The organism is Candidatus Methylobacter oryzae (assembly GCF_003994235.2).
Taxonomy (GTDB): domain Bacteria; phylum Pseudomonadota; class Gammaproteobacteria; order Methylococcales; family Methylomonadaceae; genus Methylobacter_A; species Methylobacter_A oryzae.
In genome coordinates this window covers 1-57,671 of the sequence record NZ_RYFG02000100.1, presented here as the reverse complement: position 1 = coordinate 57,671, position 57,671 = coordinate 1, and the positions used below count along the sequence as shown (strand labels likewise).

General features: G+C 49.9%; 51 protein-coding genes and 1 tRNA gene (1 of these 52 running past the window's edge). 27 read left to right on the top strand and 25 right to left on the bottom strand.

The window, feature by feature from the left end:
* The 5 genes from thrS to EKO24_RS12460 form a co-directional block, all read right to left on the bottom strand.
* Positions 1-767, bottom strand: the start of a protein-coding gene (gene thrS / locus EKO24_RS12480) for a threonine--tRNA ligase (protein ID WP_127029045.1). The gene continues 1,141 nt to the left of window position 1, outside the view; 767 of the gene's 1,908 nt are visible here — the first part of the coding sequence; the start codon lies at positions 765-767; its stop codon lies beyond the left edge, outside the window.
* Positions 768-830: 63 nt separating this feature from the next.
* A tRNA-Val gene (locus EKO24_RS12475) sits at positions 831-907 on the bottom strand.
* A 56-nt stretch (positions 908-963) separates the two neighbouring features.
* Positions 964-4,671 carry a pyridine nucleotide-disulfide oxidoreductase gene (locus EKO24_RS12470; RefSeq protein WP_127029046.1) on the bottom strand — a complete coding sequence of 1,236 codons (3,708 nt, stop codon included), beginning with the start codon at positions 4,669-4,671 and terminating at the stop codon, positions 964-966.
* 208 nt (positions 4,672-4,879) lie between these two features.
* A complete protein-coding gene (gene rsgA, locus EKO24_RS12465) occupies positions 4,880-5,761 on the bottom strand; it encodes a ribosome small subunit-dependent GTPase A (protein WP_127029047.1) in 882 nt (293 codons plus the stop codon).
* On the bottom strand, positions 5,761-7,011 hold the full coding sequence (locus EKO24_RS12460) for a M48 family metallopeptidase (protein ID WP_127029048.1): 1,251 nt from the start codon (positions 7,009-7,011) through the stop codon (positions 5,761-5,763). Before EKO24_RS12460 ends, rsgA begins: the two co-directional genes overlap by 1 nt.
* Positions 7,012-7,100: 89 nt before the next feature.
* Here EKO24_RS12460 and orn point away from each other — a divergent pair, with 89 nt between their 5' ends.
* The 4 genes from orn to serS all read left to right on the top strand — a co-directional run bounded on the left by orn (position 7,101) and on the right by serS (position 9,693).
* A complete protein-coding gene (orn, locus tag EKO24_RS12455) occupies positions 7,101-7,646 on the top strand; it encodes an oligoribonuclease (protein WP_127029049.1) in 546 nt (181 codons plus the stop codon).
* A 3-nt stretch (positions 7,647-7,649) separates the two neighbouring features.
* Entirely contained in the window at positions 7,650-7,787 is a 138-nt protein-coding gene (locus EKO24_RS23220) for a fluoride efflux transporter FluC (protein WP_241674501.1), read from the top strand.
* A 21-nt stretch (positions 7,788-7,808) separates the two neighbouring features.
* A complete protein-coding gene (locus EKO24_RS12450; protein ID WP_338324009.1) occupies positions 7,809-8,339 on the top strand; it encodes a fluoride efflux transporter FluC in 531 nt (176 codons plus the stop codon).
* An 82-nt stretch (positions 8,340-8,421) separates the two neighbouring features.
* Complete coding sequence (gene serS, locus EKO24_RS12445) at positions 8,422-9,693, top strand: serine--tRNA ligase (protein WP_127029050.1); 1,272 nt, start codon at positions 8,422-8,424, stop codon at positions 9,691-9,693.
* 128 nt (positions 9,694-9,821) lie between these two features.
* Here serS and EKO24_RS12440 read toward each other — a convergent pair whose 3' ends face one another.
* The 8 genes from EKO24_RS12440 to EKO24_RS22645 all read right to left on the bottom strand — a co-directional run bounded on the left by EKO24_RS12440 (position 9,822) and on the right by EKO24_RS22645 (position 17,131).
* Entirely contained in the window at positions 9,822-10,127 is a 306-nt protein-coding gene (locus tag EKO24_RS12440; RefSeq protein ID WP_127029051.1) for a hypothetical protein, read from the bottom strand.
* A gap of 118 nt (positions 10,128-10,245) precedes the next feature.
* Positions 10,246-10,803, bottom strand: a complete 558-nt coding sequence (tsaC, locus tag EKO24_RS12435) for an L-threonylcarbamoyladenylate synthase type 1 TsaC (protein ID WP_127029052.1) — start codon at positions 10,801-10,803, stop codon at positions 10,246-10,248.
* 73 nt (positions 10,804-10,876) lie between these two features.
* The gene (topA, locus tag EKO24_RS12430; protein ID WP_127029053.1) at positions 10,877-13,189 is read right to left on the bottom strand and encodes a type I DNA topoisomerase; all 2,313 of its coding nucleotides are present in this window, start codon (positions 13,187-13,189) and stop codon (positions 10,877-10,879) included.
* Positions 13,190-13,288: 99 nt separating this feature from the next.
* Positions 13,289-13,756 carry a Smg family protein gene (locus EKO24_RS12425; protein ID WP_127029054.1) on the bottom strand — a complete coding sequence of 156 codons (468 nt, stop codon included), beginning with the start codon at positions 13,754-13,756 and terminating at the stop codon, positions 13,289-13,291.
* 13 nt (positions 13,757-13,769) lie between these two features.
* On the bottom strand, positions 13,770-14,855 hold the full coding sequence (gene dprA / locus EKO24_RS12420; protein ID WP_127029055.1) for a DNA-processing protein DprA: 1,086 nt from the start codon (positions 14,853-14,855) through the stop codon (positions 13,770-13,772).
* Positions 14,856-14,872: 17 nt separating this feature from the next.
* Entirely contained in the window at positions 14,873-15,991 is a 1,119-nt protein-coding gene (locus EKO24_RS12415; protein WP_127029056.1) for a LysM peptidoglycan-binding domain-containing protein, read from the bottom strand.
* A 658-nt stretch (positions 15,992-16,649) separates the two neighbouring features.
* Positions 16,650-16,844 carry a hypothetical protein gene (locus EKO24_RS12410; protein ID WP_127029057.1) on the bottom strand — a complete coding sequence of 65 codons (195 nt, stop codon included), beginning with the start codon at positions 16,842-16,844 and terminating at the stop codon, positions 16,650-16,652.
* Positions 16,845-16,954: 110 nt separating this feature from the next.
* Entirely contained in the window at positions 16,955-17,131 is a 177-nt protein-coding gene (locus EKO24_RS22645) for a hypothetical protein (protein WP_162853359.1), read from the bottom strand.
* Between the two features lie 467 nt (positions 17,132-17,598).
* On the opposite strand from EKO24_RS22645, the gene def reads away from it, so the two are divergent.
* From def to EKO24_RS12355, 11 genes are all read left to right on the top strand, one after another.
* Complete coding sequence (def, locus tag EKO24_RS12405; RefSeq protein WP_127029058.1) at positions 17,599-18,105, top strand: peptide deformylase; 507 nt, start codon at positions 17,599-17,601, stop codon at positions 18,103-18,105.
* Between the two features lie 2 nt (positions 18,106-18,107).
* Positions 18,108-19,037 (top strand): methionyl-tRNA formyltransferase, encoded by a 930-nt coding sequence (gene fmt, locus EKO24_RS12400; RefSeq protein ID WP_127029059.1) that lies wholly within the window; start codon positions 18,108-18,110, stop codon positions 19,035-19,037.
* Between the two features lie 7 nt (positions 19,038-19,044).
* Entirely contained in the window at positions 19,045-20,331 is a 1,287-nt protein-coding gene (gene rsmB / locus EKO24_RS12395) for a 16S rRNA (cytosine(967)-C(5))-methyltransferase RsmB (protein ID WP_127029060.1), read from the top strand.
* Positions 20,309-20,893: a DUF4390 domain-containing protein gene (locus EKO24_RS12390; protein ID WP_127029061.1), complete on the top strand. Its 585-nt coding sequence runs from the start codon at positions 20,309-20,311 to the stop codon at positions 20,891-20,893. Before rsmB ends, EKO24_RS12390 begins: the two co-directional genes overlap by 23 nt.
* Complete coding sequence (locus tag EKO24_RS12385) at positions 20,875-23,073, top strand: sensor histidine kinase (RefSeq protein WP_127029062.1); 2,199 nt, start codon at positions 20,875-20,877, stop codon at positions 23,071-23,073. The genes EKO24_RS12390 and EKO24_RS12385 overlap by 19 nt, the downstream gene beginning before the upstream one ends.
* 16 nt (positions 23,074-23,089) lie before the next feature.
* Entirely contained in the window at positions 23,090-24,451 is a 1,362-nt protein-coding gene (locus EKO24_RS12380) for a sigma-54-dependent transcriptional regulator (RefSeq protein WP_127029063.1), read from the top strand.
* Positions 24,452-24,568: 117 nt separating this feature from the next.
* Positions 24,569-24,997 carry a 50S ribosomal protein L13 gene (gene rplM / locus EKO24_RS12375; protein WP_127029064.1) on the top strand — a complete coding sequence of 143 codons (429 nt, stop codon included), beginning with the start codon at positions 24,569-24,571 and terminating at the stop codon, positions 24,995-24,997.
* 11 nt (positions 24,998-25,008) lie between these two features.
* The gene (gene rpsI / locus EKO24_RS12370; RefSeq protein WP_127029065.1) at positions 25,009-25,401 is read left to right on the top strand and encodes a 30S ribosomal protein S9; all 393 of its coding nucleotides are present in this window, start codon (positions 25,009-25,011) and stop codon (positions 25,399-25,401) included.
* A 107-nt stretch (positions 25,402-25,508) separates the two neighbouring features.
* Positions 25,509-26,240: a glycosyltransferase family 2 protein gene (locus tag EKO24_RS12365; RefSeq protein WP_127029066.1), complete on the top strand. Its 732-nt coding sequence runs from the start codon at positions 25,509-25,511 to the stop codon at positions 26,238-26,240.
* Positions 26,233-26,511 carry a lipid-A-disaccharide synthase N-terminal domain-containing protein gene (locus tag EKO24_RS12360; protein WP_127029067.1) on the top strand — a complete coding sequence of 93 codons (279 nt, stop codon included), beginning with the start codon at positions 26,233-26,235 and terminating at the stop codon, positions 26,509-26,511. Before EKO24_RS12365 ends, EKO24_RS12360 begins: the two co-directional genes overlap by 8 nt.
* Before the next feature lie 5 nt (positions 26,512-26,516).
* Positions 26,517-28,139 (top strand): ArnT family glycosyltransferase, encoded by a 1,623-nt coding sequence (locus tag EKO24_RS12355; RefSeq protein WP_127029068.1) that lies wholly within the window; start codon positions 26,517-26,519, stop codon positions 28,137-28,139.
* 6 nt (positions 28,140-28,145) lie between these two features.
* Here the strand turns inward: EKO24_RS12355 and EKO24_RS12350 are convergent, their stop codons facing one another.
* From EKO24_RS12350 to EKO24_RS12320, 7 genes are all read right to left on the bottom strand, one after another.
* The gene (locus EKO24_RS12350; protein ID WP_127029069.1) at positions 28,146-28,331 is read right to left on the bottom strand and encodes a DUF6726 family protein; all 186 of its coding nucleotides are present in this window, start codon (positions 28,329-28,331) and stop codon (positions 28,146-28,148) included.
* Between the two features lie 61 nt (positions 28,332-28,392).
* Positions 28,393-29,406 carry a Gfo/Idh/MocA family protein gene (locus tag EKO24_RS12345; RefSeq protein WP_127029070.1) on the bottom strand — a complete coding sequence of 338 codons (1,014 nt, stop codon included), beginning with the start codon at positions 29,404-29,406 and terminating at the stop codon, positions 28,393-28,395.
* 27 nt (positions 29,407-29,433) lie between these two features.
* Positions 29,434-29,694 (bottom strand): DUF5062 family protein, encoded by a 261-nt coding sequence (locus EKO24_RS12340; RefSeq protein ID WP_127029071.1) that lies wholly within the window; start codon positions 29,692-29,694, stop codon positions 29,434-29,436.
* Positions 29,675-30,415, bottom strand: coding sequence for an arginyltransferase (locus EKO24_RS12335; RefSeq protein ID WP_127029072.1), 741 nt, complete (start codon positions 30,413-30,415; stop codon positions 29,675-29,677). The genes EKO24_RS12340 and EKO24_RS12335 overlap by 20 nt, the downstream gene beginning before the upstream one ends.
* A 133-nt stretch (positions 30,416-30,548) precedes the next feature.
* Positions 30,549-32,528 carry a transglutaminase-like domain-containing protein gene (locus EKO24_RS12330; protein WP_127029073.1) on the bottom strand — a complete coding sequence of 660 codons (1,980 nt, stop codon included), beginning with the start codon at positions 32,526-32,528 and terminating at the stop codon, positions 30,549-30,551.
* Between the two features lie 202 nt (positions 32,529-32,730).
* Positions 32,731-34,062, bottom strand: a complete 1,332-nt coding sequence (locus EKO24_RS12325; RefSeq protein WP_127029074.1) for a DUF58 domain-containing protein — start codon at positions 34,060-34,062, stop codon at positions 32,731-32,733.
* A 3-nt stretch (positions 34,063-34,065) separates the two neighbouring features.
* Positions 34,066-35,022, bottom strand: coding sequence for an AAA family ATPase (locus EKO24_RS12320; protein WP_127029075.1), 957 nt, complete (start codon positions 35,020-35,022; stop codon positions 34,066-34,068).
* A gap of 319 nt (positions 35,023-35,341) precedes the next feature.
* Between EKO24_RS12320 and EKO24_RS12315 the strand changes: the two genes are divergently transcribed.
* Entirely contained in the window at positions 35,342-36,688 is a 1,347-nt protein-coding gene (locus tag EKO24_RS12315; protein WP_127029076.1) for a sigma-70 family RNA polymerase sigma factor, read from the top strand.
* Positions 36,689-36,773: 85 nt separating this feature from the next.
* Entirely contained in the window at positions 36,774-38,711 is a 1,938-nt protein-coding gene (gene ftsH / locus EKO24_RS12310; RefSeq protein ID WP_127029077.1) for an ATP-dependent zinc metalloprotease FtsH, read from the top strand.
* A gap of 19 nt (positions 38,712-38,730) precedes the next feature.
* Here ftsH and EKO24_RS12305 read toward each other — a convergent pair whose 3' ends face one another.
* The 3 genes from EKO24_RS12305 to EKO24_RS12295 all read right to left on the bottom strand — a co-directional run bounded on the left by EKO24_RS12305 (position 38,731) and on the right by EKO24_RS12295 (position 40,024).
* Entirely contained in the window at positions 38,731-38,988 is a 258-nt protein-coding gene (locus EKO24_RS12305) for a hypothetical protein (RefSeq protein ID WP_127029078.1), read from the bottom strand.
* A gap of 174 nt (positions 38,989-39,162) precedes the next feature.
* Positions 39,163-39,681 (bottom strand): YMGG-like glycine zipper-containing protein, encoded by a 519-nt coding sequence (locus EKO24_RS12300; RefSeq protein WP_127029079.1) that lies wholly within the window; start codon positions 39,679-39,681, stop codon positions 39,163-39,165.
* Between the two features lie 10 nt (positions 39,682-39,691).
* Positions 39,692-40,024, bottom strand: a complete 333-nt coding sequence (locus EKO24_RS12295; protein WP_127029080.1) for a hypothetical protein — start codon at positions 40,022-40,024, stop codon at positions 39,692-39,694.
* Between the two features lie 468 nt (positions 40,025-40,492).
* On the opposite strand from EKO24_RS12295, the gene EKO24_RS12290 reads away from it, so the two are divergent.
* Positions 40,493-40,987 (top strand): Crp/Fnr family transcriptional regulator, encoded by a 495-nt coding sequence (locus EKO24_RS12290; RefSeq protein WP_161990599.1) that lies wholly within the window; start codon positions 40,493-40,495, stop codon positions 40,985-40,987.
* Positions 40,988-41,237: 250 nt separating this feature from the next.
* Here EKO24_RS12290 and EKO24_RS12285 read toward each other — a convergent pair whose 3' ends face one another.
* Together EKO24_RS12285 and EKO24_RS22710 are read right to left on the bottom strand one after the other, a co-directional pair.
* The gene (locus EKO24_RS12285; RefSeq protein ID WP_127029082.1) at positions 41,238-42,548 is read right to left on the bottom strand and encodes a DUF3422 family protein; all 1,311 of its coding nucleotides are present in this window, start codon (positions 42,546-42,548) and stop codon (positions 41,238-41,240) included.
* 62 nt (positions 42,549-42,610) lie between these two features.
* Positions 42,611-43,252, bottom strand: coding sequence for a J domain-containing protein (locus EKO24_RS22710; RefSeq protein ID WP_127029083.1), 642 nt, complete (start codon positions 43,250-43,252; stop codon positions 42,611-42,613).
* A 415-nt stretch (positions 43,253-43,667) separates the two neighbouring features.
* On the opposite strand from EKO24_RS22710, the gene EKO24_RS12275 reads away from it, so the two are divergent.
* The 9 genes from EKO24_RS12275 (at position 43,668) to EKO24_RS12235 (ending at position 57,521) form a co-directional block, all read left to right on the top strand.
* Entirely contained in the window at positions 43,668-44,981 is a 1,314-nt protein-coding gene (locus EKO24_RS12275; protein WP_127029084.1) for an alpha/beta hydrolase, read from the top strand.
* A 21-nt stretch (positions 44,982-45,002) separates the two neighbouring features.
* Entirely contained in the window at positions 45,003-45,245 is a 243-nt protein-coding gene (locus tag EKO24_RS22705; protein WP_196240020.1) for a hypothetical protein, read from the top strand.
* A gap of 31 nt (positions 45,246-45,276) precedes the next feature.
* Positions 45,277-46,629, top strand: a complete 1,353-nt coding sequence (locus EKO24_RS12265; RefSeq protein WP_127029085.1) for a virulence factor family protein — start codon at positions 45,277-45,279, stop codon at positions 46,627-46,629.
* A 27-nt stretch (positions 46,630-46,656) separates the two neighbouring features.
* The gene (gene mprF / locus EKO24_RS12260; RefSeq protein WP_127029086.1) at positions 46,657-49,233 is read left to right on the top strand and encodes a bifunctional lysylphosphatidylglycerol flippase/synthetase MprF; all 2,577 of its coding nucleotides are present in this window, start codon (positions 46,657-46,659) and stop codon (positions 49,231-49,233) included.
* Between the two features lie 362 nt (positions 49,234-49,595).
* The gene (locus EKO24_RS12255) at positions 49,596-51,119 is read left to right on the top strand and encodes a S8 family serine peptidase (protein WP_127029087.1); all 1,524 of its coding nucleotides are present in this window, start codon (positions 49,596-49,598) and stop codon (positions 51,117-51,119) included.
* A 303-nt stretch (positions 51,120-51,422) separates the two neighbouring features.
* Positions 51,423-51,614, top strand: coding sequence for a hypothetical protein (locus EKO24_RS12250; RefSeq protein WP_127029088.1), 192 nt, complete (start codon positions 51,423-51,425; stop codon positions 51,612-51,614).
* Entirely contained in the window at positions 51,611-53,377 is a 1,767-nt protein-coding gene (locus EKO24_RS12245; protein WP_127029089.1) for a thiamine pyrophosphate-requiring protein, read from the top strand. The genes EKO24_RS12250 and EKO24_RS12245 overlap by 4 nt, the downstream gene beginning before the upstream one ends.
* A gap of 12 nt (positions 53,378-53,389) precedes the next feature.
* The gene (locus EKO24_RS12240; protein WP_127029090.1) at positions 53,390-54,505 is read left to right on the top strand and encodes an enolase C-terminal domain-like protein; all 1,116 of its coding nucleotides are present in this window, start codon (positions 53,390-53,392) and stop codon (positions 54,503-54,505) included.
* A 130-nt stretch (positions 54,506-54,635) separates the two neighbouring features.
* Positions 54,636-57,521 carry an FAD-binding and (Fe-S)-binding domain-containing protein gene (locus tag EKO24_RS12235; protein ID WP_127029091.1) on the top strand — a complete coding sequence of 962 codons (2,886 nt, stop codon included), beginning with the start codon at positions 54,636-54,638 and terminating at the stop codon, positions 57,519-57,521.
* Positions 57,522-57,671 lie beyond the last annotated feature (150 nt).

Below are 57,671 nucleotides of genomic sequence, written 5' to 3'. Positions count from 1 at the left end.
TGAGAATGAAACAAATCCAGGATTTTCGCTAGTTTGCGGTGATCGCGCTTTTCCGCCTCTTCCAAGCGATGGAGATAAGCTTGTAGATCCTTTTTATCGCCCCATGCCGTACCGTAAATGCGTTGCAGCATTTCGTTTTCGGAATTCCCGCGCCAATAGGCTCCGGCAATCTTCATTAGTTTGAAAACTTTTAATTTGCCGGTGCTGGGTACATGAGGGCCGCGGCACAGGTCGGTAAATCCGCCTTGCTCGTATAGGGATAAATCTTCGTTGGCAGGGATGGATTCGATAATCTCCGCTTTATAGGCTTCGCCTAGGTCCCGGAAAAACTTAACCGCTTCATCTCGCGATAATACGGAGCGGCGAACGGGATAATCTTCGGCTGCCAGTTGTTCCATCTTTTTTTCGATGGCGTTCAGGTCTTCCGGTGTGAAAGGTCTTTCATACGAGAAGTCGTAATAGAAGCCGTTTTCGATAACCGGGCCGATAGTGACTTGTGCTGAGGGGAATAACTGCTTGACGGCCTGGGCCAATAGATGTGCTGTTGAGTGGCGGATAACGCTGATACCGTCTTCATCTTTTGCGGTAATCAGTTGCAGGTTTGCATTCTGATCGATCAGTGTGCTGGCGTCAACCAGATTGCCGTTAACCTTGCCTGCCAAAGTCGCTTTAGCTAAGCCTGAGCCGATGGATGATGCAACGTCCATTACCGTTACGGCTTGATCATACTCGCGCTTTGAACCATCAGGAAGGGTAATTACAGGCATTTTTTTTATCTATAGTCTAGTGTCTACAATAAAAAAAGCACTGCGTAGCAGTGCTTTTGAATTTGGTAGGCACGAGTGGACTCGAACCACCGACCCCCACCATGTCAAGGTGGTGCTCTAACCAACTGAGCTACGCGCCTGAAGTTGTCTAACTTCGAGCCCGCTATTATACCTACTGATTTTTATTGCGCAACTATTAAATTGCTGTTTGCTGCTGTTTCTCCAGCAAATAATCCAACCAAAGGTTAGACAGCTTTTCCTGCACGGTATTTTGCCGCAATCTGGCGTTCAAATGCGGAAAGTCGACTTTGTCCAAATCCTGGTCTTGGTTGTAGCAGGAGTATACGAAGCATTCCTTGCCGGTTTCCGGATCGACATGCTTGCACAAGCATTGCGCGCAAATGCCTTTCATCATGCACTGCATCGGCGAGTTGATCGAGCCGATTGCATGGTGCGCCTTGTTTAAATAAGGCTTCAATACATCGAAGCGGGCGCTTTTTACTGCAGCCATCATCCGATCCGAACCGATCACGATCAGGTGGTCGACATCGGCCAGTGAAATAGGTTGTTCGCCTAGATCGCCTTGCGCATAAGCCAACATGCACTCCAAGATATTGCCGACAAACGTTTTATCCTGCGGACGAGTTGGGGTAATAGCAGTGACGCCTTCGCCTTTATCGACCGACCATACGATAATATCCGCAGCAGCTTCAACATCCTCGACTTTGAAGCGGTCTTGCGCGTATTTGTATCCGGCAAAATAAATAACGCGGTTGCCGGCAGCTCTTAACGCCTTGCCGATCGAGAACAATACTGCATTACCCAAGCCGCCGCCGAGCAACAATACGGTTTCTCCGGTTGGTATTTCGGTCGGGGTGCCGGTGACGCCCATAATTACAAGAGGATCGCCGACTTTCCAGGTGGCGCACAACCTTGTTGAGGACCCCATTTCCAATGCGATCAGCGAAATCGTGCCGTTTTCCTTGTCAACTTCCGCACCGGTCAGCGCGATGCCTTCGGCAGCCAGTACGGTGCCTTCGACGACTGGAGCGAACGCTTCGTAGTTTTGCACGCGATAGAATTGTCCCGGGTGGAATTTTTCCGCTGCCATCGGCGCTTTTACGACGACTTCGATAATTGTCGGTGTCAATCGGTTGATTGCAACAATAGTGGCTTTAAATGCGCTGTCTAACTGTGCGAACAAGGCTTTTAATGCGGCATCCCGGTCCGGCTGCTCCGCAGGATTCAAGGCCGCCAATTCTTTCTCGAACAGTTTGACGATATAGGGATAGCCGTTTTTCGCGCTGGCCATCGCCTTGACCACGTTGCCGGCGTAAACCGGATGATTGTCGCCGTAAAAGCTGATGAATTTGCCGTCTTTTTGATATGACGTCAGTGGTGCAGGTTTGCCCAGTTTTGGGAGGGCTTCATCGCTCATTGGTACTAAATCGACTGAATCATTGTTCCACTCAGGTTGATAACGCTGGAAGAACCATTTATCCATCACAAATGTGTCTGGGTATTCGCTTTGATAAATCGTGTTCGGCGATGTGCCTGCGGCAACGTATAAGCTGCGCAACGGAACGGTAATGTTTCGGCCTGAACTGTTCCAGCGGCCGTCTTCTAGCGTCAGTTTTTCAAACTCCACTGCATTTAAATGGCCGTATCCGTCGGCTTGCGCGGCGAGCGGACTCATGCCCTCGGCCAAAGCGATGCCTTCTTCCAGGGCTTTGACGATTTCTTCGTGGTTTTGACGATAGGCCGGGGCATCGAAGATGCCTTTGCGGTAGAACAGCGTTACGCCGCCCCATGCTTCTACCAATGGTTGGAAATCCGGCAGCTCGCCTTCCGCTTCCGCGCGTTGGCGTTCGGCAACAATCGCTTTGCCGTGCTCCAGGAACTCGTCAAGAATGGTAATTTCCTCCTGGTCGTAACGGCTGCGCACGGCCTGTTCTCCGTACGTGTTAACCAGTGTTTCGTAGCGGTGCAGGACTTTTTCGACCTGAATCGGATAATACGCCAGCAATTCGGTGGCGGTATCCATAGCGGTCAAGCCGCCGCCGATAACGCCGGCCGGCAGGCGCACTTGCAGGTTCGCCAGCGAAGACAGTTTGGCTGCGCCGGTTAATTGCAACGCCATCAAAAAGTCGGAAGCTTTGCGGATGCCGCGCATCAAGTTGTTTTTCAAACCGATAATGGTCGGCTGTCCGGCGCCGGACGCGATACAGATATGGTCGAAGCCCATGCTCCAGGCGTCTTCTATCGTAATAGTGCCGCCAAAACGCACGCCGCCGTAAGAGCGGAACGCTTGACGCCGTTGCAGGGTCAGGTAGATGACTTTCAGGAAGTTCTTGTCCCAGCGTACGGTAATGCCGTATTCGGCCACGCCGCCAAAACCGGCCAGGATGCGTTTATCCAGGTCTTCATAAAGATCTTGGAAATTGACGATAGGGGCGGGCAGATTTTCGCTGTCGCCGGTCAACTCGACTGGCAGTGGTTCCAGTTTTAAGCCGTCGATGCCGGCAACGCCGAAGCCTTCATTTAACAGGTAATGGCTCATCGTATAACCGGCGGGACCTAGACCGACCACCAACGCGTTTTTGCCGTTGTAAGGCAGCATATACGGGCGTTTGACGTTCAGCGGGTTCCAACGCGTCAACAGGCTGTATATTTCAAAGCCGTAGGGCATGAATAATACGTCGGTCAGTACGCTGGTTTCAATTTGCGGAATATCGACCGGATCGGTTTTTTGGTAAATACAGCCTTTCATGCACTCGTTGCAAATACGGTGGCCGGTGCCGGGGCACATCGGATTGTCGATAATCACAATCGCCAGCGCACCAATATTGTCGCCGCCGCGTTTAAGCAGATTCATTTCCGAGATTTTTTCATCCAGCGGACAGCCGATAGTGGTGACGCCCAGCGGATCGATTTTGAAAGTGTTGTTTTTCTTGTTGCGCATGCCTTTGGAGCAGGAATCGGTGTCGCGCTCGTGGCAGTAAATGCAATGGTTGACTTCGGACAATGCCTGGCGTTGATTAAAACGCGGGTCGGTTAATTTAAAGCCATCCCGGCGGCGGCGATGTTCCTGCTCGCCCATCCAGGTTTTAAATTCGCCGCGATCAACCAGTTCGTGCTCGACCAAATGGTCGAAATCGCGTTTTTGCGGAAGTTTAAAACTTGGCCAGGTCGCAACCACATCGTTATCTTGTTGAGCGACAAAGCTCCAGCGCAGCACGATATCCATCAAGGCGTTGACAAACTCGGCAGGGTCCTGCTGACCGATGATGTCGCTAAATTCAGCCGCTGCTTCTTGATGGGCAGCCAGCTTAGCGCGTAAAGCCTCTACGACTAAATCGGCATTTTCGTAATCGCTGTCTTTACCTTTTGCAACCAGTTTGTAATGGCTGTATAGCAAGCCGATGGCCGCTCCGACTCGCGCAACGCGGTGTTCGGGATCGTCATCCTGGTTGGCTTCAGGAAAGCCGGCCTCGACCAGCAGGTCAAAACGGTTCAGGATCGCAGGAATAGCCCAATCGCTGGTATCTTCGCCTTTAAAGAAGAAAGCCAGTTTGTCGACTATTTCATTCTTATAAGTAAAGATGGTGTCCATCTCGTCTTTGATTTTTACGCTCTGTGCCTGGTGCTGTTCGGAAATATCGAAAAGTTTGGCGACAAACTGCCCGACATAAGGTCCCATGCGTACCAACAGGTCGGAAACAGCCTCGGCCGATAATCCTACACCTTGATTCTGGCGGTAAGCTTTAAACTCATCGTGCAGTTGCGAGTCATGGTGTTCGACCGATGCGTCGAACACATCCAACAAGTCCTTCAGACGCGCAGAATCGTATAAATCGGAGTAGTTAAAGCCGGGGATACCTAAGGCAAGATTGTGTTGTTCCATAGTTCTCGTGATTGAATAGTTCATTTATACATATAAAACGCATAAAAATGCACTTTTATATGTGCTTAAAAGGTTGCCGAAAAAACTAAAATTAACCGTGTATTGTAAGGAGATATGACTTTGTTTGCTATAAATAATCGTTGTTAAATGGCAAATTGAGGCATGTGCCCGATCGCTAAGTAATTCTTCTCGGTAAGTTTTATTAAACTTACGCCGTCGGCATCTTCTCTCTAAGCTTTAAAAAGCGTTGATACCTCGTCATTGAGATGTCGCCGATTTCCGCTGCGGCGCGCACTGCGCAGCCTTTATCAAGCAGATGACGGCAGTCCTTGAATTGACATTGATCGATCAGCGGTTGAAATTCACGATAGCCGTAAGCCAATTGTTGCTCGGATAGGCCGGCAAGCCCGAAAATCGCAACGCCGGGGCTGTCGATTAAATCGCCGCCTTGAGTCATATGATAAAGCGTTGCTGCGGTGGTGGTGTGACGGCCGTGTTTGGTGGTTTCCGAGATGGTGTTGGTTCTGAGCGTTTTATCGGGAATGATTGCATTGGTTAACGATGACTTACCGACGCCGGATTGCCCGGTTAGAATGCTGACCTGATTTTTTAAGGCTTGTTTGAGTTCGTCCAGGCCTGAAGTATCAGTGGCGCTGACCCGGTGCAGCGCATAGCCCAGGTTGGTGTAATCGAGCAGTTCTTGTTCAATAGCGTCCGACTGCGCCAAGTCGGTTTTATTCAGCACTAGCGCCGCGTCTATATTGCGATTTTCGCAAATAGCCAGATACTGGTCTATCAGCAAAAAATCGCAATAAGGTTCGACCGCAAAAACGACAAAGACGGTATCGATATTCGCTGCAACCGGGCGGATTTTACCGTTTCTGGACGGGCGCATCAGTAATGAGCGCCGGGGCAGGATTTCTTCTATGCGTCCTTGGTCGGGCGAGGATTGCGTCCATAGTACCCGGTCGCCGACTGCGACGGTTTCAAGCCGTCGCAGTGTTTGGCAAAGTACAATCTTATCGTCATATTCGACCGCAATGCCCTGGCCTAAATGGGAGATAACCAAGCCTTCAATCAAATTACTCATCAAGCGGGACGTATTTGCGACTCTAAATTGGCGATGCGAATAGCCGCAGGCGGATGGCTATAATGGAACGCGGAATACAGTGGGTCCGGCGTTAACGTGCTGGCGTTTTCTTCAAACAGCTTAACCAATGCGCTGATCAGCTTTTCTGCTTTCGCATTGTTTGACGCGAAATTATCGGCTTCAAACTCGAATTTGCGTTGAAAGTAAGCAATGATTGGTTGGATGAAAAAGGTAAACGACGAAGACACCAGCATGAACAGCAACAGGGCGGCGGCAGGCGACGGTTGTTCTACGCCCAGGCCGTTGTAAAACCATTGCTGATCTATCAGCCAGCCTAGAACAGCGAAACTGATCAGCGTCATAATGGAGTTGGCAATCAGCATCTTAATCGTGTGTTTGCATTTGAAGTGTCCCAGTTCGTGGGCCAGTATCGCTTCCAGTTCTTCGTCATCCAAAGAGTTCACTAAAGTGTCGAAAAACACGATGCGCTTGTTGTTGCCAAGGCCTGTGAAGTAGGCGTTGCCGTGGCCTGAACGCTTGGAACCATCCATAATGAAGATGCCGTTGCTGCTGAAGCCGCAACGGCCAAGCAAGCCTTGAATCCGGGTTTTTAATGAACCTTCTTCCATCGGCGTAAATTTATTGAATAACGGTGCAATCAAGGTTGGGTAAAGCCAGCTCATCAGTAATGAAAAGCTCATCAGTATGGCCCAAGCCCACAACCACCACAGCGAGCCGATGCTGTCCATGACCCACAGGATTAGGGCTAACAAAGGCATGCCGATAACGGCAACTAAAGTCAGTTGTAGTAGTTGATCTTTAATAAACTGCTGCGGGGTGCTTTTGTTGAAGCCGTATTGTTCTTCAATTACAAACGTTTGGTAGACGCTAGTCGGAATCTCCGTTGCGGTCATGATTAGAAAAATTGTCGCTAATGCGGCCAAGCCTGCAATTAAAGGAGATTGCACTGTCGCCGCCCAAAACTCGAAAGCCCAATTAATGCCGCCACCGATGGTCAGTATTAACAGTACGATAACGCTGATGATACTGTCTATGTGACCCAGCCCGATTTTTTCCAGTGAGTAATCGGCCGCTTTTTGATGAGCTTCCAGCGAGACGGAGTTTTTAAAAGCTTCGGGCACGGCAGAGCGATGCTTTGCTATATGATCGGCATGGCGTTTAGCCAGCCAAAACTGGACTGAAAAAGACAGGGTTAGAGCGATTAAAAAGATGATAGTAAAACTATTCATAAGCGCGATTCTTCAAAGTTTTAAGAGTTAGACGTATACATTAGCCAATGCTACACTAACCGCCCTCTTATATACAATGGAATCGACAAATGGCGCAGGACCCATCGCATCTTATCTGGATAGACCTTGAAATGACCGGGCTCGATCCGGACAACGATTTGATCATCGAGATTGCTACGATTGTCACCGACAAAAATTTGAATATTCTGGCTCAAGGTCCGGTGCTGGCCGTGCATCAGTCCGATGCGGCATTAACGGCAATGGACGATTGGAACCAGCACCACCACGGGCAATCCGGCTTAATCGAGCGCGTCAAAACGTCTACTATTGACGATGCGGAAGCCGAACGGCAAACGCTTGAATTTATAAAGCGATGGGTGCCGGAAAGAGTCTCGCCGATTTGCGGAAACAGCATCGGCCAGGACAGGCGTTTTTTGTACCGCTATATGCCCAAACTGGAAGCATATTTCCATTACCGTAATATCGATGTTTCAACGTTGAAAGAGCTGGCCGCCAGATGGGCGCCGCATATCAAGGAAGGTTTTAAAAAACAATCGTCGCATCAGGCACTGGACGATATTATCGAATCTATCGAAGAGCTGCGTTATTACCGTGAGCACTTCATCAGGTTTTAGCCGATGAATCAAATTATTGCCGTTGCGCTGGGCGGGGCGTTCGGCGCAGTGATCCGGTTCTTGGTCTCGTCGGGTATTTACCAGTGGTTGGGGCGCGGCTTTCCTTACGGAACGTTAGTCGTCAGCGTGATCGGTTCGTGACCGAGTCGCTGATGCTGCCGCATCACCGTCACTTTCGCATACAGAGCGGCCATTTTGGTCGGTTTTATCGGCGCATTTACAACCTTTTCCACATTTTCGCTGGAAACTTTTTACCTGATAGAGCAGGGCAATTTAACCAAAGCGATGTTGAATATTCTCATCAGTGTTACGGCTTGCATACTTGCTATTTGGATCGGTTTGCTGTGCGGCAGGGGCTTGTTTTATTTTTCGGACGGCGCTATCCAATGGTCTGGCGGCGTCATTCCTTATGCGTTGACTATAATTAACGCGATACTGGCTCTTTTTCATCAGCATGTTAGCGACTATCCTATTGCAGAAAGTGGCGATATCCGTCGAATACCGTGTCGTACTGACAGTGATTACGATAGGTGTTTTTTGACCTTGTCCGGTTTGTATTTAATGCTGTATTTGGTGGAGCACGGGCACTCGTTCGAAGCCAACTTGAATTTAATGTTGGGCACATTCGTTGCTAACAGCCTGATTTGTATTTTCGTGATTTGGATGGGCCTGCTAATCGGTAGGCAGATTTAAGAGAGGTTCAAGGGAAATGCTTTTTTTGATCTTGAATCTTGCCCCTCATATATATTTTTAATTTATAGGTAACAACGCAATCATGTTAGATCCCCGCTTATTCAGAACCGAGCTTGATTTTGTTAAGGAACAATTAAACAGACGTTCATTCGATTTTAACCCTGAGTATTACTCCGAGCTGGAAGCCCGGCGCAAAGATATCCAGATTAAAACCCAGGAATTACAGAACGAGCGCAACAGCCGTTCAAAAGCGATAGGACAAGCCAAAGCCAAAGGCGAAGATGTGCAACCGTTGTTGGATCAGGTTCAGCATTTGGGCGATGAGCTGAAAGCTGCGGAAAGCGAACTGTCCGATATTCAGGCCAAAATGACCGCCTTGATGGAAGGTATCCCCAACATTCTTGATGAGTCCGTGCCGAACGGCAAAAATGAAGACGACAATCTCGAAATCAGCCGTTGGGGTGAGATCCCGAGCTTCGATTTCGAGCCGAAAGACCATGTCGATTTAGGCGCAAAAATAGGTATGGATTTTGAGTTGGGCGCAAAAATTGCCAGCGCACGATTTGTTGTTTTAAATGGGCCGCTTGCTCGCTTGCAACGAGCCATTATCCAGCTGATGCTTGATACACATACCTCCGAACACGGCTATAGCGAAACTTACGTGCCTTTTTTAGTCAATGCCGACAGCTTGCGCGGCACCGGCCAATTGCCCAAGTTTGAAGCCGACCTGTTCAAGGCTAACGACGATCCAGCTTTATACCTGATTCCGACCGCCGAAGTGCCGGTCACCAATATTGTCCGGGACGTGATTATCGAAGCCAAAGACCTGCCGCTTAAGTTCGTCTGCCACAGTCCTTGTTTCCGTAGCGAGGCAGGTGCCTACGGACGCGATGTAAGGGGCATGATTCGCCAGCATCAATTCGAAAAAGTCGAGATCGTACAAATCGTCAAACCTGAAGATTCCCCCAGAGCGCATGAAGAGTTGACCAATCATGCGGAAGCCGTATTGAAAAAACTGAATCTGCCTTATCGCAGAATGTTGTTATGTGCCGGCGACACCGGTTTTTCATCGAGCAAAACTTACGACTTGGAAGTGTGGCTGCCGGGGCAGGGCACTTATCGAGAAATATCGTCATGCAGCAATTTCAAAGACTTCCAGGCGCGCCGCTTGCAAGCGCGTTGGCGCAATCCTGAAACCGGCAAGCCCGAATTGGCGCATACACTGAACGGCTCAGGTCTGGCGGCAGGCAGAACGCTGATTGCGGTGATGGAAAATTATCAGGATGCGGAAGGACGCATTCATATTCCTGAAGCGTTGCGTCCTTATATGGGCGGTTTGGAAGTGATTGGCTGACACGCTATGTAAACAACCCATAGTGTGCAATAGTATTTTGCGCACTATAGGGCTGTTCTAAAAAAACCGGTTAGCTTTAGGCAGGTTATCGGACTTGCCGATGAATGCGGCAATAGCAGATGCTGTTGCTATCTCTTTATATTTTTATAGCTTTCTTCGCTTTCTGCTTTGATTCTTTCGCCTTCTTCGATCAATCGATTACCTTCCGCGATTTTATTTTGGCCTTCGTGAACTAAAACATTGCCGCGATCCACCAGTTGTTTACCTTTCTGCCATCTGTCGCCCAGATTTGCCAAGCCTTGGCTCTCACTCAGCATTTGTTCGCCGGAAAGCGTTGGTGCCGGGGCGGGAACAGGATCGGAAGCGCAGCCGCCAAGCAGTAAACCTACACAAACGATAATTAGATTTTGCCGGATAGTGAAATCAGTTTGCATGATCAGTTACTCTTAAAGTTATGGTTTTGTAAAAAAGCGGCTAATTTTACAAAAGGTCATAGGTGTTGCAAAAAAATCTGATCGTAAAAGATTTTATTGAAAACAAATGTAGCGGAGATTAACGCAGTCGTTTTCCGCTGACCGCATCATAAATAGCGGTTTCCAGAGCCAGTTCGCCGACTTTGCCGGGAACGATAAAAATATCGTCATTAGCAAAAGTCTTTAGCAGTTTTCTTGACTCTCTAACGGCAGGCCGTGTTGCCGGATTGGCGCTGGTGGAGACGAGCGGGCTGCCGAATTGGGCGCATAAATCGTGGGCTATCGGGTGATTGCTTACTCTGACGGCCAGGGAGTCATGTTTGCCGGTCAGCCATTTCGGCACCCACGGTTGTGCCGGAATCACCCAGGTGACAGGGCCGGGCCAAGTCGGAGTGATTCGTTCGATGATGGCTTGGTTTAACGCAAGATAAGGACGAAGTTGTTCCAGGGACGAGGCGATAAGAATCAGGCCCTTTTCTACCGGACGTTGCTTGATCCTGAGCAGTTCCATTACTGCGGCTTCGTTGAGTGGATCGCAGCCTAGCCCGTAGACGGCTTCGGTGGGGTAAGCGATTACCGCCCCGGTTTTGATATGGCGGACGGCGTTTCTTATTTTGAACGGGGAGCGGTAGGGCATTCGAGTCGATTTTTAAGCTTTACTACGAAGACTCGGACAACTCCGCGTCTTCGTGGCGAATTAAAGCCTTAAGCTATTTAGGCCCCTGTACGTCGGCGGGATCGCCTTCATACGGCGTCGCATATTTACATTCTTTTTGCGGGCAAACTTTTTCCACGCCGCGCCGTTTGGTTTCTTTGACGGTCAAGATAGGCCACTCGCATTCCGGGCAGCTTTCATGGATCGGCGCGTTCCATAATGCGTAATCGCATTTCGGATATTCCGAGCAGGAATAGAATATTTTGCTGTTCCGGGACTTACGCTTAAGAATATTGCCTTTTTTACATTTCGGGCATTCGACGCCGGTATCCGAAGGTTTTTCCAGCGGTTCGATATGCTTGCATTTGGGATAAGCGCTGCAACCGATAAATTTGCCGTAGCGCCCGCTCTTAATCACTAAAGGCGATTCGCATTTAGGGCAGGAACGTCCTTCGACAACTTCGGGTTCATCGCTGGCACCGCCATCGTCGTTCAGGTTTCTGGTATACGAGCAGTCAGGGTAGTTAGTGCAGCCTATAAACCGGCCATTACGGCCCAGGCGAATGGATAGCGGGCTGCCGCAATCGGGGCATTTTTCGTCGATAGCTTCCTGGGTAACATCCTTGCGTTGAACGCTTTCTTCTTTTTCATGAATCAGGGTATTGAACGGTGACCAGAAGTCGTGCATCAATGGAACCCAATCTTTTTCTCCTCGAGAAACCGCATCCAGTTCATCTTCCAGATTGGCGGTAAAACCGTAATCGACGTATTTGGTGAAATGTTCGGTCAGGAATTTGTTGACGATCCTGCCGACGTCGGTCGGGTAGAAGCGTTTGCCGTCCAGCGTGACATATTCGCGGTTTTGCAGGGTCGAAATGATCGACGCATAAGTCGAAGGTCGTCCGATTCCGTGTTCTTCAAGCGATTTTACCAAGCTGGCTTCGCCGTAGCGCGGCGGCGGCTCAGTGAAATGTTGTGCGGCATTGATGTCGTTAAGCTTGACGGGACGGCCTTCTTCCATCGACGGCAGGAAGCTTTCCTTGTCGTCGCTTTCATTGCTGTCGTCCTTGCCTTCCAGGTAGGCGGCCATGAAGCCGGGATGGGCTATCGTGGAGCCAGTGGCCCTGAATACGTGCTTGCCGTCGCCGCAGGTCAAGTCGACCGAAACCATATTCAGCGTCGCATGGATCATTTGGCAGGCAATCGTGCGCTTCCAGATCAGTTCGTAGAGTTTGAATTGCTCGATGCTTAGGTGGTCTTTTAACTGGCTCGGTAAATATCTTGGATAAGTCGGGCGTATCGCTTCGTGCGCTTCCTGGGCGTTTTTCGATTTGGTCTTAAAGATTCGCGGTTCTTTAGGCACGTTTTCCGCGCCATAGTTTTCGGCAATCAAGGCACGGATTTCTTCGACTGCATCGACCGACAGGTTTACCGAGTCGGTACGCATGTAAGTGATTAAGCCGGCAGTTTCGCCGCCTATATCGATACCTTCGTAAAGCTGCTGGGCAACGATCATCGTGCGTTTGGTGGTGAAGCCCAGTTTGCGCGAAGCCTCTTGTTGCAAAGTCGAGGTGATAAAAGGCGGGGCAGGATTGCGTTTTTGCTGTTTCTTCTCCAGCTTGGCGACCATTAATTGGCCGTCGGCCGCATCCAGCAAGGTTTGCCTGGTTTTCTCGGCCAGCTCTTGATCGGTAATGCTGAATTGCGTGACTTTTTCGCCGTCAAATTGCGTCAGTTTGGCTTTAAAGGCTTGGTCCTGCGCAGTCAATGCTGCGTCAATCGTCCAATATTCGCGGGATTTAAAAGCCTCGATTTCCAGCTCGCGCTCGACAATCATGCGCAGGGCAGGGCTTTGCACGCGGCCTGCGGATAAGCCGCGACGGATTTTTTTCCATAGTAACGGCGACAGGTTAAAACCGACCAGGTAATCCAAAGCGCGGCGCGCTTGTTGAGCATTAACCAAGCTGATAGCCACTTCTTCCGGGTTGGCAATGGCTTCGGTGACGGCTTTCTTGGTGATTTCATGGAAGACTACGCGATGGACCGGCTTGTCTTTCAACAGTTTTTTTTCTTTCAGCAACTCAAGCAAGTGCCAGGAAATAGCTTCCCCCTCTCTATCGGGGTCGGTTGCAAGGTATAAGGCGTCCGAGGCTTTAAGGGCTTTACTGATGGCTTGAACGTGTTTCTGGTTGCGATCGATGACTTCATATTTCATCGCGAAATCGTTGTTTGGATCGACTGCGCCCTCTTTGGGGATCAAGTCGCGCACGTGTCCGTAAGAGGCTAAAACCTGAAAGTCTTTACCTAAATATTTTTCTATGGTTTTTGCTTTTGCAGGCGATTCTACAATGACGAGGTTTTTGCTCATTTAAGGTTCGGTGAAAGGTAAATAAGGTGAAAGGTTCAAGGTAAAAGGTTCAAGGCGCGTACTTTTTAACCTTGAACCTTGGACTTTGTTCCTTGTACCTCAGTGCAAATAAGTTGGAATAAGGTCATAGACAATATCTTCCATCCTGGAGAAAGCAATTTCTTCATCCGGCTGGCTGAGCAACACCATCAGCACTATCCATTTAAGTTTTTCGATGGATATTTCCTCATTTTCCAGGGCCATGGCGCGGTCGATGACAATTTCCCGGTTGGCTGAGTTCAAGATGTTGCTATGCTCAAGGAACATCAGGAAATTGCGGCATTCAATATCCAGTCTGGCTTTTTCCTGAGTGCAGAAGATGCGGAACGCAGGTGATGCCGAGGTTTTTATTGCCCGTTGCAGGCTAAGCGATTCTAGCCAATCGAACGCTTTGCTGACTTCGATCTGCTCGAAGCCGGCCTCCAGTAATTCTGTTCTGACGATGTCGCTATCCGGAAGTATTTCAATTTCATTGTCCATATAGTTTTCAAACAAGTACATCAGGACATCAAAGATATTTTCTTTCATAAGTTTTATCTATTTATTTAATTCGAGTGTAGCAACCGCCGGCAGTTGCTTCTACGTATCCTTGCAGTTCCAGAATCAGTAGCATTGACGAAATAACTTCGACGGATTCGTTGGCATTTTCAACCAAGGTATCGATAGAAGTTGGGCTAAACATGACAAGATTCAATAATGTTTGCTGCTCCAGGTCAAGCGTTGATTGCACTGTTGGTAGTTGGTCGGCTTCATGTTGTTGATTATATTGACTTAGTTCTTCGAGAATATCTTGCGTTGTTTCGACAAGTTTTGCTCCTTCACGAATTAGCGCGTTGCAACCGCGGGCCAGCGGGTTGTGGATGGAACCGGGGATTGCGAAAACTTCGCGGTTTTGTTCAAGCGCCATGCGGGCAGTAATTAACGAGCCGCTTTGTTTGGCCGCCTCAACGACTAACAATCCCTGGCACAAGCCGCTGATAATACGGTTCCGCCTGGGGAAGTGGTTGGCTTTGGCCGTAGTGCCGGGCGGAAACTCCGAGATCATCGCTCCGGTGTTGACAATTTCAGTCGCCAGATCTTTATGTTTTGCCGGATAGACGCGATCCAGCCCGGTACCGGCTACCGCAATGGTATAACCGTTGGCTTTTAATGCCCCTCGATGACTGGCGGCATCAATGCCTAAAGCCAAGCCGCTGGTAACCACGAAGCCGCAATGGCTAAGTGTCTTGGCAAAATTAAAGGCGATTTCCAAGCCGGAAGTCGAGGGATTGCGGCTACCTACAATAGCAATCTGCGGCAGCGATAACAGTTCGGGGTTGCCGCGCACAAACAAGAGGGGTGGAGGATCGGCGATTTCTTTTAACAATGAAGGATAGTCTGCATCATTAAGCGTGATGACGCTGTTATTGTCTTGACTCAGCCAAGACAGGTCGTAGTCGATAAGCGTCCAGTCAGGATTTCTGATCGCATTGACGATGGTGCTTTTTAAACCTAAAGCGCTAAGCGCCGACGATGATTCCGCAAACAGCTGGGCCGGGGTGTGGCTTTCGAGCAAGCGGAGAAATGTCCTACAGCCGACGCCTGGCGTGCGCAATAGCGCAAGCCAGTATTTGACGTCTTCGTCGATTTGTTGTGAGGTAATGTTCAGGGGGTTCTAACTTTGTCTAATACATGAAGGGCTTCGGTTGCGTTCATGACCAATGCGTAACTGACGCGCGCAAACGGACGGAAAACCATCAGCGTGCCGGCAATTTCATCGGGAAGATGAACTGCATCGTTCTTAACCGGGCTGTAAGCATCCCTGACGATCTTGCCGGCTTTATAGATATTTAGCTCGTGTCCGACGGAAAGGCCGTCCGCAGTACCTTTGTCTATCACCACCACGTTAAACCGTCCGATTTGAGAAACGCCGCCCAGTACGCTGATAATGTTGCCTTTAATGCTTTGTTCGGGAGGACGCGGGAAAAAATTTAAAGCAATATCTTCTTCAGTATTAGGCATGATCCGGTCGCCGGTGCGAATTTCAAGGACCGATTTAGTTATCGCTAACGTTGCCGGGTCGCCAGGCTGTTGCAATGTTGCATCGGCAATGAATTGCGCTTCATAGCCCAGGTTTTCTCCGTTTTCAGGGCTGATATAAGCGTTTCCCGGCCGATAAATTGTGTATGACAGACTTGCCGGTTCATTTATTGCACGTACGTAAACGCGGTCGCCGGCACCGACAATAATATGTTCGCCGGCAAAGCCAACCACATAAGGCGCTCTGCTGATTTCGTCTGCATCAACTACTTTGGGCGATGCCAGATAGTTTGCTATGTTTTCGGTAGGGATTAGTTTTACGGCCTGTTTTAAGCTGGATTCCCGGATACAAGGCAGTAATTTTCCTTCTTTGGAAACAGGAAAGCTGTTGCGGCCCTTCTTGTAATCTTCTTCTTTAAGTATACAGGGCGAGTCGGAAGTGTCCTGGGGTTGCGGCTGCTCGCTTCTGGAAAGGCTAAGCTGAGGTTTGCCGTTGACCATCGAAAAATAAAGTGTATCGCCGGGATAGATCAGGTGCGGATTCTTAACCTGAGTGTTCCGACTCCATAAATCAGGCCACTGCCAAGGATGCGTTAAGAACTTGCTGGAAATGTCCCATAAAGTATCGCCTTTGACGACGGTATATTGGTTAGGATGTGACGGGTTGATTTGTATGTCTTCGGCCCATGCAGCTAAGCTGATAAAGAATGAAGTGATCAAGCCGGCGAGTATTCGAAAAGCCATTTGGGATTCCTGTCGAGTCTTTTTGTGTTATCCGATGCAGTGTGCAGATAGAAATCGTGGTGAAACTTAAGTTGTTGATTATAAATTAGGAAAATAACCCACCGGTGATGTGCTGGCGGAAAGTTGATGCTGCTGTGTTAGTGCTTTGTTTATTTAAAGATAGCATTTGTCGCCAGAATAACAAGCAGGCATTGAAAGGTTGGTGTTCTGCGTCATCTTTTCAGGAGCATTTTAGCAGTTTGGGGCTGTGTATTATCTGGGCAATGTTTCCCGTTATGAAGCGTTTAACCGGCCTTTTTCCGCGGCGATAAGTAGAATCACTTATTCACAAAATCTGTGGATAACTATGTTGATTATTTGCGAATCGTATTATTTCGATCAGTTAAAACAAGTGTGTAAGTTAAAACGTACAAATATTGATCAATTCGCTAAATACGGCTACTGCATTTTGGCTGCCCGGATTTGGCGCATAATCGGCCAAGCGGTTTTTCTAGTCCCAAAGGCCTTTGAATATAGTCGGATTTGCAGTGAAGCTTTTTACATGCCGGCCCTCAATGGGAGTTGGTGAAAAGTTTCCGCTAGACGGCTAAGTTATACCGGTTGCTCATAGCCAAAGGGCATAAGTTTCGTTTGCGCAGACGAGCTGCTCAACTCAGCTTTAGTCTCTAATTTGTCCAGGAGCAAATTTAACAATCAAAAATGCCCCGACACTATATTGCACTGCTGCTTTAATGCTTTCGAAGGGTTTATTTAATATATCGCCATTGGCTACGGATTTAAGATAAAAACCATCTGCCGGTCCTGACACTATCTCAACTTGCGAAAACTTAGGTAATTCTGTGACTAAATTCATTTTGTCCTCAATTCTGTGCTGTATGTTTCTATAAATTATTGTTCGTTGCCGTAGCAGTCCTAGGGGCTGCGTCCCCTATTTTTTGTTTTACGGCATTATATGCGCGTTGTTCAGTTCTGTTCCAATTCCACCCAATCAATTTGTTTCTCAACAATAGTGATTAACTCCAACTGGCCCAGAGAGGAAACCATCTCTAATTCCGAACTTATTTGTTCCAATTGTTCCAAATGTGCGATTAACTCGAATAAATCGGTTTGGTTGATGTTTTTTTTCTTGGATTTCCTCATACTCGGGGCTCAAAACCTGTTGGTGTTAATGCCATTCCATGGAATGTTCTTTGTGCAGTCGCCGTAGATAGCGGCTATGTGTCTTTTCTATTATGCGGCATAACTTCTTTATCTGTCCTGTTGAAAGTCCAGGGTCTTGTTTAATACTGGATATTTGACGGTACAAAAGCCATGCCTGATTGGTTAGTTCATTGAATGATACTGTCATGGTTTTACCTCAATTTCGTTGGTCATAATTAATTTTATGCGCGATTTTAAACTGTCGCTGTCGGCGAAATAGCTTGCGATGATTTTTGAACGATAGCCGGCGCGTGTCTATTTTGTTTTTATGGTGTTGAGGTAGATTTGCGATACCAACGGCCAATTGTTTGGCTCGATTCTCTCGGTCCGGTATTTATAGCGGGCGTTTAAGTTTCGTTTGAATTCAGATAGAATTTCGCTATTCAATTATTATAGTGGAGAGTTTGTTGAGTATTCTATCTATTCTCGAGTTTCCGGATGAGAGATTACGCAAGAAAGCCGTACCCGTGCAAAAGGTCGATGATAAAGTCAGGAAATTAGTCGATGATATGCTTGAAACCATGTACGAATCGCGCGGCGTAGGTTTGGCCGCTACTCAGGTTAATGTGCATCAGCGCATTGTTGTTATCGATGTCAGTGAGGAAAAGGATGCTCCGATATGTTTGATTAATCCTGAAATCATCGAAAAAGATGGTGTCAAGGAGTCTGAAGAAGGTTGCCTGTCGGTGCCGGGCTTTTTTGAAAAAGTAAACAGGGCCGAGCATATCATTGTCAAAGCGCTCGATAGAGAGGGCCGGCCTTTTGAGTTAAGTGCCCGGGATTTGCTGTGCGTATGCGTTCAGCACGAACTGGACCATTTGGATGGAAAATTGTTTGTGGATTACATTTCGCCGTTAAAGCGTCAACGGATTAAGAAAAAATTGGAAAAAATCCATAAAATGGAAGCGAGTTGAGCATGAAAATCATTTTTGCCGGTACCCCTGAATTCGCCGTGCCTTGTTTGCAGATGCTGCTGGATTCGGGGCACGAGGTGTGTGCCGTTTACACCCAGCCCGATCGTCCGGCAGGCAGGGGGCGGAAGCTTCAGCCGAGTCCTGTCAAGGAACTTGCCTTGACTGCCGGGATTCCTGTTTTTCAGCCGCTGACCATGAAAACCGATGAGGATTTGCAGCAGATCAGCGCGTTTAATGCCGATTTAATGGTGGTTGTCGCTTACGGCATGATTTTGACGCAAGCAGTGCTGGACGTGCCCAAATTGGGCTGTATCAATGTACATGCTTCATTGTTGCCGCGCTGGCGAGGGGCTGCGCCAATCCAGCGTGCGTTGATGGCAGGCGATCAAAAATCCGGAGTGACTATCATGCGGATCGTGCGCAAACTGGATGCCGGCGATATGTTGCACAAGGAAGAATGCACGATAGACGAAACCGATACGGCCAGCGATTTGCATGACAAATTGGCCGCATTGGGCCCGATAGGTTTAGCTAAAGTGCTGGCTCAAATTGAAGCCGGTACCGTCCATGCGGAATCCCAGGATGAAGCTTTAGTCACTTATGCGGAAAAACTCGAAAAAAGCGAAGCTGTTATCGATTGGACTCAACCGGCGGAAGCCATTACTCGAAAAGTAAGAGGATTAAACGCATGGCCGGTTGCTCAAACACTTTATCAGGGCAACGTGTTGCGCATCTGGCAGGCTGTGGCAGTGCATGACGATAACTCTCTACAACTGGAGCCTGGTGTCGTGCGTTGCGCCGATAAAAACATGGATGTCGCAACCGGCTCAGGTTTTTTAAGGCTGCTGGAAGTGCAGTTGCCCGGCGGAAAACGCATGCCTGTTCAGGCTTTTCTCAGTGCTCATGATGTTAATGGAGCCAAATTAGGTTGAATACTCGGTGAATACAAGATTAGTTGCGGCTCGTGTATTGTCGCGGGTTTTGCAAGACGGGCAGTCTTTAACCGCCGCCTTGGACAGTGCGTTTCTAACCGTAGAATCGGCTAAAGACAAGGCCTTCATTCAAGCACTTTGCTTCGGCGTTTGCAGGCAATTTCACCGCTTGGATTTCATCTTAAGTCAATTGCTGGATAAACCGCTAAAAGATATAGACGTTAAGTCGCTGGCTTTGGTGGGCCTGTACCAGCTCAAGTTCATGCGGGTAAAGCCTCATGCTGCAGTATCGGAGACGGTGCTGGCTGCGCGCAAAAAACCGTGGGCAAAGTCGCTGATCAATGCGGTGCTCAGAACCTACCTCAGGGAGCAGGACGGACTGGAGCATAAGGCCGACCAATTTCAGGTCGCCGCCTTGAGCCATCCTGACTGGCTAATCAAGCAAATCGAACAGGATTGGCCTGAGCAGGCGCTAACTATTTTGTCGGAGAATAATTTGCAACCGCCAATGGTGTTGCGGGTTAATCTGGCCAAAATCGGCCGCGAAAATTATCTACAAAAATTAACCGAACAGGGCATTGCCGCGGAAACAGTCGGCTTTTGCCCGTCGGCGATTAGACTGGACAAGCCGGTGCCGGTAGACTTGCTGCCAGGTTTCGCCGATGGGTTGGTGTCGGTTCAGGATACCGCCGCGCAGTTGGCGGCCGGATTGCTGAATGTTCAGCCGGGGCAGCGAGTGCTGGATGTGTGTGCCGCACCGGGCGGCAAAGCCGCGCATATTCTTGAAAGCCAGCCGCAACTGCAAGAGCTGGTTGCTGTCGATATAGATGAATCCAGAATGCTGCGGGTCGGCGAAAATTGCCGGCGCTTGAATTTGCAAGCCAAGCTGGTCGTTGGCGATGCGGCAAATCCGTCAAGCTGGTGGGACGGCAAACCGTTCGACCGGATTCTATTGGACGCGCCTTGTTCTGCTTTAGGCGTCATCCGCCGTCACCCCGATATTAAATTATTGCGCCGAGTCGAGGATATTGGGCAGTTGCAGGCTTTGCAAAAAGCCATCATGAAAGCCGTCTGGCCGCTGTTGGTTCCCGGCGGGCTATTAGTATATGCAACCTGTTCCGTTTTAAAACAGGAAAATGAGCGGCAGGTTCAAGCTTTTCTCGCTGAGCACAGCAATGCTGTCGAATTGCCCATAAATGCCGACTGGGGAGTTGCCGGAGTATGCGGGCGCCAGATTCTCACCGGTGAATCGGCGATGGACGGGTTTTATTATGCGTGCATCGGCAAGCAATAAATCATCGCTTTATTACTCATTACTGTATTGTTTGCTGATATGGCTGACGCCCGCTTTCAGCTATGCCGATGCGTTTGGCGTTGAGGTAAAAAATGCCGAGATTACGTTGCAAGACAATAGTTATCTGTTGTCCGCGGATATGGATTATCAGCTCAGTGCAAGGGCAAAAGAGGCGCTGCAAAACGGTGTGCCTTTATTTTGGAATATAAATATCAAAACTTTTCAGCACCGCGATTATTTTTGGGATAAAACCTTGGCTAGTGCCAGTATCCGTTACCGCATCCAGTATCACGCGCTGTTAAACATGTACCGGGTCAGGAACGAGAGTAACGGCGAGTTGTATAATTTCTCTACGTTGTCCGCGGCACTGGATTTGATGTCGGCGATACGTGATTTTCGTGTGCTGGATAAAACAGTCGCTGAGCCCGGAGAACGCTATGCGGTCGGGATAAAAGTAACATTAGATCGGGATGCGCTGCCTTTGCCGCTACGTCCGATTGCTTATACGAATCCTCAATGGTATTTATCCAGCGATTGGACCTTATGGCCTTTGACAAAATAAAACCCCCTATCAGTTTATCGATATTGATCCTGTTTGGCCTGATTTTGCTGTTGTTGCAGTTGATGAGCACGGCAACGCAGGAATCTTCAGAGCTAAGCGCGATGTATTCATGGCTGCTGTTGGTCAATGCGCTGGGGTCGGTTGTGTTGCTGGGATTGGTCGGCGCCAATATTTATTCCCTGGCGCGGCAGTTAAAAAAACGCGAGGCCGGTTCGAGGTTAACCACGCGGATGGTGTCGTTGTTTGTCGTACTGGCCTTGGCGCCTGCGGCTATCGTATTTTATTTTTCGATGCAGTTCCTGCACCAGGGGATCGATAGCTGGTTTAATGTCGAAATAGACCGGGCGATGGAAGATGCGTTGGAACTTAGCCAGGCTTCGTTGGACCAGCGAATGCGCTGGCATTTGCGGCAGACGCAGCAATTGACCTCGAAGTTGGCGGAATCGTCGGAATCGTTGGCAACGCTGGAAATGGAAAATTTACGCGCGCTTGCAGGAGCGTCCGAAATGACTTTATTCTCGCGGCAGGGCAGGATTATTGCCTCGAGCAGCATTAACCCAGGCGATATTTTGCCGAGTTTGCCGGATGAGCATACTTGGCTACAGTTGCGGCAGAATGCTGAATACGTCGCGCTGGCGCCGGTTCGCGAAGACGAATTAATGATCCGGGTTGTTGTTACGGTCAAATCCAAAGAGCCGCGATATTTGCAGGCTTTATATCCGGTGCCGGTCAGGATTGCCGATTTGGCCGATTCTGTGGAATTTGCGTTTGTGCGTTATCAAGAGATGCACTTTTTAAGGCATTCATTGAAACTGAGTTTTTCCCTGGCTTTGTCGTTGGTTTTATTAATGAGCTTACTGGCGGCGATTTGGGTGGCTTTCATCAGCATCCGTAATATTGTCGCGCCGGTAAAGGCGCTGGTTAAAGGCACGCAGGCAGTTGCTTCCGGGCATTATGACCAGGAACTGCCGGTTATGGCTCCTGACGATTTAGGTTTTCTGGTTGAGTCGTTTAACGAAATGACGCATCGTATCGCCAGAGCCAGCAATGAGACCAGAATGGCCGGTATTGAGGTGGAAAATCAGCGTGCTTACCTGGAAACGATACTGGCGAATTTAACGGCCGGAGTTATCAGTTTCGATTCGGAGCATAAGATACGCACGGCGAACCAGGCCGCCTACAGGATTTTTCGCATTCATGTTAATCAGTTTGTCGGGCGAACTTTACTGGAATTGATCCAGGATTATGCGGAGCTGGCTGAGCCCTTGAAGTCCATTCAGCGCTTATTGGAACAGGCTGACGATATATGGCAGCAGCGGATTGCTTTTTTAGGTCCTAATGGTCGCCAGGAATTGCTATGTAGAGGTACTCCGCTGTTTTCCCAGGAAGGTCTCCGTGTCGGCGCGGTAGTGGTTTTTGATGATGTGACCGATTTGATTCAAGCGCAGAAAAATGCGGCTTGGGGAGAAGTCGCCAGGCGCTTGGCGCACGAAATCAAGAATCCGTTAACGCCGATACAATTGTCGGCGGAACGCCTGCAGCACAAGCTGACCGGCAAGTTGGCCGACGGCGATGCGGATATGTTGCAGCGCTCGACCACCACCATCGTGCAGCAGGTTGAGGCGATGAAGGAGATGGTCGACGATTTTTCGGAATATGCGAAACCTTCGAAAAAACAGACAGTGGATATCGATTTACCCGCTTTAGTTCAAGAAGTATTGGCGCTTTATGTTTTAAAATCGGGGGTCAAATTTAAGGTCGATTATGAAGCCGGCGTATTGATGATTAAGGGTGACCCGGTTAGCATCAGGCAGGTACTGCATAATCTGATAAAAAATGCACTGGAAGCGATAGGCGATAAAGGCTTGATCGAGATAAACCTGCACCGGGTGCAAAAAAATAATACCGATTTTATTGAAATAGCGCTTTATGATGACGGACCGGGCATTAAGGACGAGCAAATTGAGCAAATCTTTGAGCCTTATGTGACCACCAAAGCGAAAGGCACGGGCCTAGGTCTGGCAATAGTTAAGAAAATAATTGAAGAGCATGGCGGTGCGATATGGGTCGACACCAGTCGTCGACCGTCAGGGATGTCGGATGAGTCGCAATTGGTGGGAAGTCGATGCGAAAAAATGGGAGCGGGATTTATCATTCAGCTTCCGGCGTGTAATTCTTGAGGTGCTGTAAAAAAATATGAGTGCACAAACACCACGTATATTGGTTATAGATGATGAGCCGGACATTCGCCGACTGGTCTGCGAGATTCTTGAAGACGAGGGTTACCAAGTTGCAGCGGCTGAGAGCGCTAGTGCTGCCAGGGAGTTAAAATGCTCTAAGGCGCCCGATTTGATTCTGCTTGATATTTGGATGCCGGATACTGACGGCATTACTTTATTGAAAGAATGGGTTGCGGAAGAGGCCATGCTTTGTCCCGTCGTTATGATGTCGGGACATGGATCCGTTGAAGCGGCTGTTGAAGCAACACGGTTGGGAGCTTACGACTTTCTTGAGAAGCCGCTGTCTTTGGCAAGATTATTATTGATTGTAGAAAGAGCCTTGGAAGCCAGTAGCCTGCAAATAGAAAATGCGGGGCTGAAGCAACAGCTGCATACGGATATTGATCCGGTTGGTAAGAGCGCTACTGTCGCGAGACTAAAGGATCAATTAAAACGCTTGGCCCAGCATGATGCCCGGGTATTGTTTGTTGGTGAGGCCGGCGCTGGTAAGGAAATGTACGCCCGTTATCTGCACAATAACAGTGCGCATCGGGACGGCCCTTTCGTGGATGTAGCCGTAAGCAGCATATCGCCGGAAAATTCGGCGGTGGAATTTTTCGGCAAGGAAGATGCAGGTAAGATTTATCCGGGTTTATTGGAAAGAGCGCATAAGGGTACGCTATTTTTAGGCGAGATTTGCGGTATGGACAAGGAAACCCAATTAAGATTGCTTGGGGCATTGGAGTCCAGCTCTTTCTTGCGGGTAGGCGGTAGCGAGGCGGTACGCGTCGATGTTCGCGTGGTAGCGTCAACTCGTATCATCTTGGATGAGGAGGTCAAAGCCGGGCGTTTCCGGCAAGATTTGTACTATCTGCTTAATGAAGTCTCGCTCGATATTCCGCCGCTTCGGGAGCACAGCGAGGATGTACCGGCATTGCTGAGCTTTTATGTCGACTATTTCGTCAGCCAGGACAGATTGCCGTTCCGGAAATTTTCGATGGCGGCGCAAAACTTCTTGCGTAATTACAGTTGGCGCGGCAATGTCCGGGAATTGAAAAATCTGGTGCAGCGATTGATGATTTTGGGGGTTGGTGAAGATATTGAGATGGATGAAGTCAAGGCGGCTCTAGGCTCGGTCATTGGCGATAATGTTACCTCACATTCAGTGCCTGAATTTTTTAATTTACCGTTAAAAGAGGCTAGGGATCATTTTGAGAAAGCTTATCTGGAATACCATTTTGAGAGAACAGGCGGCAGTGTTGCCAAATTGTCAGCCGCTGTCGGTATGGAGCGGACTCATCTTTACCGCAAGTTACATTCATTAAACATTAAGTTATAATAAAGCACTAAATGAATAGTTCTTTTCATTAAAAAACAAATAAGCTTGAAAGATGAGTCAATTCTTAGTACAATTTGGCTTTTTTCATATTGCCTTTAACCGAAAGCCTAAGTAACGATGAAAACATTTAGTGCAAAGCCAGCAGAAGTTAAGCGTGATTGGTACGTGATCGATGCAGAAGGAAAGACACTTGGTCGTCTCGCTTCTGAAATTGCTCTACGCCTTCGCGGTAAACATAAACCAGAATACACACCGCATGTTGATACCGGTGATTACATTATTGTAGTAAATGCAGAGAAAATAGGCGTTACAGGCAATAAAGAAAATGATAAATTGTATCAGCGTCATACAGGTTACATTGGTAATCTTAAGACTGTTACATTGGGGAAATTGAGAAAAACTTTCCCTGATCGTATTCTTACTACAGCAGTTAAAGGAATGTTACCTAACAATCCATTGGGTCGTGCAATGTTCAAGAAATTGAAAGTTTATGCAGGTCCTGAACACGATCATCAGGCTCAACAGCCACAAGTACTAGAATTATAAGCGGGTAGATCATGGCAGCAGCTCAGTACTACGGAACAGGTCGTCGTAAATGTGCAATCGCACGTGTTTACGCAACAACAGGTACCGGAAAAATCACTATTAACACAAAAGCTATCGAACAATATTTTGGTCGTAAAACCGACCAGATGGTTTCCCGTCAACCGTTGGGATGTGTTGATCTGGAAGGTAAACTCGATATTAATGTAATCGTTAAAGGCGGTGGTCCATCTGGCCAAGCTGGCGCTATTCGTCACGGTTTGACACGCGCATTGATGGCGTACGATGAAACTTTGCGCCCGGCGCTTAGAAAAGCGGGTTTTGTTACTCGCGATTCACGCGTTGTAGAACGTAAAAAAGTTGGTTTGCACAAAGCCAGAAAACGTCCTCAGTACTCGAAACGTTAATCAATTATTTCACTATGTGGTAACTCCGTTACGCATGTGGGGATAGAAAGGGCTGCATTCGTAAGGATGCGGCCCTTTTTTATGGAGATTTAGAGGAGGTAAGGGCTGTGGAAGTTTCGGTTGTTGTTCCTGTTTATAATGAAGCCGATAATATTGGCGCTTTGATCGCAGAGATCGTTGCAGCAATGAGCCAAGCAAAGGCTTATGAAATTATTTATGTCGATGACGGCAGTAATGATAATACAGCGGCAGTTCTAAAGCAGATACAACAAGACATCAAAACGTTACGGGTAATTCGCCACCAGCAAAGTTGCGGACAAAGCACCGCCATTTTTACCGGAGTAAAAGCGGCAACGTATCCCTGCATCGCAACCTTGGACGGCGATGGGCAAAATGATCCTGCCGATATTCCCCGTTTGTATGAGGTATTGATGCGGCAGAGGAAAATAACAAGTAATTTGTTGATGGTCGCCGGGTGGAGAAACAAACGCCATGATTCCGCTTGGAGGCTTTTTTCATCGAAAGTAGCTAATGCCATTCGTTCGCGTTTATTAGGCGATAATACGCCGGATACCGGTTGCGGTTTAAAGCTCTTTCTAAGAGATGAGTTTTTAGTATTGCCGTATTTTGATCATATGCATCGTTTCTTGCCCGCGTTGATTTTAAGAGCCGGAGGACAGGTTATCTCTGAGCCGGTAAATCACAGGGCCAGGGTTCATGGTTATTCGAAGTACGGCACATTAGACCGGCTTTGGGTGGGAATTACCGATATATTAGGCGTTATATGGCTGCAAAAGCGTGCAAAACTGCCGGAGGCACACGAAGTTGAACGTGGATAAAGAAACTATTTGGCTGATTATAGGTTTTGTCGGGCAAGCGCTATTTTCAGCCCGGTTTATAGTGCAATGGCTTAAAAGCGAACGCGAGAAGAAAAGCGTATTTCCTATCGCTTTTTGGTATTTCAGCATTGGCGGCGGTGTCACGTTGCTAGCCTATGCCGTTTATCGTGAAGATCCGGTTTTCATTGTCGGGCAACTGACCGGCCTGTTTATCTATTTCCGCAACCTGTATTTCGTGGTTCACGAGCGTAAAAATTTAGGCATCGAATAATCGCCATGTATCGATTGCTGTCTGTCAGGCTTTGGATTGTTCTGCTTTGGTGTATTGTAACTATTGCCAACCTGTACATTCGGCCATTATTTCCGATCGATGAAACCCGTTATGCCGCCGTTGCATGGGAAATGTGGCTTAGGAATGACTTCCTCGTCCCTTATTTAAACGCAGAAACTTACAGCCACAAACCGCCGTTGTTATTTTGGCTAATGCAGTTAAGTTGGTGGTTGTTCGGTATTAACGATTGGTCGCTACGCCTGATTTCACCGCTTTTTTCGTTGGCAGCCTTATTTTTATCCGGTGCGGTAGCGCGCAGTTTATGGCCTGATCGTGAACGGACTGAGGCGCTTACTCCGCTGATATTGCTGGGACTGTCTTTTTGGGCAATCTACGGCACATTGACGATGTTCGATATGATGCTGGCGTTTTTTGCATTATTGGGCATCTACAGTCTTCTAAAACTCATTGATTCGGGCTTATCTTTAAAATATTGGCTGCTATTAGGGCTAGCGATCGGCGGCGGTGTTCTAAGCAAAGGTCCGGTAATCTTGTTGCATATTTTGCCTGTTGCGTTGTTGGCTCCCTGGTGGTTGAAAATCCCCGGCTTCCGCTGGAAGCATTGGTATCTTGGGGTGATTGCCGCAGTCCTAATCGGAGCCATGATCGCGTTATGCTGGGCAATACCGGCTGGAATTGCCGGAGGAGAGGATTATAGAAAGGCGATTTTCCTGGGGCAGACGAGCGGGCGCTTGGTCGAATCCTTTGCGCATAAGCTGCCATGGTGGTGGTACTTGGAAATTTTGCCATTGCTGTTATTGCCGTGGCTGCTGTTGAAGCCTTTATGGAGCGGATTGCGCCAACTTACGTCTCAGGATTGGGGCGTCAGATTTTGTTTGGCTTGGGCGATGCCGGTTTTTACCGCGTTCTGCTTAATCAGCGGCAAGCGCCTTCATTATTTATTACCTTTAGTTCCAGCGATGGCCTTGATATTGGCGCGGGCAGCGGACCAGGTAACGGAACCTGGGCGCTGGGAACGGGCTCACCGTGTTGCGATGGCGATTTTCGGATTGCTGGGCATACTATTAATATTGTTACCCCGGTTAAATGAAATTTACCATTGGCGAGCCGAGTTATCGTTAATATCGCCGCTGTGGGGAAGCCTGCTGGTCGTTTGTGCGATAATTTTTGGAATAAGCAACGCAAAAACTGCACAGGATTCAGTGCTATCCGTTTGTGTGGCTTCCCTTGCCACATTAATCACCGTGAGCGGCGGATTTTTCGATGCCCAATTCGAGCGTTACGATACAAAGCCTGCCGCTCAAACGATTGCCGCATTAATGGATCAGAATAGCGATATTGCTTTTTACGGCAGTAAGTATCACGGGCAATATCATTTTTCCGGGCGCCTTAAGCAGCCGATTACCGTCGTGCCGGATATAACCGATCTATACGCTTGGGCCGGGCATCATCAGAGCGGTTACATCATCGTGATCTATAAACACTCAGAATCTCTGCCTGAGTCATTGATCAGTTATCACTATCCTTTCAAAGGCCAAAACATAGGTTTAATTTCTTGCCGGACACTGCTGGCTAACCCGGAACTAAAATCTATTTTGAAGCCATAACTCACCTTAGATAGGAATATCATCCACGCTGTCAGCCGCGCTATCGATTGCATCATGAGCGCTGTTGCCAACGCCCGGTACGATGGATACGACCGCTCCGCCTAAACGCATCGGTACGGAAGCCACTTTGGTTAATACGCAGCCTTGCAAGATAAAGGCTATCGCGGATAAGAATATAATTTTTAACTTCATTTTTAATCTCTTCATAATTCGTCCGGAACGCCAAGCTCTCCGAACATGTGAAAAACAGGTCCTAACCCAGTTTGACTCGTTGCCCGGTAGCCGCCGATTGCAATGCGCCAACGATGATTTGGCAATTGGCTTTCGCATCGTCCAGTGACAGGGCGGGAGCATTGCCGTTTAACGCGCAATCGCTAAAATGCTCGATTTCCAGCCGGAAATGATTAGCCGCAGCTAACCGCTCTTCGCCTTGTTCGCCTGCTTCGGTCCACCATGACACCACCGGCACGTCGCCGGGCATAGCCCAGACATTGTGGCATTTAATGCCGCCTTTAGTACCGATCAGTTCATATTCGCAACGCCTTGCGCGCTCAAAGCTGAAATCGAAATGCGCATATTTACCGTCGCCGAAATCGACGATACCGCTAGCCGCTGTGTCAGCACCACTTTCAATATATTTCGCTATAGCCGTTACCGAGACAGCAGGTTGATCGAAGAACATCCTTGCCGAATGGATCGCATAACAACCGATGTCCCACATCGCCCCGCCGCCGTTTTCGACATTTTCAGCCAGTCGGTACAAGCGGGCAGGCCGCATCATGAAAGAATAGCTGGAGCGCACCGACCTGACTTCGCCAATGATTCCCGAATCAATCAATTCCCGCACCCTGGCATGTTGCGGATGGAAACGGTACATGAAGCCTTCCATAACGGTGACTTTATGCTTCAGCGCCGCGGCTTGAATCGCCGCTATGTCGCTCACAGTCAGCGCCATAGGCTTTTCGCATAGCACATGTTTGCCGTGCTCGATAGCAAGCAAGGTCCATTCGGCATGTTCGCGATTAGACAACGGCAGATACACCGCATCGACTTCCGGATCGTCAAGCAATGTGTTGAGGTCATCGTAAGCCCGAACCTGCTGCTGTTGCGGCGCGTACTGAGCCAGGGTTTGCGCGGCGGCTCCGGGGCGGCGGCTGGCTATCGCAACCAGTTCGGCATTGGCGGCTTCAACGATAGCCGGCATTAGACGTTCGTTGATGCGTGCCGCGCCTAAAATGCCCCAGCGCAATTTGGTTTTATTATTCATCGGATTACCTTTAATGTATGGGTTCGATTATTTTAAGAGAGGGTGATCTTTGGGTAATTGACGTGCAATCCATAATGCTAATTTGTGTTTCATATTGACCCCGTTTTCCTGGTCGATAGCCAAGGGCTGAATCAAGCGGTCATGGACCAGCAGGCGATAAAGGCATTCGACCTTGTCTTTTGCCGCATCGGTTGAAGAAAATCCTGAGTAGCCACGGTTCTTTGCATAATTTTCGGCAACCTCTACCGCTTTTTTCAAAAGCAGAGGTTCATTCTTTAATTTGGCCATTGATGCTTTCCTCCGGGGTAACGATGTTTAAAAAGTTCCACTGTTGATTAATAAAGCCTTGCAGCGGTTGGTATTGAACTTTGTAATTCATTTTTCGGCAACCGGCAATCCAATATCCCAAATACAGCCAATCCAAGCCTTGTTCCTGCGCATGTTGAATCTGCCATAACACTGCATAAACGCCGAGGCTAAGGTTGGAAAACCTTGGCTCAAAGAAGGTATAAACGGCGGACAGGGCATTATCGAGACGATCTACAACGGCCACGGCGGCAAGTTCACCGGCATAAGAAAATTCTACAAATACGGTATCGCACCATGAGCTGCCTAAAAAATGCAGGTAGTCATCGGGGCTGGAGTTGGCCATGCTGCCTTCGGTATGACGTTGATTCTGGTAACGCAGATAAAGATCGTAATGCGCTTGCTCGAAAGCCGCGGGCTTGATGATTGCGGTGGTTTGCCGGTTTTTTTGCAAACAGCGCTTTTGCTTGCGAGTGGGTTTAAATTGCGCAACGGGCAAGCGCACCGGAACGCATTGCGAGCATTCTGCGCATCGGGGACGGTAAACATCGTCGCCGCTACGTCTGAAACCGTTAGCAATCAATTGAGAATAAACAGCCGTGTCAAGTTCAAATGAAGGATGAACGAATGCGGTTTGCGCCGGCTTGTCTTCCAAGTAACTGCAAGGATGCGGAGCGGTAAGTAATAATGGGACAGAGGTCATAAGCGATTCAACACGTAGTCGATGGATAGCATCATTTTATACCCAGAGAGGCTAAGCTTCGTTTGAGCAGGCAAGCTCTGCCCAACTCAGCTTTAAAATTGTCGACATCATACCCGATGCGCGCCTCGCCATGTTAATGCCTGGCCGCTTCGTTGCGGAAATGCTCGAGCCATGCATTTGCTTGCTGCCGTAACAGCTGTCTTTGCTCGTCTGAAAGTCCCAGCGGGTCGAATCGTAATTGATAATGAAGTTTATAAAGCCGGCTCAGCTCAGGCGCTTGCAAGCGCTCGACCCATTCTTGGATGCTTTCGTTATGTAGCCGGGCTCGGTCGGTATTTTGTAAGCCTTGCTCGATCAGGTAAAACTCGGAATCGAGCCCTTGGCAACAAGGTTTAAGCATTGCCGATTGTTTATTTTGCGTCTTCCTGCTTAATTTTTGTTTTGCGGAATAAAGCCGCCATGCCAGATAAATCGTTAGCAGTAGTGCGGCAATTAACTCCAGTTTAGCGTTTTGTTGTCGGCTTTGTTGAAGCTGCCATTCCCTAAAATGGAACAGGCAATTCGACCACCAGTCTGCTACCGGTTGCCACAGGCTTGCGTGCTCGGATTCCATGGCCAGCCATTGCGAGGGCGTGGAATCGACAGCCCGCCAAAGACCGTCTATATAAGCAATCGCCCAGGCATGGGCATGACGGCTGCGGACAATATATAAATCCTGCCGATTGTCGTATTCGCCGACCGAATAGCCGTTTGCTAAGCGCGCCGGTATTCCGGCTTGCCTGAGTAATAATACCGTTGCGGCGGCAAAATATTCGCAATGGCCGGCCTTGCGTTTGAGCATGAAGTCCCTTAAAGCCAGATCGGCATTTGCTTGATTGCCCAAGTAAAGGCTGTAAAAAAAATTATGTTGGAAATGGCTTTTGATCAGCTCGACGATGGTTTCGGGGCGCTGCCCGGCCAACTTTAATTCATCGGCAATCTGTTGCAACCAATCGAGGTGTTGTTTGGGGACTAGCAGGTCGTATTTGCTTGGAGCGCCGGTTCTTCTGTCGGTATAGAAAGCCTGGTAGCGGGCGAATCTTGGCGACAAGTTCGCTTTCACCGCGCCCAGTTCGGTATATTGCAGATAAGCGTCATCGAGTCCTGTTATTTTCACCGTGCCGTCCGGCAGCGCCAACACTGACTGCCGGTTAAGCTGTTGCAGGATTTCCAGTTGTTTCAGCGGCCCGTTTTCGCTTGGCTTGAACGGATTTTCAGGCATGAACAGATGCTTTGAAGCCAGCCAGCTATGGCCGAGATAAAGGTCGTAGCTGGCTTGGTGCAGCAATAACGGGCCGTCGGCTTTCAGGCGGAATTCGATTTTGTCGGATAACTTTAACTCGCCGACATCGCCGATAGAGGTTTGTCCTTTAAACGGATCGCTTTGCCAATTGCTGAGCCATGCAATCGACTTTTCTTCGACTAAAGTGTGTAACTGTCTTAAGCCCTGATAACCGAAATAGCTGACGCCGATTGCCAAGACGATAGATAGCAACCACAGCGGCACCGAGGAATGTTTAGGCCGGATAGTCCAAAGAATGCCGGTAAACAGCGCTGTCGCAATAATAAAGTAAAGCGGCGATTGCACATTGGCGGCCCCGGCGCTTAATACCGTCAATGCCGCGTAAGGCTGGATAAAATCAATCTCCCTGAATAGCCGTATAACGCCGGACTCCCTGTTATAGAGTGAAGTGTAGGGCAATTTAAAATCAGCTAGTTCGGGATTCTGTTTACGCAATGAATAAAACAGCGTCGCTAACGGCAAGCTCTGGGCACTGCTGAATAATTGCGCAAATAACGCCGGCGCAAACAGGACCGGCAGCCACTTTAACAGCACAAAAATAGGCCGTTCGGTGGGTTGTAAAATATAGACGTCGATTAATAGCAGTATCACCAGCAATGCCGATAGATCGCCGCAACGGTAAAACTGGGTTGAGCTGATCTGCCAACGCCACGCGCTGTATTTGCCGGCAACGATTGCAAATAGCAGCCCGAAAGCGGCCGGCCAGGTTTCCGATAACCAGCCCCATGACAATAAACTGAAGCTTAGAAACAGCAGGTCTTTGTTCATCATGAAAAAACTATGTTGTCCACGAAAGGCACGAAAAGCACGAAAGTATTCGAGCGGAGTAAAACGGGGCTGTGATTTTTAGTAGGGAGCGCCGTGCGCATCTTAGCTCCCAAGGCGCGCCCTACGGTTGCATCAATATAACGTGCAGATATATTTTGTGCCTTTCGTGTTTTTCGTGGATAAATACAAAACACAGCTTCTAAGCTCATAGCGCCGCCAGTTGTTCGGCCAGACGGCGATAATCCAGCAAATAAAAATGTTCCGGCTTATTGGCACATTGCTGCTCGCCCAGCGAGCCGTCATGCAACAAAAAAACCGCAACCGGCAAATCGTGCGATAGCAATTGCTTGATGAAATCCTGCCGGACCTGGTCCCAATGCATCAGCACGCAAACCAGGCTGCTGCACAGTCCGATTCTGGCCAGTACGGCTTGCCGTAATTGGGCAAAGGAGTCTTGTTCGCCGGGCTGCACCGCAGCCAGAATTTCCTGTAAATGCGGCAACTGGTCAACGCCGCGCCCGGCCGTGAAACAATACGTCTGCAAACCGACAAACATTAAGTCCAGCAAGGCCTCGTTCTGGCGCTCATTGACTGCAATCGAAGCGGCGACCGAGACCGCCGCTTCGAATTGCTCGGTCGCCGCATCGCCGGCAAAAGTATCCAGCAATAATGCGCGCCGGACAAAATACTCGTCCTGGTATTCTTTAACAATCAGCTTGCCGTGTTTGGCGAAGCTTTTCCAATGAATGCTGTTTAGCGGGTCGCCGCGTTGATAATCGCGTAGCGACATGAATTCGCTGGAATTGCCGACCGAATTGGCCAGCGACACGCCGCCTGCCTGGTATTTGCGTTTTCCGGCCAGTGTTAACGGTTTGATCGGGTAATGCTTGGGCAGTATCAGGCAGCTTTGCCGGGCTTTCAGCACGATCAAGCGCCTGAACAGCCCCAGCAAATCCGGTTTGGCCAGGTAACTGTCGGTAAAAGTGATAGTGCCGCGCCGGGTCGGGGTAAAGCTGATCTGTACCTGAAGCGGCGCTTGCGCAAAATCGGGTAAAGCGGTTTCGGCGATTACGCCGCCGCGTTGATAAGCCAGATAGCGTAGCCAGCGCCGGAAGTTGACGACCTGCTTAAACCACGGGGATTGGTGCAATTGATAAAATTTAAGTAATTGCGTCGCGCTGGGTTGAATCTCGGCCAACTGTTCGCATAGTGCCAGGCGGCCGTATGTCCGGGGCGTTAAATTGGTCAGCGTGACGGTGTAGCGTAGCGGTTCGCCAACCATGCCGTAACGGGGCAGGCGGCGGTTTAAGGTGACTTTGAGGCGATTAAAAGAGCTGTTCAATATCGATAAAACCAGCAATACCAATAAAAATACAAACAGTTGGTAAGTGGTGCTTTGTTTGGTATTCACGCCGAAAACCGCGGCGGCGATCGTAAAGGCGATGACCAGATGGCCGGTAAACGTAAAGTGCCGCCGCATCCAGTTGTCGAAACGGTAAACCCTGCGATATTGCCTGAGCAAAAAGCTTTGCAGCATCGTTTAGCCCGGTATCGGGAGGCTATCGACGATTTCCTGCATCAATGTTGCCGCATCAATGCCGGAGAATTTGCTTTGCGAATCCACATTAAGCCGGTGCGAGATCACCGGGATAGCGAGTTCCTTAATCGCATCCGGGGTGACAAACTCAAAACCGTCCAGCAATGCCAAGGCCTGGGCTGTTTTCATTAATGTTAATGAAGCTCTGGGGCTGGCGCCGAGCTTGATTTCCGGCTTATTCCGGGTCGCCGCGACAATGGCGACAATATAATGTTTAAGTTCTTCGCTGATCCGTATTTGTTTGACCTGGGCCTGCAAGAATTTCATCTCCTCCAGCGTGATGCAGGAATTTAATGTACTTAACGGATGTTGTTGGCCTTGCGAGTTTAAAATGGCGACTTCCTGGGCGGTCGAAACATAACCCAAGCTGAACTTTAGCGCAAAACGGTCCAGTTGCGCTTCAGGCAATGGATAGGTGCCGTGGAATTCAACCGGGTTTTGGGTCGCGACCACAAAAAAAGGCGACGGCAACGGCCTGACTTGCCGGTCTATACTGACCTGGTTTTCCGCCATCGCTTCCAGTAATGCCGACTGGGTTCTGGGCGATGCGCGGTTGATTTCGTCGGCCAGCAAGATATGGCAAAAAACCGGCCCTTGATCGAAACGAAAGCTTTGCTTTTGCGGGTCGAAAATCGAGATGCCCAGAATATCGGACGGCAGCAAATCGGGCGTAAATTGAATGCGTTGAAACTCGGCGTCGCAGGAAACCGCCAAGGCTTTAGCCAGCGTGGTTTTGCCGGTGCCCGGAACATCTTCCAGCAACACATGCCCGCCGGTACTGAATGCCGCCAACAACCAGTGCAACGTGCGCTGCTGCCCGAACATCACTTGTTCTAAATTGCGCAAAAGTTTTTCAAAAATAGAGTGGGCTTGTGCAAAAGGCGGCGAGAGAGTAGTCATGGCGGAAAATCGCTCGTTGTCGGGTTGACGGGGAGGAGGGAACTTGAATCTTCCGCGAAACAGTATAAAGAAAGCCATCCGCTTGATAAAGGATTCAAACGTTAGTTGTTGCAGGGACAAGTCTTTCGTTTGAGTTATTTCTCCGCATCAAATAAAGAAAGCCGTCCATAAGAAACCTTTAATTTAGTAAGATTTTTTTTCAAGAAAATCAGGATTATCATATGTTAAAGAAATAAATTCTATTGACTGCACTATTTTGATAGCAGGGCTCGATTGAGTACGCTTTAAAAAAGAGTGCCGGCACAATGTGGAGGTTACGATGAGTTTGAATAAACCTTTATCAAGACCGGAAGCGTCGATTGTTAATAGTGCCAATGAAGCTGAAGAAAGCGCTGAGCATTGGAATTTTCAAATGGCGAGTAACTTGGAAGACGGTAAAGCGCGGCTGATTAAGGTGCTGTCTCAATTTCCGGCTACAGCATTATGGCTGTTTCATAAATACGAAACGGACAGCCCTAAGCCTGAGCAGGCTGCCGAGGCGATGTCGGCCGCTTTAGCTCAAGTCAAGCATCATTATTTGCTGGCAAGCCTGTCGTTTTCAGGAAGAGGTTTTAATCGTGAGGCTGAATCGGATGAAAAACAGCGTTTAACCGAGACACTGCAAGCGTTTCCTTTTTCTACTGAAGATCTGTCGATGCTGACTGAATTCATTATTTATGCGTTCACGGCCCGCGATGATTGTGATCAATCGGCCAATCGGAATGTCAAAAGTCATTCCGATTGGATTTCCAAACGATTGGAAGGGTCAAGCAGGCGTTATAAGTTAAATTTGCCTGATATAATTGAAAACATGTGCAGCAGTCAATTTGATCAGCAGTTTCTCTTTTTATCCGGGACCGATATGCGGCAATACGTGACGGATATGATTTTTGCCGAACGTCTTTGGTTAAATTCAAGACGGGCATTGGCAGAGGCAAATTCCGGGCTGGTTTCATTTATAGCCAACCAGTACAAATGCGGATTTTTAGACTTTGACGACTTGGTTCAAGAAGGTCAAACCGGCTTATTAAAGGCTATTGATAAATTTGATCATCATTTGGGCTTTCAATTTTCAACTTACGCGGCATACTGGATCAAGCAGGCTATTTCCCGCGCCTTGTCGCGTAACGAAAGGGTCGTGCGCGTGCCTTGCGAGCAGGTGGCGAATATTCATAAAGTGCTGAGGGCTAAAAGTGAATTGCTTTCGAAAATGGGTAGAGAGCCTTCCATTAAAGAATTAAGCGAATATTCAAAAATACCCGATGATCAAATTAATGTTATTTTATCTATTTCGCAAACGGCAATATCGTTGGAGAATTCGGATGAAGATGACGATGAATCATTAGCACCCATTGATGTTTTGGAGCAGCGGGTTTTTGCGAATCCATTTAAAAAAATAGAACAATCGGATCTTAAGGCTTGGATCGGCAAAGCAATAAATACCCTGAATCCGAGAGAATTAAAGGTTATTTGTTGCCATTTCGGCGTTAATACCGATAATGAAATGACATTGCAGGAAATTGGCGCGGAACTTAACTTAACCAGAGAGAGGGTTAGGCAGATTCAGGTCAAGGCGCTCAATAAAATGAAACTGAGCTATGGTAAGCAATTAGTGAGTTTTTTATGATTAACTCGTTAGCAAGCAGTCGCATCGATTCCTTAATCCTGCGCGGAGCTTCTTTATCCATGGCAGTTGTAACCAGGAGATACACATGAAAAAACATTTGTTTAATATTCTGATCATCTGCGTCGTCATTGCCGGCGGCTATTTGATCTACGACCGCCTACATTCCACGCCTCCGGTAGAAAATACCTTGGCTTATTCCGATTTTATCAGCAAGGTAAAGCACGGACAGGTTGAGCGTGTGGAAGTTTCCGGTCAGCAACTTGGCGTTCGAACTTCAGACGGGCAAAACTACCAGACATTCAATCCCGGTGACGGCCATTTAATTGACGATCTTCTGAGTGCCGGCGTTCAGATAAGAACAGTGCCTCCTGAGCAGGAAACTTTCCTGATGAGAGTCTTTATCTCCTGGTTCCCGATGCTGTTAATGATCTTGGTGCTGATCATTTACATGCGCAGAATGCAAGGCGGCATGGGCGGGGGCGGTTTTGGCAAGAGCAAGGCCAAATTGCTTGAAGAAGATAAAATGACCGTCACTTTCAGCGATGTGGCCGGCTGCGAGGAAGCCAAAGAAGAAGTGGCCGAGTTGGTCGATTTTTTGCGCGATCCGCAAAAATTCCAAAAACTGGGCGGGCAAATCCCGCGCGGTATCTTGATGGTCGGTCCTCCCGGCACCGGTAAAACATTGATTGCCAGAGCTATTGCCGGAGAAGCCGGGGTCAAGTTCTTTACCATTTCCGGTTCGGACTTCGTTGAAATGTTCGTCGGTGTCGGTGCGTCCAGGGTTAGGGATATGTTCGCCCAAGCCAAGGAACACGCTCCTTGCATCATATTTATCGACGAAATCGATGCGGTCGGCCGCCAGCGCGGCGGTCCGGGCTTTGGCGGCGGCAACGACGAACGGGAGCAAACCCTGAACCAGTTGTTGGTCGAAATGGACGGTTTTAACGGCAACGAAGGCGTGATCGTGATTGCCGCGACCAACCGTGCCGATGTGCTCGATAAAGCCTTGCTAAGACCGGGCCGTTTCGATCGTCAGGTCAACGTCGGCTTGCCCGACGTGCGCGGCCGCGAGCAAATCCTGAATGTGCATATCAAAAAAGTGCCTGCGGCTGCCGATGTCGAATTGAAATACATCGCCAGGGGGACGCCCGGTTTTTCCGGCGCCGATCTTGCCAATGTGGTTAATGAGGCCGCGCTTTTTGCCGCTCGTTCCAACAAACAGGAAGTCGGCATGGCCGATCTTGAGAAAGCCAAGGATAAAATCCTGATGGGCGCCGAACGGCACACCATGGTCATGACTGAAGAAGATAAGTTGTTAACCGCTTATCATGAAGCAGGGCATTGTATCGTCGGGCAGATGTCTCCGGAGCATGATTCCGTTTATAAAGTCAGCATTATGCCCAGAGGCAGGGCGCTGGGTATTACCATGTTCCTGCCTGATCGCGATCAATACAGCGCCAGCAAGCGCAAGCTGGAAAGCCAGATCGCCAGTTTATTCGGCGGCAGGATTGCCGAGCTGATGATTTACGGCGGCGACCGGGTGACTACCGGCGCATCGAACGATATTGAAAGAGCCACGGAACTGGCTCGCAACATGGTTAAGCGTTGGGGCTTATCCGACAAATTGGGACCGCTGGTTTACGGCGAAGAAAGCGGTCAACCGTTCATGGGCTATCCGGGCGCGCAAGGCAGTTCGGTGTCCGATAATGTCGCCCACCTTATCGATGAAGAAATTCGCGCGGTGATAGATCGCAATTACCAACGCGCGGAAACCATCTTGAAAGAAAATATCGACATTCTGCATAAAATGGCCGATGCATTGATGAAGTGGGAAACTATAGATCGTGTGCAAATCGAGGACTTGATGGCCGGTAAAGAACCCCGGCCGCCCGAAGATGACGACAGTGTGCAAGCGAATGCGGTTTCGGCAGCCAGCAACGATGCGGCAGGGGCTGAAGTGACCGATAAAGCCGATAATAAAGCAGTCAAAGCGGTACCCAAAAAACCAGCCGGGCAGGTTTGACGCATAAGGATAGTCGGTGTTAAACGGGGCGGTGACTTCTTTTTTTATCCGCCCCTATATCCGGGCAATGTCGATGCAAGGATAAACTGCGTAACGATGGGGGCTCGGCTGTGCGAACACTAAATGCTTTCGTCTTCTCTAAAGGCAAACGAAGACAAGATATGTAACCGGTTGCTTTAGATTCCGTCAAACCTTTCAGGCTGTTTTTAACTTCTTGTCTTACTTTTTCCTTACCAATCTGCTGATGCAATTGCATTAAATTTTGCGGCAGTTTCATTCGCCTCTCAATCTCCAATTCCGCGAACTTGGCTTGAGCCTTGGCTTCGACTATGTTTTTCGAGCCGTTATCAAATAGAGATTTTGAAATTCGGTTCAGTTCAGGAATTAATAAAGCAAATCAGCCGAGCTAAACAATGCGGCAGCTTTCACATTGTTTGGTTCGGCATTGAAGTTATTTTTTAGGGGCCGGTGGCGGAGAGCCGGGAGGCGGCGGGGGAATATGCGAAGCGGGCGGCGCTTGACGATAGGTTTCGTTAGAAAATTGTCCCGATACAGGAACTTGGTGACCTTTGGTATACATGCACTGAATATAGGCCATATTATAATGTTGCTGTGCTGCGGACATCGAACTGGCGGCGGTATCCGTCCCGACCAGGCTGCCGCCCAGCAGACCGCTGCCGGCGCCGATAGCGGCTCCGCGTCCGCCACCGATAGCGGCTCCGGCGGCCGCGCCTAAGGCCGTACCGATTGCGGCGCTAGTGATGCCGCTGCTTACCCCCGCTTGATTAGCGGTAGTGCCGCCAACTTCAGAATAAGCGTATTGCTGACAGATAACATCGTCGTTACGAAACTGTTCAAAAGATACGCCGGAACCGGGCAGGACCATAACGCTGGGACCCGTAGGCAAGCTGGCGCAACCGCTGACTGCCAGTATGGCCGTGATCGAAAATAGTCTATAAAAACGCGACATAATGGACTCCTTAACGAGGTGAGGGTGGTATCGGCTCCACTTGTTGCCAACCGCCCGGGCATTCTTTGATATAAGGATAATAACCTTCGAGGGGGCGGCAGTAATACCAGTAGCCGTGCGGATATTGTTGGATCGTGGGAGGAGGTTGTTGAATGTAGACAGGTGGTGCCGCCGGTATCGTGATAACGTTCGGCGGATAATAGGGATAATAAAAAGGATCGCGGTAGTAAGGATAAGGGTAAAGCGGTGCGCCAAAATAAAAACCGAAATTCGAACGAGCCCAATTAACACCGCTATACAAGCAGCAAATCATCATCAGTATTGCCGATAGCATTGCTTTCATTATTTACTCCTTTTAAAAACAGTAGCCGTTTAACAAAGCCTGCGGATAGAAGCAATTTTATGAATTTAAGTTTTTTACTTGCCGATTCGATACCCGTTGCCGAGCGCCGATCGATTATTGTCTAAATCCCAAACATGGGGATTTTAGCAAGCATCGCGACTTCATCGGAGTGTAATGATGAAGAGTTTTTTGTTTTTACTCTATCTTGCCGGTTGCCGTCAAATTTTCACAGCATCAATCGGGAAGATTGAACTTTCTACTGCACAAGGCCGTTGAACATCAAGCTCCTGGCGGATTATCGGCCGGATCATGGATCAGTTCCACGCCAATGAGTGTTTCAATGATTTTAACAATCCGGGCTATGTTTCCAACTGAAAACAAAATGTTCCAGCCTGGATATTGTTACAAAGTTTACAGGCTTAAATGCTATCATTTTGCACAAAATGTAATCCGTCAAACCCCGTTATCATGATTGAAGCCAACGTTCCAAAGTTAATAAGCATTGAAAGTACGCTAGAGTCCAATGCGCAAATATTGGATTCTTCTCACTGGGGAGAAGATTTTACCTGGGAGCAGTTACAGACTGTCAGTTATTATTTCAAGCCTTACGGCGCGCCTAAAGGTACCGTCATTTATAAGGAAGGCGAGCCCGGCTCTTCTATGGGCGTTATCGCCAAAGGAGCCATTGGCGTTTATAAAAACGATAAATTGATATCGACGTTGCGGGTTGGCCGTACTTTTGGCGAAATGTCGGTTATCGATACGCAACCCCGGTCGGCGACTGCGCGTGCGGAAAAGGACACTGTCTTTTTGTCAATGGACAGAAACAGCATGATGATCCTGGCCGATCAGCATCCTGCCTTGGCGTTTAAAATCATTTGGAATATTTCCCGTGCGCTGAGCCAACGGCTCAGGCTTACCAGTGCGCAATTGGCGGAGTTTCTGGCGTCCAATGTTATTTAAGATACAGGTAACTACTCAGCGTATTCTCATATAGAACACGGATGCTGCGGATTAGACGGATAAACACGGATTTAAACTTGGCTTGGGCTTAAAAATCCGTGTAAGTCCGCCCTATCCGTGTCATCCGTCGACTGCATGGATGCAGGAGGTAGAGCAATGCAGGAGCAATTGCCGAGTTCCATTCTTCAGTTACAGATAGAGATGTGTCGCAGGTACAGTCCCAGTTCCTCCACATTTTACCGAACGCATTTCAATGATGATCGGTCGTACTGGCGATGATTTTATGAATCCGTTTAATGCCGATTGCGATGATGATCAATATAAACGGAATCGAAACGCCTTCGACGATTTCCGGATTCACTTTCCAGCCAACCGCATGAAGCGCTTCGGCTATTTTCCCGGTCAGGCTGGCGGCATAATAGGTAATAGCGACCATCGAGATGCCTTCAACCATTTGCTGCATCCGCAGCTGCATTTTTGCCCGTAAAGCCATTGACGACAGTAAGGCCTGGTTTTGCCGTTCAATCAGGCTGTCAACGCGTGTGCGCAGCAACTGGCTGGCGTTGCTGACCCGCTCGGAAAGCTGGGTAAAGCGGCGCGAAACCGATTCGCAGGTATTAACCGCCGGTTCCAAGCGCCGTTTGATGAATTCGCCCAGCGTCTGGATACCTTGAATCCGCACTTCGCGTAAATCGTTGACGCGTTGCTCGACCAATTGATAATAGGCGCTGGCGGCCGCAAAGCGAAAGTGATTGCTGGAAATGTAGTTCTCAACTTCAGCGGCTAGCGTGGTCAACTCATCCAGTAATTTGCCGTCGTTATTATCGGGCAATGTCATTGCATTGGTGATCGTATAAAGCTGCCGGTCGGACTTATTCAATGCCGGGTACAGTTTGCGGGCGATAGGGAAAGCCAGCAAGGCCATCACGCGATACACTTCAATTTCGAACAGCCGTTGCAATAAGCGTCCTGCCTGTGCCGTTCTTAAGCCATGATTAATAATCAAAAAACGGCTGAAACCGTCAACGTGAACGCGAAAATCCGTAAAGACCGAGGCCGCGCCGCCGGTTACTTTGGAGCCGACGACCGGATTGTCGGCAAAATAAGCCGACAGCGTCCCCAAGTCGGCACTTTCGTCGTAATCAATATCGGCGGCCGAGACGATGCTTGCATGAGCCGCAACAATGACCTGTCCTCTTAATTGCGACATCCAGTCCACCGGGACCTTTTTTAAAGCCGGATCGGTAAAAGGGTCCCTAGGCGTGTCCTGTACGTAAAAACTGTAAGTGCTGAACTCGCCGTGCTGCTCCCAACGTATTTGAAAGGAATTAAAGGTTGCGCTAAAGTGATCCGCGTCTTTCTCAGGCGGCGTAACGCCGAATCTCTCGCAGAGCTTTGCCAAATGCTGACGTTCCTGCATTTTTTCGTCACTGGACAGCAATAAGGCAAGATGACTTGCCCTGACCGGCAAATTCAAAACAACGGGAGCCCGGGCGTGAACTTCGTTGTGAAGTACAAATCGTTGCGGATGATTTTCAGGAATGGGGAATAAAGTGGTCACGGGTATTTGGGGAATCTCTTTTAAAGTAATGAGGGGTAGTTTAACTTAAAAACGTAGCGGTCTTATTCAGCCGCTTTCCGGTACCAATAAGCCGCCTTTGTTTCATCCTTCATGACGCCTTGGCCGGTTTGATATTTAAGCGCTAAATTATATTGCGCATTCGAATTGCCTTGTTCCGCGGCTTTTTGGTACCAAGATACGGCTTGAGCATAGTCCTGTGCGACATGTTGGCCCCGGTCGTACATAACGCCTAAATTGAATTGAGCTTTTGCATGGCCTTGCTCTGCCAATTGTTGATAAATCGAAAAGGCTTCTTCATGCCGGCCGCGGTCGTTCAAATCATAAGCATGTTGAAACATGGCCTCGCTATTGGCATTGGATGGTTGCGGTTTATCCTGCTCTTGATCAGCTGGCTCAGGTGCTTCGTTGGTCTCGTCGTTTTCTTTGCCCTGTGTATCCGCACCTTGCTGTTTAGCTTCTTGTTCCTTGATCCAGGCGTTATGTCCGGCCCGCTTAACCGGGTCTATTAATACGGCATAGGAAGAGTTTACCAGCTTAATGACTCTTTCGGCTTCTTCGGGGTTGCCTTGGAATTTATCGGGGTGATAAGTTTGGCAAAGCGCTTTATAGGCGGCTCTGATCACGCTTACCGGGGCGTCTCTTGTAACTTTTAGGTTGTCGTAATGGGTACGTATGTTAGCCATAGAACTTAATTTTTATTAATTTACAGTGAACGAAAATCCCGACAATTATAACCGGTTCTCTCAAATTAACCTTAAAAACGCATGCTCTAAATAGACAAATATGACGGCTTTTCAACCGCAGGATTATCCGGATTTTTCCCAATGTTGAGCGATAGGTAGAGGTCTAAGTAGTGGAAAAGAACCTTATTTACGGCTTATTTGAACCTTTGGCTCAGCCGTAGGTTAACTGTTAGGATTGATAGGGCTGATGTTATTTCGGCTATTAATTTGGCATAAAAATAGCTTGGCGCTATGTTCTTATTCGAAAAGTTAATCCGGTTGCAGTCGAGAGCAGTAATATGGAAAACCACGCTGAAGAACGGGTATTGCCATTGAAAACAGATATTTCGTTAATTTTTATTACGGGCAGAAAAATATGAATGATAAATCATGGATCAGTTTGTCAATTTTGCCGAATCTTACCCAGACTCTGGCTGTTGCCTTTTTCGCAGCTTTACTGACGGGCTGTTCTTGGGGGCCGTCTTTGCCGACACCGGAAGAGCAGTCTGAAAAGATCGAACAGTTTATTACTGAAGGCGGTTATTCCGCTTCACGTAACTACCGGATCGATTCGATACATGAAACTTGGCGGCATGACGGGCAAACCGTTGAAGTCTCAATGCTTGCTCCGAAAACTGTTGGCGTTTATCCGTTAATTATCTATCTGCCTGGCTTAGGCGAGTCTGCCGAGGGCGGACGGCTTTGGCGCGAAACCTGGGCCAAGGCAGGATTTGCGGTTTTTAGCGTACAACCGGCAGAGATTAGCGCTGCGCTTAAAGAATTGGCGCCGATGTTCGGAAAGCCGGGCGATGATCAAGATAACGAGGAAGATTCATCCGACAGCGATAAATCCAGGCCGTCGAGGGCCGTCAGGAACAACGAGCTGCACTATCTGGGGCATCAGTATTTCTCGCAAGCTTCCCTGAAAAAGCGTGTTGACCATCTGCTCTGGGCTTACGCGCAACTCAAACAGCGGGCAACAGCCGGACAAGCCTTATTTAAATCGGCGGATTTGTCGCGAGTGATCATTGCCGGTTATGACCTCGGCGCGCAGACAGTTGAAGAAATGATCGGCGAGAAATTCGAAGCCAATCTTCCGGCAGCTCAGGACATTCATCCGCTTGCCGCGATTTTATTCAGTCCGTCCGTCGATATGGCGCTCGGCAATTTAGCAAACCGCTACAAAAATATTTCCATGCCTTTGCTGGTAGTGACCGGCAGCGACGATGACGATCCCTACGGGATCAGTTCCGCCTATGTCCGCACCGCAATTTGGGAATATGCGCCGCCCGGCAATAAATATTTGTTATTATTGAATAAAGCCGATCATCGCTTATTGGCAGGCTCTAACTTATCGCATCGCCATCAGGCCGATTCTTCAATGCAGGAGTATGCGGAAAAAAACGGCCCCAGCGAGTCTATGCGGCGTTTTGGTATGAGTAATTCCGTTCGAGGCGGCGGCGGGCGAAGAAGCGGCGGTATGGCTGCCGGGCCTTGGACTGGCATGGGCAGGCCGCAGCATGACGGTCGGCAAGACGGCAAACAGGACGCCAAGCATATCGCCGCCGTATTTAGCATCTCGACCGCATTTTTAGACAGTATCAGCAAGTCCGACAAGTTTGCGCAATCGTGGCTGTCCGGAAAATCCGGTCTATGGTTGAAAAAATCTGCCAGTCTAAAAATCAAGTAGATCGTAGGAAAGTAAAAGTTAATGCATCAATGGGCCCGTTACCATCATGAAAAGATTGTTTCATCTCGGTTGGGCGGCTTGTTCATCGCGGCGCTCATATCCATTACGCCGCCTATGGGCGCGGTGAACAGCGAATTGGCGCAGATGTTGGCGAGCGGCAGAATTGAAATTGTCGCGGATGCCGGACATGCCGCTCCTGTGACTCATGGCCGGCAGGTTAACCGGTTAAGCGCATCGTTTTTGAATATCGAACCGCCGATGTAATTCACACCGTTCCTTGAAAGTGGCCCAGCCGATGAAAATAAAAAAAGTTCTTCTTGTTTGCTTGCCGTTAATTGCCGTTGCGCTTGGCGTTGTTTGGGTAAAGCACGGCCATCCGCCCATTTTGCAAGAGTCGATAACCACTGAAAATTTTGGCGATATGGTCATCACGGAACCGTTATGGGGCTCTCAGGGGCAAGCGCTGGTTTTCGCCGATACAAAAAAATTCCCGGCAAACGTTCTGGGGGCGCATTTGGCGGGCGCGGGAGTGACTGCGGCCGTCGTGGATTCGGGGCCATTCTTAACAGGCTTTAATGCCGAAAGCGGTCAATGTCTTGATGACCAGTGGGTCGAGACATCGATAGAAGCGCTGGTAAAAAAAATGCCTACCTCTTCGGCAGGGCAGCTGATTATTGCCGGAATCGCCGATGGCGCGTTGGTTCCGTTTGTTAATGCCCAATCGGATTCGACAAGTCAGGCGACTAATCTTTCTATCGGTTTTTCGGTCGTATTGCCCGACCAACTGGTCCTGTGCCCACCCTTGTTCAGCCACTACCGGAACGGGCAGCATGTTTTGGTTTCATCTCCGGATTTGGAAGGTAGTTGGCGTTCGGTCTGGTCCGACCAGCCTCCGGCCGAGACCGCCGTTTTTATCAGGTCACTGGGAAATGTCGATACCCGGATTGCGGCTTACGATACGCCGCTCGATCAATTGCTGGTTGATGAAGTTAAAATGGCGCTCGGGAATAGCGGCCAATCGCCGCCGGCGATGCCGGTCGTCGAGGTGCCAGCTGCAAAGTCAGCGGATAAGGTAACGGTTTTTTATTCGGGCGACGGCGGTTGGCGCGACCTGGACAGGACTGTAGCCGGGGAAATGGCGGCGATGAATTATCCGGTGGTCGGCGTGGATGTGTTGCGTTATTTTTGGGAGCGAAAATCGCCCGAACAAGCGGCCGCCGACCTGTCGGCAACGATGGCCTATTACCGGAAAAACTGGGGGATAAAGTCGTTTGTCTTAGCCGGCTATTCGTTCGGGGCCGACATTTTGCCGGCTATTTACAATCGCCTGCCTCCGCAAGATAAAGACAGCGTTGCATTGCTGGCGTTGATCGCGTTGGCGGATAGCGCCGATTTTGAAATCCATGTTTCAGGCTGGTTAGGCCAAAATTCGAGCGGACATCCTGTGGCGCCGGAACTGGCCCGGATACCCAAAAACAAGATTTTATGTATTTACGGTAAGGAAGAAAAAGCCGAAACGGCTTGCACCGGGCTATCGGATAGCGAAGCCAAAATTCTGGAATTGCCGGGCGGCCACCATTTCGACCAGGATTATCCGAAACTGACCCGGCAAATTCTGGACGTATACCGGCAGCACGGCATTAATTGATTTTATCCCACAGAAAGAATAAGCATTATGACCAGCGAAACGCTAAGCCGATTGACTCAGAAAATCACGCATCTGTTGCCGTTGGCTTTGTTTGCCTGCGCGCTGTACATCGTTCATAACGAGATCAAAGTACACGATCTGAGCGACATCCTGGCATCGTTACATGAAATGCCGATGCGGACACTGTTCGCGGCTTTTCTGTTGACGGTGATTAACTATCTGATCCTGGCCGGTTATGACTGGCTGGCGTTGCGTTTTGCAGGCTATACAAAAATTCCGCTGTCAAAAATGACCGCGGCCGCCTTGCTGGGCTATGCGATCAGCAACAACACCGGCCATGCCTGGGTTGCCGGCGGTTCCATCCGCTACCGCTTCTATTCGAAATGGGGTGTGCCGGGTTGGGATATTGTAAAGATTTCGTTGTTCCAAACGATCACTTACCTATTGGGCGCGCTCAGTTTGGGTTTGGTCGGCAGCTTGTTATTGCCGCACTATTTAGCCAACGCTGTCCAAGAACCGCCTGCGATCCATTGGGTTAGCCTGATTTGCGCGGCGTCTTTGCTGGTTTATTGGGCCGCCGTTTTATTATGGCGCAAACCGTTGCCGGTTAAAGGTTTTGAGTTGTACCTGCCGTCGCCGCGTATCGCCGTTTGGCAAACGCTGGTATCGAGCATCGACATCGTGTTGTCGTCGCTGGTGCTGTGGGTTCTGCTGCTCGGCAAAGTCGACGTCGATTTCGGCGCCTTCGTCGTGGTTTTTGTGGTTGCGCAGGTTGTCGGCGTTATCAGCCAGGTGCCGGGCGGTATCGGCGTGTTTGAAAGCGCGTTTTTGTGGCTGATGTCGGATATTGACGTCACGGATCAACATTTGACTTTGATTGGCGCTTTGCTGCTGTATCGGGTCGTTTACTATTTTTTGCCGTTGCTGCTGGCCGGAGCGGGATTGCTCAGTTACGAAATCTACAGCCGCCGGGAGTTACTGGCCGACAGTGCGTTGAGCCGGACGCTATCCGCCATTGTGCCGCAATTGTACTCGCTGTTATTGCTGTTGGCCGGCGGCGTGCTGTTGATTTCCGGTTCGATTCCGGCCAACTCGGAGGTGTTGGACTGGTTAAGCGAGCTGCTGCCTTTGCCTGTCATTGAGCTGTCGCATTTGACGGGCAGCCTGACCGGTTTGCTGTTGTTGTTTTTGGCGCGGGGAATCCGTCTGAAAATCGATGCCGCCTGGTACGGCAGCCTGTTCTTGCTGGGCTTGGGCATTATTGTCTCGTTACTGAAGGGATTTGATTGGCGCGAAGCCTTGGTGTTATTAACAATACTGATGCTGATGCTGCCGACCCGCAGCTATTTCCAGCGCCGCTCGTCGTTGCTGCATATGTCTTTTTCGAAACCCTGGCTGGTCACGGTGATAATGATGTTGGCCGGTTCTGTCTGGCTGGGCTTTTTCGCTTATCGGGATGTCGAATATGCGCATGAATTATGGTGGCAGTTTTCCTATCAGGGCGATGCGCCTCGTTTTTTAAGAGCGTTGTTGCTGATCGCTGTCGTCACCGTCTGTTTTGGCTTATCGCGCTTGTTAAGCGTTGCTCCGCCGCGGCTTTTAAATAAACCGGCAGCCGCCGAGCTTGACGAAGCGCAACGCCTGCTGGTCCAGTGTTCGCATACCCAGGGATTTTTAGCGTTGTTGGGCGACAAGTACCTGTTTTGGAATACTGAGCGCAACGCTTTCATCATGTTTGACGTTACCGCGCAATTCTGGATTGCGATGGGCGACCCGATCGGCGAGCAATCCGCATTTGAAAACCTGCTTTGGCGGTTTCAGGAACAGGCTGACCGTTACGGCGCAAAAGCCGTCTTTTATCAAGTCGGCCCGGAATTGTTGCCGTATTATCTCGATCAGGGCTTATCGTTATTCAAGCTTGGCGAAGAAGCGCGCGTGGATTTGTCGATTTTCAGTTTGCAAGGCAAGCAGCGCGACGCGCAACGTAGCGCCCGCAACAAGTTCAATAAAATGAATTATCGTTTTGAAATACTGTCAGGCCCTGCTGTCGCTGCGGTAATGCCGAGATTGCGGCAAATTTCCGATGCCTGGCTGTCGAATAAAAACACCCGGGAAAAAGGTTTCTCGCTGGGCTTTTTCAATGAAGATTATTTACGCCGCACCGACGTTGCGGTAATAAAAGACGAATCGGGACAAATCAGGGCTTTTGCCAATCTTTGGCAAACCGCTAAGCGGCAAGAGCTGTCCATCGACCTGATGCGTTACGACCCGGACAGTCCGAAAGGCATTATGGACTTTTTATTTGCGGAACTGATGTTGTGGGGTAAAGAGGAGAATTACCAAGGGTTTTCGCTAGGCATGGCGCCGTTGGCAGGCCTTAAACGGCGTCCTCTGGCGCCGCTTTGGCACAAAATCGGCACAACCGTTTTCGATATGGGCGACCAGTTTTATAACTTTGAAGGTCTGTACGACTATAAAGCGAAATTTGCGCCGCATTGGCAACCCCGTTATCTGGCTGCGCCGGCGGGCTTATCGGTGCCTTTTATCCTGATGGTCATCACCCGGCTCATTTCAGGGGGCTGGCAAGGGATTTTCAGTAAGTAGACGTAGAGAGGTTGAAAAAAACCTTTGACTTCGGTTTTTTTCAACCTCTTGCTCGTTCCAGTCAGTGTTCATATTCAGCAATGTTATTTGGTTTTCTTGATGTTATGCCGGTTGATAAATTGTGGCATGAAAGTAGCTTTTACGCTCAACAAAACGGAAGGCCGGTTTGAGACTCAAACTTAGAAACCTGCCGTTGGTTTTTAATCGTATTTAACGGTAAACACGAAAGTCTTGGCTGTCGAATAATGCATAGCGAAGCGCTTTCCAGTATTTGCCGCTTAAAAATCACTGCCGGGATCAATGCCTTAAATTGGCAAGGATATGTTGGTGGTGGAATTCATTAATCAGGAGCAACAAATACTATGCTAAACGGCTATTTTTTCAATAAATCCGCTATCTACGCTGCGGATGGCAGTATTCAGGGTTACGAATTGACGGGCTTTACCGGTAGCGGGCTATTGGTTGAGAACATATACAACATTTCGGGGACTTTACTGGAACAGGATGTCCATGGATTCGGGTACGTCGCTAAATTGTTGCCGAATGCGCAAGGCGGCACTACCGAGAGCGATTATGTCGGCGGCATATTGAATACGGTCAGCGTGTTCGATGCCGACAATACACTGCTCTCGAAAACGCGATATGCGGCGGATGGCCGGACTGTTACCGAAACCGACTCGTTCAGCTACAACGCTCAGCACCAGCTCGCTACCGAAACACGCGCTAATGCTCAAGGAATATTCGAGACCGATACATTTTCCTATACGAATAACCAACTAAATACCGTTACCCATACCAATGCTGCCGGCGTGGTGACGGAAGTCGACCATTATTTGAACAATCATCTTCGTAACGTTACGTTTCCAACGCCAACGTCCGTGCCGACAACCACAACTCCTGTTTCCGAACCATCCAATACCCATTCATGGAGCAGCAGTAGCGGTTTGGGAGAAATTAGCGTTGTGAAGGCCTTGGATTTGGCGACAGGTGTAGCGCTTCCCGATATTGCTCCGCCTATAGCCGAGGAATGGGGCATTAATTCGGTAAAATTCCAGGATGCCTGGGCGGCGGGCTACACCGGGAAAAACATAGTCATCGCCGACATCGACACCGGCGTTGACCTGCATAATAGTGCGTTAACGCATAACCTGAGCCGGTACAATTGGAATTTCATCGATAACAACAATAATGTTCAGGACGATAACGGACACGGGTCGTTTACTGCAAGCGAACTGGTAGCGGCGGCGAGTTCTAACAATAACGGCGTGATCGGCGGAGCTTACGATGCGCAACTGATGGTCTTGAAAGCCTTGGATGCTTCGGGGAAGGGGAGCAATAACGACATTGCCGCCGCGGTGACCTATGCGGTGGACCACGGAGCGAATGTCATCAATATGTCGTTGGGCGGATTATCGTCGCCGGATTCGACTTTGCAATCGGCACTGCAATATGCCTCCAGCCATGGCGTAGTCGTTGCAATTGCAGCCGGTAACAGCGGTGCCAGATCGCCCGATTATCCGGGAGCCTATGCGCAAAATGTAAACGACGTGGTCGTGGTTGGCGCTACGCAGCAATCGGGCTCAGCAATGACGTTGGCCGGTTTTAGCAATCGGGCGGGAAGTTCGACTGCTTATAATTATGTCGACGCGCCAGGCGTCAAACTACAAGGCTACAATGCGATAGGGCAGGTCGTAACCGAATCGGGCACTTCGATGGCAACGCCCTTGACCGCTGCCGAAGCGGCCGTAGTCGAGCAGGCTGTCAAAAATCTTCATCCCGATTACAGCATTAACCAAATAGCGGATCAAGTCGTTGCCGATATTACTCAAACCGCGACGCCCTTGAGTTTGGTTGGCGTTGCTTCAACGCTTCCTACCTATGCCTGACGGCAACAACAAAGTCATCTATTCTCGTAACGGTTCGGAACCGTTACGAGGTTCTGAGCGTTAACAGACGGCTTATTGCAATAGTATCCAACTACCGCAAAATTATTTTAATTCAGCGTTATTTAACGTACATAAGGCTGAAAAATTTTCGCGTATAAACTTTTGCAAAGAATTATTTGTTCGCAGTGCCGGTAAACCCTGCCGGAGTTTCAAAAAGACAGGTCATAAAAATCTAGGACAAGTTTCCGCCAATTTTCAGGTTCGGAAATTTTTAATTGTTAAAAATTTTCCCAGGAGAAGATTATGGCAACAGTAACAAACAACCCGACAGATCAAGAAGACGACATAACCCGTTGCGCTCGTCCCGGCTGCGCCTGCAAAGTAGAGCCTGGACAGGCATATTGCAGCACCGGCTGCGAGGAACAGCCGGACGATGAAGCATGTAATTGCGGACATTCGGACTGCATGCCTGAAGCAAAGGGAGGCAGCTTATGACTGGAAACGTCAGCGATTTCTTGGTAAGTCGCTTATCCGACTGGGGCGTCAAACGCGTTTTCGGCTATCCGGGCGACGGCATTAACGGCATCATGGGCGCACTGAACCGCGGTTCCGACAAGCTTGATTTCGTGCAAGTCCGGCATGAAGAAATGGCTGCATTCATGGCTTGCGCGCACGCCAAGTTTACCGGCGAAGTCGGCGTTTGTCTGGCGACGTCCGGTCCCGGCGCGATTCATTTGCTAAACGGCTTGTACGACGCCAAGCTCGATCATCAGCCTGTCGTCGCAATTGTCGGCCAGCAAAAACGCATGGCCTTGGGCGGAAATTACCAGCAGGAAGTCGACCTGATGTCCTTGTTCAAGGATGTCGCTCACGAATACGTGCATATGGTCACCACGCCTTCGCAAATGCGCCATATTATCGACCGTGCGATGCGCATTGCCCAGAACGAACGCAACGTCTGCTGCATCATCGTGCCTAACGACGTGCAGGAAATGGAGGCCGAAAAGCCGCCGCACGAACATGGCAGCGTACCTTCAGGCCTCGGCTACGAAGCGCCTTTGACCGTGCCGCACGCCAGGGAATTGCAACATGCCGCCGACGTGCTGAACGCCGGAGAAAAAGTCGCGATATTGGTCGGCGCCGGCGCGCTGCATGCGACCGACGAGATCATGGAAGTCGCCGACCTGCTCGGGGCCGGCGTTGCCAAAGCCTTGCTCGGCAAAGCCGCGCTGCCCGACGACCTTCCTTATGTGACCGGTTCTATCGGCTTGCTGGGCACCAAGCCCAGCTACGACATGATGATGGAATGCGACACACTGCTGATGATCGGTTCGAGCTTTCCGTATTCCGAGTTTTTACCGGAAGAAGGCCAGGCGCGGGGTGTGCAAATCGATATTAACGGCCGCATGATCGGCATTCGCTACCCGATGGAAGTCAACCTGATCGGCGACAGCGCCGAAACGCTCAGGCTGCTGACGCCGTTGTTGAAGCGGAAAGAAGACCGCAGTTGGCGTCACCGTATCGAACGGCATATCCGGCGGTGGTGGGACACGATGGAGAGCCGGGCGATGGAGTCGGCCGATCCGATCAACCCGCAGCGCGTGTTCTGGGAATTGTCCCCTCGGCTGCCGGATAACTGCATTATCAGCTGCGATTCCGGCTCCGCCGCGAACTGGTACGCTCGCGACCTGAAAATCCGCCAAGGCATGATGGCTTCGTTGTCCGGCGGGCTGGCGACAATGGGACCGGGCGTGCCTTATGCGATTGCGGCCAAGTTTGCCCATCCCGACCGCGTCGCGATTGCGCTGATCGGCGACGGTGCGATGCAAATGAACGGCATGAACGAACTGATCACGATCGGCAAATATTGGCAGCGTTGGAGCGATCCGCGCCTGGTCATCATGGTCTTGAATAATCGCGATTTGAACCAAGTCACCTGGGAGCAACGCGCGATGGAAGGCGATCCTAAATTCAAGGCTTCTCAGGATTTGCCGAATTTTCCGTATGCGCATTACGCGGAGTTGATCGGCCTGATGGGCATCCGCGTCGACCAACCGGAACAATTGGCCGATGCCTGGGACCGCGCACTGAGCGCCGACCGCCCGGTCGTGCTTGAAGTTTTTGCCGATCCCGACGTGCCGCCGTTGCCGCCGCATATCACCTTCAAGCAGGCGAAAGCCTATAGTTCGGCGATTTTGCAGGGCGACCCGGACTCGGCCGGTATTATCAAGGCTTCGGTTAAACAAATCTTTTCTTAAGCCGGAGACGCGATGGACCGAAGCAGCCGCATCAATTTCAACGGTCCGCCTATCTCCGGGGTACGAAGTTCGGCTTATTGCATCCCGACCGCCACGCCGGAAGCGGACGGCACGCTGGCTTGGACGTCGACCACGCTGGTATTGGTCGAGGCCGACGCAGACGGCAAGACCGGCATCGGTTTCAGCTATGCCGATACCGCCACCGCAAAGTTGATTAACGATAGTCTTGCCGAGGCGGTTGCCGGTTGCGACGCGCTGGCTGTCGGCTATTGCCGGCAGGCGATGATTGCAAGAATCCGCAATTTGGGCCGGCCGGGCATTTGTTCAATGGCGATTTCGGCGGTCGATAACGCGCTATGGGATTTAAAAGCGAAGCTGCTCGATCTACCGCTGGTATCGTTGTTGGGCCAGGTGCGCACAAGAGTTCCGGTTTACGGCAGCGGAGGCTTTACTTGCTATTCGGTCGAGGCTTTGCAAGAACAGCTTGCGGATTGGACCGGTAGCGGCATAACCCGTGTCAAAATGAAAGTCGGCAGCGAGCCGGGGCACGATGTCAGCAGGGTCGCCGCAGCGCGAGATGCAATCGGGCTGAACAACGAGTTGTTCGTCGATGCGAATGGCGCATATTCGCGCAAGCAGGCGCTGGCGATGGCGCAAGCTTTTGCCGATGCGGGCGTGTCGTGGTTCGAGGAGCCTGTATCCAGCGACGACCTGGAAGGCTTGCGCTTGATACGCGACAGTGCGCCGCCGGGCATCGACATCAGCGCCGGCGAATACGGCTATGACAGTTTTTACTTCCGGCGCATGCTGCAAGCCGGCGCGGTCGACGTGTTGCAGGCCGACGCCACCCGTTGCGCCGGCATTACCGGCTTCATGCAAGCGGCCGTGCTTTGTCAGGCCTTTAACTTACCGCTGTCCAGCCATTGTGCGCCGTCGATACATGTTCATCCGTGTTGTGCAGCGCAACCGCTACGGCATCTGGAATATTTTTACGATCATGTCCGGATAGAAAAAATGCTGTTCGACGGTGCGCTTGAACCGGTCAATGGCGAGTTGATTCCCGATCTTTCACGGCCGGGGTTAGGGCTGGAGTTTAAGCATGCGGATGCGGTGCGGTATGCGGTGTGAGGATATTGCTTCATTCGGTAGGGTACGCATTGCGTACCATTTTCAACAGGATTAAAGCTCAAAAAGGTACGCGATGCGTACCCTACCTTTTCACATGCTGTCTGCTAACGATTCCACGGAGACATAAGTTATGGCACCCACCATGATCGATACAGTCGCCCTGATCGACGAACTGAACCGAAGCATTCAAGGCGAGGTGCGCTTCGATAATAGCAGCCGCGCGCTCTATGCGACCGATGCGTCGAATTACCGGCAAGTACCTATCGGCGTGGTCATCCCAAAATCGGTCGATGACGTCATCGCGACAGTCGCGGCTTGCAATAAATACGGCGCGCCGATTGTCTCGCGCGGCGGCGGCACCAGTTTGGCCGGGCAGTGCTGTAATGTGGCGGTCGTGATCGATATGTCCAAATACCTGAACCGCATCCTCGATCTAAATCCCAGTCAAAAAACCGCCAGGGTCGAGCCCGGCTGCGTGCTGGACGAGCTGCGCGATGCGGCCGAAAAACATCATTTAACTTTCGCGCCCGATCCGTCGACGCATACGCATAACACGCTCGGCGGCATGATCGGCAATAATTCCTGCGGCGTGCATTCGGTCATGGGCGGCAAGACCGTCGATAATGTGCTAGAGCTGGACGTGTTGCTTTACGACGGCACCCGGTTGAAAGTCGGCAAGACCGATATACGGGAGTTCGAACGAATTGTCGCCGAAGGCGGCCGGCGCGGCGAAATCTACACGCGACTGAAAGCGTTATGCGACCGGCAAGCCGGCCGAATCCGAAACCGCTACCCGAAAATTCCCCGCCGCGTTTCCGGCTACAATCTCGACGAACTGTTGCCGGAAAACGGCTTTAATGTCGCCCGCGTGCTGGTTGGCAGCGAAGGCTCTTGCGTCGTTATTTTGGAAGCCACGTTGCGGCTGGTCGATAGTCCGCCGTCGCGTTCGCTGCTGGTGCTCGGTTACCCGGATGTATTCAGCGCCGGCGACCATGTTCCGGAAGTTCTCAAGCACAAGCCGATCGGCCTTGAAGGTATCGACGATCATCTGGTCGCGGACATGAAAGCCATCAACCTGCATCCCGAAGATGTCCAGTTATTGCCGGACGGCGGCGGTTGGCTGCTGGCCGAATTCGGCGGCAACAATAAAAGCGAGTCCGACGCGCGGGCAACTGCCTGCATGGACGCGCTAAAGCAAGCGGGCAATCCGCCAACGATGAAACTGTTCGACAATCCGAAAGAAGAAAAAATGATCTGGAAAGTGCGCGAGTCCGGTTTAGGTGCAACGGCTCATGTACCGAACAAGAAGATTACCTGGGAAGGCTGGGAGGATGCGGCGGTGCCGCCCGATAAAGTCGGAAACTATCTGCGCGATTTTCGCAAACTGCTGGAAAAGTTCGGCTACGCTTGCGACCTGTACGGCCACTTCGGCGATGGCTGCATCCATACCCGGATCGATTTCGACCTGGAAACGGAGGAGGGCATACGAAGCTTCCATTCATTTTTAAACGAAGCGGCTAATCTGGTCGTCGGCTACGGCGGCTCGCTGTCCGGCGAGCACGGCGACGGTCAATCGAAAGCCGAATTCCTGCCGCTTATGTTCGGCGACGAGCTGGTGCAGGCATTCCGGGAGTTTAAAACGATTTGGGACCCGGACGGCAAAATGAATCCCGGCAAGATCGTCGACGCTTACCTGCCGACCGAGAATCTGCGGTTGGGCGCCGGTTACGAGCCGGTACAGTGGGATACGCATTTTCAGTATCCGAAAGACAAAGGCCGATTCGACAGGGTTATTTTGCGTTGCGTCGGCATCGGCAATTGCCGCCAGCATCACTCCCAAACCATGTGCCCGAGTTATAAAGTCACCCGCGAAGAAAAGCATTCCACACGGGGCAGGGCGCGCTTGTTGTTCGAAACGATGCGCGGTGAAGTGATCAAGGACCTTTGGCAAAGCGAGGAAATGAAAGATGCGCTGAACCTGTGCCTGGCTTGCAAAGGCTGCAAGGGCGATTGTCCGGTCAATGTCGATATGGCGACTTACAAGGCCGAGTTTCTGTCGCACTATTACCAGCGTAAACGGCGTCCGCGCGAGGTTTATGCGTTCGGCTGGATTAACCGCTGGGCGGCGCTGGCTTCGTACGCGCCGGGAGCTGTTAATTGGCTGTCGCAAGCGCCGGGCTTTAGTCGGTTGATCAAAAACGCGGGCGGCATCGCGCCGCAGCGCAGCATTCCGCAATTTGCGCCGGAAACATTTATACACTGGTTTAAACACCGCGAACCCGGCAAACAAAGTCAGCAAGTCATTCTGTGGCCGGATACGTTCAACAACTATTTCCATCCTGAAACCGCGATAGCCGCGGTCGAAGTGCTGGAAGCGGCGGGGTTTCAGGTGCGTCTTCCGGAACGCCGTATTTGTTGCGGCCGGCCTTTATACGATTTCGGCATGCTCGATCAGGCCAAGCGTCAATTGCAGCGGATTGTTAGCGATTTACGGCAGGCAATTCACAGCGGTATTCCTGTAGTCGGACTTGAACCGGCTTGTGTGACGGTATTTCGCGACGAATTGGTCAACCTTTTTCCAAACGATGAAGCCGCGCAACAGTTGAGCCGGCAAACCTATTTTTTTAACGAATTTTTATTGAAGAAAGCGCCGGATTTCCGGTTTCCGGCTCTTCAGCGCAAGGCCATACTGCACGGCCATTGTCATCAAAAAGCGATTATCAAAACCGATGACGATCAAATCGTGCTCGGAAAGCTCGGCCTGGATTTGCAATATTTGGATTCGGGCTGCTGCGGCATGGCAGGTTCATTCGGATTTGAAAAAGATAAATACGAAATATCGCGGCAAATCGGCGAACTGGTTTTATTACCGGCGCTACGTGCCGCAACGCCCGATACGCTGATAGTCGCCGACGGCTACAGCTGCCGCGAGCAAATCGCGCAATTGACCGGCCAGCATGGTTTGCATAGTGCGGAAGTGATTCGGATGGCGTTGCAGGAGAATGGGCAGGGTTGATTTGGTCTTGCTACGCGGGCAATACTCCGATAGGCAGACCTTCCAGATTTTACGACTGTCATGGATGGCGACCGAGACTGCTCCCGGCAGTCCTCGGCATTTCCTCCATCCATGGAGGTCAGAAGTGCTGGAGCTGCCGGGAGCGGCTCC

Coding starts and splice junctions, on each gene's coding strand:
- EKO24_RS12470 (WP_127029046.1), bottom strand. CDS start 4,671: ATGGAACAACACAATCTTGCCTTAGGTATCCCCGGCTTTAACTACTCC.
- rsgA (WP_127029047.1), bottom strand. CDS start 5,761: ATGAGTAATTTGATTGAAGGCTTGGTTATCTCCCATTTAGGCCAGGGC.
- EKO24_RS12460 (WP_127029048.1), bottom strand. CDS start 7,011: ATGAATAGTTTTACTATCATCTTTTTAATCGCTCTAACCCTGTCTTTT.
- orn (WP_127029049.1), top strand. CDS start 7,101: ATGGCGCAGGACCCATCGCATCTTATCTGGATAGACCTTGAAATGACC.
- EKO24_RS23220 (WP_241674501.1), top strand. CDS start 7,650: ATGAATCAAATTATTGCCGTTGCGCTGGGCGGGGCGTTCGGCGCAGTG.
- serS (WP_127029050.1), top strand. CDS start 8,422: ATGTTAGATCCCCGCTTATTCAGAACCGAGCTTGATTTTGTTAAGGAA.
- EKO24_RS12440 (WP_127029051.1), bottom strand. CDS start 10,127: ATGCAAACTGATTTCACTATCCGGCAAAATCTAATTATCGTTTGTGTA.
- tsaC (WP_127029052.1), bottom strand. CDS start 10,803: ATGCCCTACCGCTCCCCGTTCAAAATAAGAAACGCCGTCCGCCATATC.
- topA (WP_127029053.1), bottom strand. CDS start 13,189: ATGAGCAAAAACCTCGTCATTGTAGAATCGCCTGCAAAAGCAAAAACC.
- EKO24_RS12425 (WP_127029054.1), bottom strand. CDS start 13,756: ATGAAAGAAAATATCTTTGATGTCCTGATGTACTTGTTTGAAAACTAT.
- EKO24_RS12415 (WP_127029056.1), bottom strand. CDS start 15,991: ATGGCTTTTCGAATACTCGCCGGCTTGATCACTTCATTCTTTATCAGC.
- EKO24_RS12410 (WP_127029057.1), bottom strand. CDS start 16,844: ATGAATTTAGTCACAGAATTACCTAAGTTTTCGCAAGTTGAGATAGTG.
- EKO24_RS22645 (WP_162853359.1), bottom strand. CDS start 17,131: ATGAGGAAATCCAAGAAAAAAAACATCAACCAAACCGATTTATTCGAG.
- fmt (WP_127029059.1), top strand. CDS start 18,108: ATGAAAATCATTTTTGCCGGTACCCCTGAATTCGCCGTGCCTTGTTTG.
- EKO24_RS12390 (WP_127029061.1), top strand. CDS start 20,309: ATGCGTGCATCGGCAAGCAATAAATCATCGCTTTATTACTCATTACTG.
- EKO24_RS12385 (WP_127029062.1), top strand. CDS start 20,875: ATGGCCTTTGACAAAATAAAACCCCCTATCAGTTTATCGATATTGATC.
- EKO24_RS12380 (WP_127029063.1), top strand. CDS start 23,090: ATGAGTGCACAAACACCACGTATATTGGTTATAGATGATGAGCCGGAC.
- rplM (WP_127029064.1), top strand. CDS start 24,569: ATGAAAACATTTAGTGCAAAGCCAGCAGAAGTTAAGCGTGATTGGTAC.
- rpsI (WP_127029065.1), top strand. CDS start 25,009: ATGGCAGCAGCTCAGTACTACGGAACAGGTCGTCGTAAATGTGCAATC.
- EKO24_RS12355 (WP_127029068.1), top strand. CDS start 26,517: ATGTATCGATTGCTGTCTGTCAGGCTTTGGATTGTTCTGCTTTGGTGT.
- EKO24_RS12350 (WP_127029069.1), bottom strand. CDS start 28,331: ATGAAGTTAAAAATTATATTCTTATCCGCGATAGCCTTTATCTTGCAA.
- EKO24_RS12345 (WP_127029070.1), bottom strand. CDS start 29,406: ATGAATAATAAAACCAAATTGCGCTGGGGCATTTTAGGCGCGGCACGC.
- EKO24_RS12340 (WP_127029071.1), bottom strand. CDS start 29,694: ATGGCCAAATTAAAGAATGAACCTCTGCTTTTGAAAAAAGCGGTAGAG.
- EKO24_RS12335 (WP_127029072.1), bottom strand. CDS start 30,415: ATGACCTCTGTCCCATTATTACTTACCGCTCCGCATCCTTGCAGTTAC.
- EKO24_RS12330 (WP_127029073.1), bottom strand. CDS start 32,528: ATGATGAACAAAGACCTGCTGTTTCTAAGCTTCAGTTTATTGTCATGG.
- EKO24_RS12325 (WP_127029074.1), bottom strand. CDS start 34,062: ATGCTGCAAAGCTTTTTGCTCAGGCAATATCGCAGGGTTTACCGTTTC.
- EKO24_RS12320 (WP_127029075.1), bottom strand. CDS start 35,022: ATGACTACTCTCTCGCCGCCTTTTGCACAAGCCCACTCTATTTTTGAA.
- EKO24_RS12315 (WP_127029076.1), top strand. CDS start 35,342: ATGAGTTTGAATAAACCTTTATCAAGACCGGAAGCGTCGATTGTTAAT.
- ftsH (WP_127029077.1), top strand. CDS start 36,774: ATGAAAAAACATTTGTTTAATATTCTGATCATCTGCGTCGTCATTGCC.
- EKO24_RS12305 (WP_127029078.1), bottom strand. CDS start 38,988: ATGAAACTGCCGCAAAATTTAATGCAATTGCATCAGCAGATTGGTAAG.
- EKO24_RS12300 (WP_127029079.1), bottom strand. CDS start 39,681: ATGTCGCGTTTTTATAGACTATTTTCGATCACGGCCATACTGGCAGTC.
- EKO24_RS12295 (WP_127029080.1), bottom strand. CDS start 40,024: ATGAAAGCAATGCTATCGGCAATACTGATGATGATTTGCTGCTTGTAT.
- EKO24_RS12290 (WP_161990599.1), top strand. CDS start 40,493: ATGATTGAAGCCAACGTTCCAAAGTTAATAAGCATTGAAAGTACGCTA.
- EKO24_RS22710 (WP_127029083.1), bottom strand. CDS start 43,252: ATGGCTAACATACGTACCCATTACGACAACCTAAAAGTTACAAGAGAC.
- EKO24_RS12275 (WP_127029084.1), top strand. CDS start 43,668: ATGAATGATAAATCATGGATCAGTTTGTCAATTTTGCCGAATCTTACC.
- EKO24_RS22705 (WP_196240020.1), top strand. CDS start 45,003: ATGCATCAATGGGCCCGTTACCATCATGAAAAGATTGTTTCATCTCGG.
- EKO24_RS12265 (WP_127029085.1), top strand. CDS start 45,277: ATGAAAATAAAAAAAGTTCTTCTTGTTTGCTTGCCGTTAATTGCCGTT.
- mprF (WP_127029086.1), top strand. CDS start 46,657: ATGACCAGCGAAACGCTAAGCCGATTGACTCAGAAAATCACGCATCTG.
- EKO24_RS12255 (WP_127029087.1), top strand. CDS start 49,596: ATGCTAAACGGCTATTTTTTCAATAAATCCGCTATCTACGCTGCGGAT.
- EKO24_RS12250 (WP_127029088.1), top strand. CDS start 51,423: ATGGCAACAGTAACAAACAACCCGACAGATCAAGAAGACGACATAACC.
- EKO24_RS12245 (WP_127029089.1), top strand. CDS start 51,611: ATGACTGGAAACGTCAGCGATTTCTTGGTAAGTCGCTTATCCGACTGG.
- EKO24_RS12240 (WP_127029090.1), top strand. CDS start 53,390: ATGGACCGAAGCAGCCGCATCAATTTCAACGGTCCGCCTATCTCCGGG.
- EKO24_RS12235 (WP_127029091.1), top strand. CDS start 54,636: ATGGCACCCACCATGATCGATACAGTCGCCCTGATCGACGAACTGAAC.